Genomic DNA, 56,140 nt, shown 5'->3' on the forward strand with positions numbered 1-56,140 from the left:
CCCAACGTGGTCTTCACCGACCCCGAGCTGGCCAACGTCGGCCGCAGCCTGGAACAGGCCAGGAAGGACGGCTACAGGGCCAGCTCCGTGCAGCTCCCCATCCAGGTGGCAGGTTCCTCGCTTCATTCCGAGCACTACAAGGGCTGGGCCCAGCTCGTGGTCGACGAGGACCGCAACGTGCTGCTGGGTGCCACCTTCGCCGGCCCGGACGTCGCCGAGCTCCTGCACGCGGCCACAATCGCCGTCGTCGGTGAAGTCCCGCTGGACCGGCTCTGGCACGCTGTTCCCTCGTATCCCACCATCAGCGAGGTGTGGCTGCGGCTGCTGGAGGAATACGGGATGTAAGCGCGAACGGCCGTTTGGAGGCCCCGGAACCGGCGGTTCCGGGGCCTTCGATGTCTATTCGCTCACTTCTATTTGAACTGACCGGTCAGTTTAGTTAGCCTTGGAGGAGACCAATTCTTCGAAAGGCTTCCCTTGCTCTCCGTTCAACAGCTTCATGTGAAGGGCCGGCGGGACTACCTGCTCCCGCCCACCTCGCTGCAGGCCAGCCGGGGTGAACTGCTGCTCGTCGCCGGCCAACGCCAGGACCAGCGCACCGCCCTGGCCCTGACCCTGAGCGGCCGGAGGAAGCCCTCGGCCGGCACCCTCGAGTGGGACGGCACCACCCGGATCAAGCAGCTCCGGCAGGCGAGCGCCGTGGTGGACGCCCCCGGGGTGAACGAGCCGGAGCAACACCTGAGCGTCCGGGATCTGGTTACCGAGGACCTGGCCCTGATCCCCCGCCGCTACCGGGGCGCGCTGCTCAGCACGCCGTGGCTGAAGGTGAACCGTTTCGAGGACATCGCCGGGCGCTGGGCCGAGGAGCTTCCTGCCGACCGCCGGCTCGAGCTGCTGACGGCACTGGCCCTGGCCAACCCCCGGACCGACCTGCTGGTGGTCGATTCCCCTGACCGCCACAGCGGCGATCCGACTCACTGGCTGCCGCGGCTGCAGGAACTGGCGTACGACGCCGGCCGCCCGCTCGCCGTCGTCGCCACCGTCGGCAACCTCCCGCCGGGCTGGACCGGTCCAGCCGCGGAGATCGGCAATGCCGTCGCGCCGGAACCGTCCGCTGCCCACCCTGACCACGAAACCGAGGATGCCCGATGACCGTGCTGCGGCTTGCCCGTTCCGAACTCAAGCGCATGACCGGCGGCCTGCTGCCGAAGCTGACCATCGTGGCCCTGACCCTGGTACCGCTGCTCTACGGCGCGGTGTACCTGTACGCCAACTGGGATCCCTACGGGAAGCTGAACCAGATCGACGCGGCCCTGGTGGTCGAGGACACCGGCGCCAGCTCCGCCGACGGCACCCGGCTGGAGGCGGGCCGGAAGGTGGCCGACAGCCTCGTGGACGGCCACGTCTTCAACTGGCAGACCGTCTCCAGTGCCGAGGCGGCGGACCAGGGCGTGAGCAGCGGCCAGTACGCCTTCGCGCTGAAGATCCCGCGGGACTTCTCCGCCAACCTCGTCTCGCCCGGTAGCTTCGACGCCGCCAACCAGGCCATGCTGAACGTCACCACCAACGACGCGAACAACTACCTGCTTGGCACGATCGTGGACAAGCTCACCACCGCTGTCCATTCGACCGTGGCGAAGGAGGTGGGCGAAGAAACCGCCAACCAGCTCCTCACCGGCTTCGGCACCATCCATACCCAGATACTCAAGGCGTCCGACGGCGCCAAAGACCTCGCTGGCGGGGTGTCGTCGCTCCACAACGGCGCGGCGAGCCTGCACCAAGGCACGTCCTCGCTCAGGAACGGCACCGGCGAATTGGTAGCCGGGCAGCGCAAACTCCTCGACGGGGCGAATGCCTTGAACTCCGGGGCCGGGCAGCTCGCCGGCGGCCTCCACCAGCTCAAGGACAAGACCGCCACACTGCCCGCGGATACGCAGCGGCTGGCCGACGGCGCTGCCCGGGTCGCTGCCGGCAATGCCGCGCTGAACACCAAGCTGCAGGGCATGGCGGGCCAGCTAGCGTCCGCCCAACAGGCCGCAGCGCAGGCCCAGCGCGGCCGCGTCGTCGCCTCCAACGGCCGCCTGGTCGCCGCCGGCGTGATTACCCAGGCCCAGGCCGATGCCATTCTGGCCGACTATGACGCGAACTCCGCCCCCGCACCTTCCGGAGCAGCGGCCGCCTTCCAGGATGCCGCCGGCCAGGTGCAGCAACTGGCGGACGGATCCGCCGCGGTCAGCGCTGGCGCCGCGAAACTTGCCGCCGCTGCCCCCGCCCTGAGCGGCGCCGTCGGGCAGGCCTCAGCCGGGGCGGACCAGCTCGCCGCCGGCAGCGCACAGCTCGCCACCGGCCAGCAGAATGCCCTGGCCGGCGCGGAAAAACTCGCCCAAGGCGCCCAGCAACTCGACGACGGCGCAGCGCAGCTGGACAGCGGTTCGAAGAAGGCATCCGACGGCGCCGGAACCCTCGCGGCCGAACTGGGCAAGGGCGCCGGCAAGGTGCCGAACCCGGACGGCGCGCAAAAGGACAGCCTCGCCAAGGTGATGGCGGACCCCGTTGCCGTCAGCAACGTCTCGCAGGCCAAGGCGGGCTCCTATGGGGCCGGACTGGCGCCGTTCTTCCTGACCCTGGCCCTGTGGATCGGCGTCTTCATGCTGATCCAGGCGATGCGGCCGGTCACGCAGCGTGCCCTGGCATCCAACGCGCCGACGTGGAAAATCGCCGTCGGCGGCTGGCTGCCGTTCCTCACGGTCGCCGCCGTCCAGGCCAGCCTGCTGACCCTGGTGGTGGATTTGGGGCTGGGCCTGAATCCGGCCCACCCTGTCCTCATGTGGGTCCTGATGCTGGCAGCCGCCATGGCCTTCAGTGCGATCATCCAGGGTGTGGTGGCGCTGCTCGGCTCGCCCGGCAAGCTGGTGGTGTTGATCCTGCTGGTCCTGCAACTGGTCTCCTCCGGCGGCACTTTCCCCTGGCAGACCACGCCGGAGCCGCTGCATGTGGTGCACCAGCTGTTGCCGATGGGCTACGTGGTCAACGGCATGCGGCACCTGATCTATGGAGCCGATCTTGCCAGCATCCTGCCCACCATGCTGGGCCTGGTTGGCTACACTTTGCTGGGACTGGCGATGTCCGCCGTCGCCGTCCGGAAGCACAAGTTCTGGACCCTCAAGACGCTGAAGCCGGAGATCGCCGTATGAGCACCACGCCCCGCGTAGCCGCGGCGACCGACGCGGCGCCCGACGCCGACGCCGGCAAGAAACTCCGGCCCGGGCGCACCAACGCGACCAAGCAGAAGCTGTTCGAGGCCTCGATGGAGCTGATCGGCGAGCGCGGGGCCGCGGGCGTGACGGTCGACGAGATCGCCGCAGCCGCGGGCGTCTCCAAGGGCACCGTGTACTACAACTTCGGCAGCAAGTCGGATCTGATCGCGCAGCTGCTCCGTCACGGCGTGGACATCCTCATGGCGCGCCTGCTGAGCGTCAAGGACGGGTCGGCGGACCCGCTCGAGGCAATGGACGAGATGATCGGCCAGGCGATGGACTTCATGGCCGAGTACCCTTCCTTCGCCCGGCTGTGGGTCAGCGAGAACTGGCGGACGCCCAGCGAGTGGCAGGACACCTTCACCGAGCTCCGCGGCCGGCTGCTCGGCGTGATTGGCGCGGCCATCGAGGCCGTGGCCGCCAAGTATCCGGTGGATCCGGCCCTGTCCCGCGGCAGCCTGGAGACGGCGATCTTTGGGGCGTGTTTTGTCGTGGGGCTGGACCGCCAGACCTACAACCCGGAGCGGACGCGGGCTCAAAGTGTCGCCGCAATCATGGCGATCATGCGTGGCTACGTCGTGAAATAGCCCCGCTCGGGGATGATTAGTCACATGCGCCACATGGGTAAAAGCGGGAAGACCGCCATCGCGGCAGCCCTGGCGGCCTTGGCGCTGCTGGTGCTCACGGGCGTCACCCTGCACGAAACGGTAGGACTCTGGTTCCTGGCCGCCTCCGCGCTCGCCTATGTGGCGTCCGTGGCCGAGGTGCTGGTCCGACGGCGGTACAAGACACTGCTGGCCAGCGGGGTCGGCAGCATCCTCTTCATCGCGTTCGGCATCGCGTTCCTGCGCCAGTGGGGGCTGGCCTTCAACCCGGACCCGAACGCCTTGTCCACCAACGTCGATACCGAGCACCCGGACCTGTACTTCTACCTCTCCGCGGCGGCGGGAGCGCTCACGCTGATCCTGTTGCTCGCCGGCACCGTCCTGCCCGGGCACCGGCCCGCATCCGATTCCGCCTACGCGTCGCGGCGCCCGGCTTCCGCGTCCAGGGGTTCGGCACCCCGCAAGCCAGCCCGCCCTGCCAGCCGCCCTGCCGCCCGGGCGTCGACGCCGCGCTCGGCTGCGCCGCGCGTCTCCGCTCCATCCCGCACCTCGGCATCCCGGTCCGTAGCTCCACGAACCGCGGCACCACGGTCCGCTGCACCGTCGGCCAAGCGGCCGGCGTCGTCGTCTGCGTCTTCAGGGTCCAAGCCGGCTCCCAGGACGCCTGCCAAGCCCGCTGCCAAGGCTCCGCCCCGGCCCTCCGGCAAAGCTCCCACCCGGCGCTGACCACCCCGGGCTTGGCCGTTTTCGCCGCCGCGTCGCATGCCGGGCCTTCGCGTGCCGCCGCGCCGCATGCCGGCGCCCGGCAGCACGGCAGTTGCCACCCCGGCCAGGAGCAGCAGGCCGCCTCCAACTTCCGCCGCTGAGGGCACCTCGGACAGCACCAGCCACGCCGTCGTCATACCGACCACCGGGACCAGCAGGGTGAAGGGAACGACGGCGGAGGACGGATACAGTCCCAGCAGCCGGTTCCAGATGCCGTACCCGATGAGGGAACCAAACACGGCGGTGTAGAGCGCGCTGAGCATCGTGACCGGCTGCAGCTGCAGCAGGGCGTCCGACACCGCGGCCGGGCCGTCCACCAGCAGCGAAAGTCCGGCGAGCGGCAACGGCACCACGGCGCCGGACCACACCACCAGCCCCAATCCGGAGGCGGCCTTGGCCTTGCGTGCCACGACATTGCCGCCGGCCCAGGACAGCGCCGCGGCCAGCACGATCATCAGTGGCAGCAGGGGGGCCACTAGGCTGCGGCCGACGGCCACGACGGCGAGCCCGGCAATCCCCAGCACGACGCCGGCGAGTTGCCTCCGGGTTGGCCGTTCGGCCAGGATCCCCGCGGCCAGCAGCACCGTCAGCAGGACCTGGGCCTGAAGCACCAGCGAGGCCAGGCCCGCGGGCATGCCGAGCGCCATGGCCAGGTAAAGCAGGCCGAACTGGCCCGCGCTCATCAACAGGCCGACGCCGATTATGGCTTTCCAGCTCACGTCCGGCTTGCGGATGAAGAAGATGCAGGGAAACACCACGAGGGTGAAGCGCATCGCCACGAACAAAAGTGGCGGCATATGTGCGCCGTCGGGGTGCAGGCCGAGGTCGATGGCTACGAAGTTGACGCCCCACAGGATGGCGACGAGCAGGGCAAGCCCGGAATGTCGAGGTGTCATCGCTCCTGCGGCCGTCGCCGCTGCCGCGCCTCAGAGATTGCGCGGCCGTTCATCGCGCGGGTCCTCGGCATCGCGGCGCTCCGCAGCCGGCTCCCCGGGGTGGTCTACGACGCCGCCGGTGCCTGCCGGACGATCACGGTCGCTCCGGTCCCGGCGCAGTTCCTCCTGTGGTCGCAGCTCCTCGTCCCGGCGTAGCTCCTCGTGCGGCTGTGACTCGCGGGTGCCGGCCTCGTGGGTGCCGGCATCGTGGGTGCCGGCCTGGTGGGTGCCGGCATCGTGGGTGTGGGCCTCGTCGCGTTCGGTCGTTACGACATCCGGATCGACGTCGTCGGCCCGTCGGAGCTGTTCTTCTGCGCCGGCACGGACGGCCGCTGCCTCCTGCTGCGTGCCGCGTGCCTGCATGCGGAGGCGTTCGGCCTCGACTTCGGCGGCCTTTGCATCGGCTTCCGCCCGCGCCGCTTTGGCCTCGTGGTCCCTCGCGGCGAGTTGGTCGGCCTCTGCCTTCTCACGCATTTCCGCAGCCCGGTTCCGGTCAGCGTCCGTCTTGCGTTTACGGCTGAAATAGAGTGCCACTGCAATGATCGCGAGCACCACGACGATGCCGACGATGATCCCTACGAGCTGTCCTGAATCCACGTTGATCCACCTTTTCCCTCGGTCGCTTAGAAAACACCGGCAGTAAAAGCAATAACAGCATCAGTAAACAACACAATGAGGGTGCTGACCATCAACGGTCCGGCGCGCTGACCTGCTACTTTGCGCGCGGAACCTTGAAGTGGGTCAGTCGCGCGTCCTGGCCGTCGAGCTCGGCCCAGGGCTTCTCGATCTCGAAAACGGTCAGGCCGCTGGTGGGATAGCGCGTGGCCGCATCCATGTAGGCATCATGGTTGGAGTCGCGGGAGGCCAGGTGCATGGCCAGGTCCTGCACGCCGGGCATGTGGGAGATCACCATGAGCGTTGTGACGGTGTCAGGGACGTGGTTAATCACGGCCAGCATGCGCAGGGCCGAGGCGCCGTAAAGACCGTCCTCCAGTTTCGGAGTCGGGGCCTTATCCCCCAGTTCGCTGCACACCCAGGTGCAGGTCTGCCGTGTCCGCAGGGCACTGGAGCAGAGGATGAAGTCGGGGACCACCCCGTGTTTGAGGAGCCATTTGCCGGCCAGCGGCGCCTCGCGGTGTCCGCGCTCTTCAAGCGGCCGCTCGTGGTCGGCGACGCCGCCCGGCCAGTCCGCCTTCGCGTGCCGCATGAGCACCAGACGTCTAATGTGATGCGCGCTCATGGCTCAATCCTAGTGCGGCCGGCTTCACCACGAGCGCGCTCCACATCGGGTGCCCTGTCAGTCGTCCAGGACGAAGGTCACTTCCAGCACCACATGCCAGGCCACGACGGCGCCGCCGCTTATTTCAACCTTCTGCTCCTTGACCCATGCCCCGGTGACGTTCCGCAGGGTCTTGTTGGCCCGGTCGACGCCTTCTTTGATGGCATCCTCAAACGAGGTCTTGGAGTTCGAGCTCAGGGTAGTAATACGTGCAACAGACATGTTTCCTCCCAATAGTCGGATCGACGGGAGCGAGCCTACGCCGAAGCCCCCAAACGCAACAGAGTCCAAACCCCGTAGCCCCACCGGCGGCGGCTTCGCCGGATTTGGGGCCGTGCCCGCTTCGCGGTGCCCGCCACGCCGCGGCCCCAAAATCCGGCCTTGCCGCGCCCCGAATCCGCCGTTCGTGTTGCGAGGGCGCTGCAGCGCAGCGGCACATCCCGAGAGCGCCGTTGTTGCGCGAGGAACGAGCGCAGGCGCCGAGGGATCGTGCCGCGAAAGCGAAAGCGCCCGCCCCCGGAACAGGGACGGACGCTTTGCGTAAAGCTAAGGCTAGATGGAGTATTCCGGAGCGGCCCAGACAACAACCTCGGGGTGCTCGTAGAACCGGTAGCCCTGGCCGCGCACGGTGCGCACCGTGTTCGCCAGGCGGCCAAGCTTGGAGCGCAGCCGGCGGATGTGCACGTCGATGGTGCGCTCGTTGGGCACCTCTTCGGCGTTGCGCCACAGGCCTTCGAGGAGTTCGTCGCGGCCCACGGTGCGGGTGCCGTTCTCCACGAGGTAGTTGAGCAGTTCGAATTCCTTGAACGTAAGGTTCAGCGATTCGCCGTCGAGCGCCACTTCGCGGCGGGCGAGGTCGATCAGCACGCCGGACGGGCGCGGATCCTGTGCCTGCTGCAGCCGTGCGTTCTCGGCGCGCTGGCGGGCACCGGCAGTCGGGTCGCCAAAGGTGGACCGGACGACGTCGAGCGCGGAACCCGGCGCGGACGCCGGGGCGACGGCGACAGCGGCGTAGCTTTCAGCACCAGCGACGAGGGACTGGGCATAGGCGCGGATTTCCTGGGCCAGCTTGGCGATCGAGGTGCCGGCAGCGGCCGCGGTTTCCTCGTCGATCCCCATGTAGAGCACGAAGCCACGGGCCACATTGTCGTTGGGCACGGGGCGGACCGGGCTGCCGTTGCCGGGAGCGATCACCGGGGTCGGCGCGGTAGTCGGCGCCGACTCAGCGGCGGGGACGGCACGAAGCTGGCCGTACGAGTTGGGGTTGTAGCCCTGCGCGGCGTAACCGGGGGCCGGGAAGCTGCTGCCGGATCCTGCGGGACCGAAGCTCGGGCGGCCGCCGAAGCCCTGGCGGAGGCCGGTCTGCCCGGCCTTGTTGGCGTTACGGACGGAGATGTGGACGTATCCGGATGCAACTGACATGAAATGCTTACCTCAATGTGAATGGCCGTCATCGCGGCTCGAATGCTGAGTTCCCCGCAATGAAAACTGGGGAGGGGCGCCCGACGCTGGGCTGGGGGCGAATGCCTAGAAACGTTCTGGGGTGTAGAAGTTAGGCGTGCATTCGACAACAGGGCATCTCAGTACCAGCTGGTGCGCTGATCCAGGAAGCTGCGGCTGCAGGTGCTGTTGAGTTCTTGTTCACAATTGAAGTGTGCAACGTAACAATAAGAACTAGCAAGTAACAATGGACTCCAAAGTCCGCATTGTGAGACGAAATCACCGATTGTAGCGCAAATCACAATTTTGATAAGCCTACGAATAATTGTGCGTTTCACTGCATGCGAGTACGCGCACCCCAGTTCGTCGAAGATTCTTCAGCAACTGCCACCTCTAGGCCGAAAATATTCACGGTAAGCAATACTGGCGGAATCGTCTCGAAAGAGTCACGCCACCACAACCAGTCCACGGACTGGGCAGGCCCCGGGCCGAGGCTGACTCGTGGCGTTTGCACCTCCGGGGCAGCGTACAGCTCGGTAGTCTGGGATTCACAGGTGCCGCACAGGGTCCCCAAAGCCTCGGCCCAACGGCAGATCGGAGAGTCGTCCCATGGCCACTTCGCACTCCATGACCAACAACCTTCCCCAGCTCACGCATCCGGACGGCTCTCCCATCCGCGCGCTGGTGGTGGACGATGAGCCCAGCCTGTCCGAGCTCATGAGCATGGGGCTGCGAATGGCCGGCTGGTCCGTGGCGGTGGCGGCCGATGGTCCCGAAGCTGTCAAGCTCGCCAAGGAGTTCCGCCCCGACGTCCTGGTGCTGGATGTGATGCTGCCCGGGTTCGACGGCGTTGAGCTGCTCAGCCGGATCCGTGCGTTTGCGCCCGAGGTTCCCGCGCTGTTCCTCACGGCCAAAGACGCCGTCCAGGACCGCATTACCGGTCTGGCGGCCGGGGGCGATGATTACGTGACGAAGCCGTTCAGCATGGAAGAGGTCCTGCTGCGGTTGCACCGGCTGGTCCAGCGCTCCGGGGTGGCCGCCATGGACACCGCCGAACTCGTAGTGGGTGACCTGGTGCTCAATGTCGATACCCGCGACGTCACCCGCGCCGGCGAGGAGCTGCACCTGACCGCCACCCAGTTCGAACTGCTGCGCTACCTGATGGAAAATCCCAAGCGGGTCATCAGCAAGGCCCAGATCCTGGACCGGGTCTGGGACTACGACTTTGGCGGCCAGGCGAACATTGTGGAGCTCTACATTTCCTACCTGCGCAAGAAAATCGACGCCAACCGCGCACCGATGATCCACACCGTGCGCGGCGCCGGTTACGTACTGAAACCGGCGGACTGATCCATGCCCACCCTTTCCGGCGTGGCGCCAGTCCCCGGTCCCGACTGGCGCAACCCGTCCACCTGGCACCTGCGGACGCGGCTGGTCCTGCTCGCCATGGCGCTGCTCGTCGCCATCTGCGGTGCGGTGGGAGTCTTTAGCTACGTCTCCATGGACGTGGTCCTCACCCGGCAGCTCGACACCCAGCTGGCCCAGGCCTCGCACCGCGCGAGCGAGTTCGGCAGGCCCTCCACCGACGACTCCGGCCGGCGCCCCGACCTGCTAGAAGCCCGGGGACAGGGCATCGGAACGCTCACTGCCCGCATCTCCAACGGCGCCGTCAGCGACCCCGGCTTCCTGGCCGACGACGCCACCCGCCAGAGCCTTTCCGCCGCCGACGACGCCGCCCTGCTGGCGCTGCGCCCGGACGGCGTGCCGGTGGAACGGACGCTCTCGGCCGGCGCCTACCGACTCACCGCCGTGCGCGCCCCGTACGGCGACATCATTGTCACCGGCCTCCCGCTGGAAGAAAAACAAAACACCCTGGCGTCCCTCGTCTGGACCCTGGGCATCGTCTCGACGGGCGGCCTCGTGCTGATCGGGCTCGCCGGCACCGCCCTGATCCGACGGACCATGAAACCGCTGGAGCAGCTCTCCGAGGTTGCCACCAAGGTCTCCCGGCTCCCCTTGGACGCCGGTGAGGTAGCGCTGGGGGTGCGCGTCCCGGCGTCGGCGGCCCATCCGGGAACGGAGGTGGGCAGCGTGGGCCACGCGCTGAACCAGATGCTGGACAACGTCTCCAACGCCCTCGAGGCGCGGCAGGAGAGCGAAATGAAGGTGCGCCAGTTCGTCGCAGACGCCTCGCATGAGCTCCGCACCCCGCTCACCGCCATCCGCGGCTACACGGAGCTGATGCGGATGACCGAACACTTCACGCCCGACGGCGAGAAGTCCCTGGCCCGCGTCCAGAGCCAGTCCGAACGGATGACCACCCTGGTGGAGGACCTGCTGCTGCTGGCGCGCCTGGACGAGGGGCAACCGCTCAAACTCACCGACGTCGACCTCACACAGCTGGCCGTCGAGACCGTCAGCGACGAGAAAGTCATGGCACCGGACCGCACCTGGCAGCTGGAGCTCCCGGACGAGCCCGTGGTGGTGCGCGGGGACGCAACCCAGCTTCACCAGGTCCTCGCCAACCTGCTGTCCAATGCCCGCAAGCACACGGACCCCGGAACCACCGTGATCACGGGCGTGAGGCGCTCGGCGGACGGCAGCGCCGTGGTCACAGTGACGGACAACGGCGGCGGCATCGCCCCCGAATTCTTGGGCCGGGTCTTCGCCCGCTTCTCCCGGGCGGACGCAGCCCGCACCAACCGGTCTGCAGGTGGCGCTGCCGGCCGAGCGGCCCGTCCCGCCCCAGGGTCGGCGGCCACTTCAGCCGTCGCGACCGCGGCCGCGGCGTCGGAAGGCACCAGCGGCCTGGGCCTGTCCATTGTGCAATCGATTGTCGAGGCCCACGGCGGAACGGTCGAAGTCACGTCCCGGCCGGGGCGTACGGAGTTCACCGTGCGGCTGCCCGCGGCGCCCCCGGTGGCGTAGCCCCTGACGTAGCAGCCTGCCTGCCCGTTTCGACGGTTCCCTGACCCCTCGATGCTTACCGGCGTCGTGCAGGCAGGGAACCGTCGAAACGGGCCACCAACACCCGGCCCAATAGGCAAGACGCCACACCGCAGCGGCGGGCCGCCGTTACCTAAATGTGACTTCCGAGTGAAAGTCCGGTACCGTTTTAGGGTGCGGCCATCGATCTGGCCGCGTATCCGGGCTGACGCCAAACTCTGCCGCTCCCGGATTCCCATGGACCAGGCAGAGACGGGGAACCCAGTGTTCCCGGGCATTCTGCATCCATGCACCCTAGGGGTGAAGCCGACACGTCGAGATTCCGTGCGGCCGGATTTCGCATCCGAACCCGACAGCTAACTCCGTAGGCGTTGAGAGGCGAACATGACTGAAATCAAGGAACCCACGCGCCCAGAGGGCGCTAAACGCACGTCCGACACCGCACGCCACCGTGCCGAGCCGGCCAAGCGCCCTTCGGCCGTGTCCTCGTCGAGGGCTCGGACCAATGGCAAGCGCGCCGCCGTCGTGGCCACCGCGTTCGCCGTCCTGCTGGGTGCAGGCGCCGCGGGCCAGGCGTCCGGCTCTGCCGCCCACACCACCGAAGCTGCCAAGGACACTGCCGCGTCCCTGCAGACCCTGGACTTCGAGCGCGTCGGCAGCAATGCGCCCGCGTCGCCCGCCCCGATGAGCGTCGAGGCCCAGGCCTCCAAGATCAAGCCCGCCAAGGCCCCGGCTGCCCCGGCCCCTAAGCCGACCCGCGCCGCCCCGGCGGCACCGGCAAAGCCGGTCGCGATCGACGATCCCGCCGGCGCGCAGGCCTATGCCGCCTCCCAGCTGCCCGCCCACGGCTGGGCTCCCAGCGAGATGCAGTGCCTGATGAAGCTGTGGACCAGGGAGTCCGACTGGAAGACCACCGCCACCAACGCCAGCAGCGGCGCCTACGGTGTGGTCCAGTCACTGCCGGCCGAGAAAATGGCCAGCGCCGGCGCCGACTACCGGACCAACTACCGGACCCAGATCAACTGGGGCCTGCAGTACGTGAAGGACCGCTACGGTTCTCCGTGTGGCGCCCTGGACTTCCACTACGCGAACAACTGGTACTAAACAGCCGCCACCACGGGGCCTTGAGGCCCGCATGAGAAGGGCCCCGGATCCACTGGATCCGGGGCCCTTTTCATGTGCTGCACCGCCGGGGGCGACGGCGGCGCGGAGCGGCTACCCGGTCGGGCGGCCGGGGATGTACTGCACTCCCCATTTGTTGCCGTCCGGGTCGGCGAAGTAGACAAACTGGCCCCAGTCCTGGACGTCGATGTCGCTGACGTCCACGCCGTTGTCCTTGAGCTGCTTGTGGGCGGCTTCGATGTCGCCGACCACCAACTGCAGGCCCGGCGCGGTGCCGGGCGGGGCTTCATTGAGCCCCTCGCCGATCGCTATCGAGCACCCGGAGCCCGGCGGCGTCAGCTGGACAAAGCGGATGCCCTCCGAGGGCCGCTCGTCGTAGTCGGCGTTGAAGCCCACCTTGTTCACGTAGAAGTCTTTGGCCCGGTCCACATCCGAAACGGGCACGAAGATGAGTTCAAGTTTCCAGTCCATGGCCACAGGCTAGTCCCGGAAAGGACCCGCCGGAACCCCTGGATGGAGGCGCCGACGCAGCTGCCTGGCTAGACGGTCGCCTAGCCCGCGATGCCGTACAGGCGGTCGCCCGCGTCGCCCAGGCCGGGCACGATGTAGGACTTCTCGTTGAGCTTCTCGTCGATCGAGGCCAGCACGATGGTCACGTTCGCGTCCGAGAGCTCTTCTTCCAGCTTGGCCAGGCCCTCCGGGGCGGCCAGCAGGCAGATGCAGGTAACATCCGAGGCGCCGCGCTTGAAGAGGAACTTGATCGCCTCGCGCAGGGTGCCGCCGGTGGCGAGCATCGGGTCCAGGACAAAGATCTGCCGGTCCGTGAGGTCCTCGGGCAGGCGCTCGGCGTAGGTGATGATGTCCAGGGTTTCTTCGTCCCGCGCCATGCCCAGGAAGCCGACCTCGGCGGTGGGGACCAGCTTGGTCATGCCTTCGAGCATGCCGAGTCCGGCGCGGAGGATCGGGACCACCAGCGGGGTGGGCTTGGTGAACGCCGTGCCGATGGTGGTGCTGACCGGCGTCTCGATGGTGACCGGCTCGGTGCGGACGTCGCGGGTTGCCTCATAGGCCAGGAGCGTGACGAGCTCCTCGGTGAGCTGGCGGAAGACCGGGGACGGGGTGTTCTTGTCCCGCAGAACGGTGAGCTTATGGGCGACCAGCGGGTGGTCCACAACGAGAGTGCGCATGGGTCAAAACTATCACCCGGACGTCGAGGACCGCCCCGCGGAGCCACTCTGATCGGAGTCGGCGGCGGCGGCGGCGGCGTCGGCCGCGGCCACGTCCGCGATGCTGTCGGGGGCGCGGTCGCGCAGGTGCGCCTTATTGTCGAACGTCGGGGCCGGGCCCGTGTGTTCGCGGTGCCGCAGCACATGGAACAGCCGGTGGGCCAGAATCACGATCCCCACCCAGCCCAGTCCCAGTGCCCAGCCGAAGATCACGTCGGTCATCCAGTGGTGGCCCAGGAACACCCGGCTCATGCCCATCGCAAAGACGAAGATCACACCCGCCGTGATGAAACCCACGCGGGCAAGGGTGCGTTTCACATGCAGGCAGGCCAGGTAGACCACCAGGCCGATCACAACAGTGGAGTTCAGGGTGTGGCCGCTGGGGAACGACGGCGACGTCTCGTAGGGCGGCACCGCGTCCGCAAAGTCGGGGCGGGCCCGGCCGATCAGTTTCTTGCCCAGCGAGGTGGCGGTAATGGAAACCGCGGCGGCGCCGCCGATCAGGATCAGCGGCCGCCAGGTCCGGGAGACCCAGATCAGCGTAGCCGTGAGGATGCTGGCCAGGATCGGCATGCCGATGCCGCCGCCGATGTTGGTGAACCCGGTAACGAAGGCATCCAGGCCCGGGTTGCGCAGCTGTTGCATGAACGAAAGCGTGGGCTTGTCCAGGTTCGCGAGGCCGGCGTCGTCGACGACATTGTCATAGACCTCCGCACTGGTGAGCGCCAAGGCGACCACGACGATGCCGCCGATCAGCATGGTGACCCACAGTGCGGCGTACGGGACCACCCACCTGCCCCAGCGCCGCATCAGCCAGCTCTCAGTCTTCGTGCTCAATGCCGTCTCCCGACTTCCCGGTGCACCGCACGGGTGCACAGCTTGCTTAGTGTCGAAACTATCATTGAGCCATGACTACCCCCGAGCCCCGCCATGCGGAATGGATGGGCCTGGCCCTCGCCGAGGCCCGCCGCGCGCTGGCCACGGCGGACGTGCCGATCGGCGCCGTCGTGATCGGCCCGGACGGCGCCGTGCTCGGCACCGGGCGAAACGAGCGGGAGGCACTCGGGGACCCGACGGCGCACGCCGAAATGGTGGCGATCCGGGAGGCCGCGGCCAAACTGCGCGCACGCAGCGCGGACGACGGCGTGGCCGGCGACGGCTGGCGGCTGGAGGACTGCACGCTGGTGGTGACGCTGGAACCGTGCGCCATGTGCGCCGGCGCGGTGGTGCTGGCCCGGATTCCGCGGGTGGTCTTCGGCGCCTGGGATGAGAAGGCCGGGGCCGCCGGCTCTGTGTTCGACATCCTCCGCGAGCGCCGGCTCAACCATTGGGTGGAAGTCTACGCAGGCGTCCGGGAGCAGGAATGCGGCGCATTGCTGCGCGATTTCTTCGCCGGTCACCGAGGCACCTGACCCAGCCGGATCCGATGACTGCCTACCGTTCGGCGGTGGCGGTCGTTGACGCCAGCAGCGCGTCGATCCGCTTCCGCCGCGACGCCGGCGAGTCCAGGCTGAAGGCCCGGAAGTCGCCCAGGTCCTCCTTGATCCAGGCCTCCACCTCGGCAATCCGGCGGGTGACCGCTGGCGTGGGGGCGGTGAACACCCAGGCGGCGATCCGCTCCCGGCCCGGGTCGTACTGCCAGAGCCCGATGATCCGGCCGCGGTCAAGAATCGGATGGTCCGCCAGGTCCGCCTGCAGCGCGAGCGAGCCCAGCGCCCTTTTGTCCTGGTCCTCCGCGTCCAGCAGCTCCCCCGCGTTCCGGCGCAGCAGCACCAGCGAGTCCGTTCCGGCGAGCAGCTGGATTTGTTCTTCGGCCGGTTCCTCGAAGGCGGCGAGGCGTTCGACGTCGTCGGGCAGCATCCAGAGCGGGTCTCCCCCGGCGGCGGTGGGAACCTCGACGGCGCCGACGGCGGCGAACGCTGCCTTGCTCTGCGCCACCGTGAAGCTGCTGAACCACTGGGATTGTTTGAAGCTGGCCCCTCCGGTCCAGCCGAGGTAGCGGCGGATCAGCTCCGCGCGGATGTCCTCGTCGCTGAGCGTGCTCGGCCGCAGTCCCCATGGCTCGTAGGCGTAACGCTGCTGGTCGAGGCGGCCGTTGGCGGGGACGCGGCGGATCCGGCCGTCCGCCTGCAGGATGCCGAGCGCGGTGGGGAGCGTGGTGGCGGCGCCCTTCTTCTTGCCCTCCTCGCCGAGGTTGCGCACCGAATCGCCAAGTTCGTCCTTGAGCTGCCGCGGGTCGAGCGGGACGCCGGCTTCGGTGAGGGTGTGCAGCACCTGTTCCTCGAGCAGCGCGATTTCTCCGCGGTCCACCCCCAGCCGGCCCACCACCTTGAAGCCGGCCTCGGCGGGGTCGCGCCCCAGCCGCAGCGCCCAGTCGAAGTCGTCGGCGCCCAACACGTAGGTGCAGCCGCGGGCCGTGGGCAGCTCCAGGATGCGGTGCGCCAGAACGTCGGCGTCCACCTGTGCGCGCCGGATCCCCGCCCGGGCGAAGAGCGTGAGGTACGGGTTGGCCCCGCCCACGGACCGTGCCCAGCCGCCCCGGGCGAAGACCTGTTCCGCGGTGCAGCCGGCCAGCGAGCCGTCCAGGCCCTGCCGGTGCCAGGACCAGGCGCGGAGCCGTTCGGCGGTGAGGCTCTCCGCGGGCGGCAGTTGCACAGTGCTGGGCTCGGTCGTCATGGGGCCATTCTGCACCTCCGGCCCCCAACTAGCTCGCAATAGTTGTCATTATGGGCCCTCAAAACGACAACTACTGCGAGTTAGTTGGGTGGTCGGGCCCGCCGAGGATCGCGAGGACGGACCGCGCCGTGGCGTCCCAGCCGGGCAGGTGCCCCCGGGCGGATCGTGCGGCGGCCCGCCAGTCGGTGCGGAGCGTGACGTCGGTGAGCCAGCGGCGGAGCAGCGCTGCGAGCGGTGCGGGGTCTGAACCGAGTTCGACGGCGGCGCCCGGCAGCGCGGTTGCTTCCGGCCCTGCCGCAGGCTCTGTCTCTGCCGCTGGCGCGGCCGCGGGGATGTCCGCAGCGGAGGCGGTTCCTTTGCCTGCGGGGCTGCCGGCGGCGAGCGCTTCTACGGCGCCTGTGCCTTGCCGAACGATCACCGGCACACCGCGGGCCAGCGATTCCGTCACCACCAGGCCGTAGGTTTCGGCCCGGGAGATCAGCAGGCTGAGGTCCGCGGCGGCCCACTCCGCATCCAGTGCCGCTCCGCGCAGTTCACCCGGGAGGCGGACCCGGCCGCTGAGGCCAAGACGATCCGTTTCGCTCCGCAGCAGCGCGGCGTAGGCGGGGTCCGCGGTGTCCGATCCGGCGAGCGTGGCCGTCCAGGCCGGGTCCCTAACGCCGGCCAGGGCACGCAACAAGAGCAGCTGGTCCTTGTTGGGCAACAGTGCGGCCAACGCCAGCAGGTGGAGCGGTTCGGAGCCGGCGGCTGCCGGCGCGGGGTCGGTGCCGGGCAGCGCGACGCGGATCTTCCCGGCTGCATCCATCCCGTGCCGTTCCCGCAGGGTCGCCGCCGCAGAGTTGCTGGTGCAGATAACACCCGCCGCGGCCTGCAGTGCGCGGCGTTCCAGATCCGGGTGCGCGTCCAACGGCATGTGCAGCAGGATCCAGGCCGGCGCCCCGGCAGCGGCCGCCGTTTCCAGCGCGTCCGGCGCCCCGCAGGCCACCAGGCCGTCCACCATCGTGGGCTGGCCGGCGTCGGACTCGGTCAGCAGGCGGCGCAGCTGCTGCCGGTCGGCCGCGCTGCCGACCGGCCAGTCGCCGTCGACCTCGCAGGACACGGCCGCCACCCCGAGGGCGCGCAGGGCGCGGATCAGGGCGGCGTTGTAGGCGTTGCCGCCGGAGTTGTGGCGCACGTTGCCGGGCACCAGGAGGCGGAGGCGGGGCGCTGCCACGGGCTGCTAGCGGGCGTCGAACTCGAGCGAGTAGCTGGCCCAGGCGTCCGGGGTTTCACGCAGCGTGACGTCGATGCCGGCGAGGGCCTTCCCGTCCTCCCCATCGCGGATCCGGCCGGCGACGGCGTCGGCAATGTACTGCGCGAGGGCTTCGGTGGTGCTGAGTTTGCCGGCGAAGTCCGGGTGCTCATCGAGGTTCTTGTAGTTCAGGTCCGCCAGGATGGCATCCAGCACGTCCCCGGCTTCTCCGATGTCCAGCACGATCGCATCCTCGTTCAAGGCCGGGCGGCGGAAGGTCACCTCCGTGACGAAGGTGGCGCCGTGCAGGCCCTGCGCGGGGCCGAAGGCGGGTCGCGGCAGGCTGTGGGCGATCATGAAATTGCGGCGGACGGTCAGGCTGAACACGGATTACCTCGTGCTTTCGGTTGCGGGAACTTCGGGGTATTCGATGACGTGGCAGAGCGCGTCCAGGCTTCCGTCGGAGAGGCGCTGCACGACGTCGGGCAGCTCGCTGAACGCGGACGTGCCGGTGAGGAAGATGTCGAAGACCGGGTCGGCAAGCAGCGAGACGGCCAGGTCGAGCCGGTCGGCGTTGCTGCGGCGGTGGCGGCGGGCGCGGGCGACGACGCCCACCTGGCTGGCGCGGATGGAAAGCCGGCGGGCGTGGAAGTCCTCGCCCAGCGGCAGGGTGACCAGGCGGTCCGCGTACCAGGACATCTCGATGATCTCGCCCTCGTCGCCCACCAACTGCAGGGCGCGCTGCAGGCCGGCCTGGGAGGCGGAGCAGTGGATCACGATGTCGCAATCGTCCAGCGCGTCGTCGGGGTGGCAGAAGTCGACGCCCAGGGTGTCGGCGAAGGCGCGCTTGGCGGGGTCGACGTCGATCAGTTGCAGCCGGCCCAGCGGGAACGTTGCCAGGAGCTTGGCGACCATGCCGCCAACCAGCCCTGCACCGATGACTGCGACGCGGTCGCCGAGGCGCGGTCCGGCCTCCCAGAGGGCGTTGACGGCGGTTTCCACGGTGCCGGTGAGGACGGCGCGGCGGGCCGGAACGCCGTCGGGGACTTCCGTGAGGGACTCGACCGGGACGATGTAGCGGTCCTGGTGCGGGTGCAGGCAGAAGACCGTCTTGCCCTGCCACTCGGCCGGGCCCTGCTCGACGACGCCGACGGAGAGGTAGCCGAACTTCACCGGCGACGGGAAGCTGCCTTCCTGGTGCGGCGCGGCCATCTCCTCGGCGATGCACTCCGGCACGCGGGCGTTGTGCACCACCATCTCGGTGCCCTTGCTGATGCCGGAGTAGAGCGAGCGGACCAGGGCTTCGCCCGGGCCGGGTGCGGGCAGTTCCTCGCGCCGGAGTTCACCCTGCTCCGGGCCGACGGTCCAATATGCGGTTGCTGTGGTTGCTGCCTGGCTGGTGTTGGTCGTTTTGCTCATCTTGCTTACGAATCTAGTGCCGGAGCCGGGCAGGGGGAAAGCTTCGGCGCCGCGGGCGGGGCGCGGAGGGATGGTTTTCGGAGGCCGTTTGGGTGCCGTTTTGGGGTTGGGCGCCTTGCTCCGGTACCCTAGTCAGGTTGGTGACGTGTCCGAGCGGCCGAAGGTGCAACACTCGAAATGTTGTTTGGTGTAAAAGCCAACGTGGGTTCAAATCCCACCGTCACCGCCAGATAGCGAGGCCCCTGCTTCCCTTTGTTTAGAAGGGAAGCAGGGGCCTTTGCTTTACCCCAATCAAGAGCGCGGGAAGGGTACGGTGCGTCGCTTGTGATTTTTAGGCGTACCAACCTCAATGACCGAGCCAACCTGTACGGCGTTTTCCTCGACAAGGAAACCCCTTCTGAGCATGTCTAAGTTTTTGACCAGTTATTGTGGCGGGTCTTTTCGAACGACAACGCCTTCGTCCCCGGGGAATTTTTTGCCCTGATCCCGCTCGGCCTGATCCGCAACGTTGAGCTCCCAAGCATCGCCCGGCGAGCAGGGGGCGGTGGCACCCACTCGGTAGGATTTATCAGCTGCATTCGTGTCGAAGCTTGCCCGAAGGACGGGACCGCCCTCCGCGAAGACAGTCGGGTGTGTCGACGGATTTACGGTGCGCACGGTCATGCCGAGGGATTTCCAATATTCGGCTACGCGTTTGGCGTCCTCAACATGGTGAGTTCCTTGCGTTGCCCAGTGGTCATAACCGTAGCTGGCCCCCTTTTCGCCTGTTCCGAGGGTGCACTCCTGTGCTCCGGCGACGCCGTTGCGGGGCCACCAGCCGGTGACGTCGAGCTGTTTGGTGGTGTTGATGACGAGTTCGACCACGCGATCTCGCCCTTCTCTGGCACTGATTGTCTTTTCCGGTGTTGACTTGTCTGACATCGTCGTGTTTGGCTCCTTGTCAGCGCATGCGGTTAAGGCCGTTCCCATCATCAGCACGGCCGCTGCGGCCGTGAGAATCCTTCTATGCGTCTTAGCCGCTGGCATTTGACAGTCCTTCCAGTAGGGCTTTTTGCAGGTCAGTCGGCCCCAACGGAACGTACGGGGTAATGTCGTCCGTTGCGCCGGTTATAGCCCGTACGACGTTTTGTAGTGATTCTGTGTCACGGTCGAAATACCCTACCGGTCCACCTTCCTCAGACATGAACGCGTTGTGGTCGGCGACGGGTGGTCCGGCGTCACCGCCGGTATCAGTGCCGAAGGCGCGGGACCCAAACTCAGGTTCCATCGGATTCACGTGGTGGTCGCGGCTGCCTTCCCGGCCGGTCCAGGCCCACTGGTCTCCGCTTTCCGTTTCACCAGGGATCTTGTCGCGCGCATGTCCGGAGTATATGTGTTCTGCGTTGAGGTCAGATGCGGTATGGACGTTGTCGGGCAGCCCTGCTGAACCGAGCGTGATGAAGTTATCCACCCGGATGCCCGGCTGCGTCAGTGCCACTGCTGCCGTGGTCGTCCCGTAGGAGTGAGCCACAATATTGAGTTGCGGCGCGCTCTCACCGCGGACTGCGGCCAGTCCGCCGAGCGCCCCGGCGAGTTTCTGCCCGCCCGCTACTGCTCGGTTCACATCAAGAACGCCGACGTCGATGTTGTTCTCCAGAGCGGGCACGGGAGGTGTCTCGTACCCGATCCAAGACACCACAGCACTTCCCTCGGGAAGCAGGTCCTGGAGGTTTTGGGCTACTTTCGTCCACCCCGTCATGTCGCCTGCGGTGGTGCCCATGCCAGGAACCGCATAGGTGATACTGCTCGCGGTATCGAGGTCACCGATCGACACGGCGGCCAAAGGGGGCTTGTCCTGGGTGAAGGAGATCAAGTGCCGCTTCTCCCAGCCCTCAGGGGTAAATTGCGCCTTTCGTATATTGTTCAGCACGTCGAGCTGCTTCTGTAGGTCGATGAGTGATTGCCTCATCACGGCCACTACCGGGGGCACCCCACCGTAGCCCACGGTCGTTTCGCCGACGAGCGCCTGTATTTGGGCGATTTGGGTCTTCACATCGGCTACCGCAGCCGTAAGTGCGGTCTGGTTGGCATAGTCCCGGGCTTTGTAGGGCATTCCTTCTAGGTTTCCTAAGACCGTAGGGAACTGTCTCAATAGGAGGTCCTGCCGGACAGAAAACTGGGTTTCGACACCCGGGGGCGGGTTCAGTCCCGTCCACCACGAGTGGATCTCTGTTGGGTTCATCAACAGAATCTGTGACTTCAGCGCTGGAGAGGCCGCCGACATGGCGGCCAGCTCCTTTGCGGTCAGGGATGAAAGTGCATGTAACAGTTCCTGGTCGCTCAACGGTGCGAAACCAGTACCGGCTAGATCGAGCGCAGCGTGTGAAAGTGATCCTCCGCCGGCTGCGGTGAATGCATCGGCGATGTGTTCAATCCAATAAGCATCTGCCGCGTTTTCGGCCAGGAGCCGCTCAAAACCGCCAAGGAAGGAATTCGACCCGAGCGGAACCCAGGAGCAAGAGGAAGTGAACGACACCCACGCGTTGCCCAGCCGCATGAGATCTTGCTGCATGCCTGTGATACCCGCCCTTGACTGGGCCACGAACGTGCGGAGGTGGTCCGGAACGGCAGAACTTTTCCCGTTCGAAGATCCACCGCCTGAGGTGCGGTTGCGTTGCCTGGGAGAAAAGACAGCCGAAATGGTTGGCGGGGCGACCGGCGTCTCCGAGGGTTTTGGATCAAAGATGCCCTCTACCGCGGTGCCGACGTCGCCGACGAAGTTCACGCGCCTGCTTTCACGATCGGCCTCCCGCTCCCGCCAAGCATCCAGTCGGGATTGGCGGTCGCGTTCCTCCCGTGCTTTTCGATGCGCTCTTTCGACCTGTCCGGCAAGACCGTCAAGCACGGAAGCCAGCTTCCCACGATCCTCAGCCTCAATAGAGGCAGCCTCCTTGAACAAGTCCGCATACCCACCAGCGAAGTCCTCCAGCGCAATCTCTACCGCACCATGACGCAACACGCCTTCATCACGGAGGCGCCCATCCACATCGCGGGCAACCCTGACCAAAGACGCGGCAGCATTATCGTCAAACGAAACGCCCAATGCTTACTCCCCCAATGACATCCCTACAAACTGCTGAGAAGGGCCGCCTGGCCCATCCGCCTAGGTCAATTACGCCCCGCCACCAGCAGAGAAAATATCCTGCGAAATCTTCTGCAACTGACCCCGCAACTGCTCCAACTCCTCCTTGGCCTTATCCAACGCCGCCTTCGTCTCCGGCCACGTCGAACCACGGAACTCAGCAGCCAACGGACCATCCCACACATTCGGATCCGACAGCACACGACCCTGCGCATCCAACGCCGAAATCTGATCCGTAAACCCACTAGAAATAATCGACTGCACCTGACCAATAGCAGCCTTGGCCTGCTCAGTAGACAACACACGCGACATAGAAACCCCCAAAGTGAAAATATAAACCGCCGACGGCATCACCGCCGGGGCCGGGAATGCCCGTCACTATCAACACTAAACCAATAAATCCAACAAATGGCGTAATATCTTGTCGCTGGTGCCGCATGCCTCGCCGGGGCTCGAACCCGCGCGGGCGCCCGAACCTAGAAGGGCTGAGTCCCAAACCTTGTCAGCGCCTCCGCCTACAGTCTCACCCATGGCGACGTTTGCCCGCGACGGTTTCCAGAAGATGATGAGGAGATGCTGACTGTATCCAGAGAGCATCGAGGCCGTATCGAACATCACGACACGGCGAAGGGACTGAATTGAAAGCGAATGATCGTGGTGGCTTCTCAAGCCACATCCTGAGTGCAAGAGATAAGTTCTCCTCGGGACTCGATCAATGCCGTAAGAGTTGCTGTTACTAAGGAGCTCGAGTCTCTAGACGCCACCGTTAGCATCCATGACGCGAGCTACTTCAGTCACACGTTCGCTCCCGACCTATTGCTGAGGTGGCCCGAAAAAGCCGAACGTCCGGTGTGCGGTGGGATTTCGACCAGAGGATCTTGACGTCTCGAAACCCTAGGGTTTCGAGGCACTGAGGTTATGAGACACATAGATCCACCGATGGCGACCGGTTCCGGTGTCCGTAAGGGGATCGGCTTACGGGCAATTGGTGGTCTTCGTCATTCGTCGGGCACGATAGGAGCCATAACCGTCGAACTTCGCCCTTGGACGCTTGAAGATGCACCAGCGCTGTGTGAGGCAAACCGGCAGAGCCCGGACCTAAAGACGCAATTTGGCAATGCGGATCTAGCCAGGATCGATCAGGCGCGTGACTACATCGGTGACCAGCTTCCGTTCACAGAGTCCCGGCGAAACTGGGCTATCACGATCGATGGTGCTGCTGTGGGCAATGTAGGACTATCAGCCATTGACCGGCGCCACGGAACTGCTTGGGCGTACTACTGGCTCGCCTCGGCGGCCCGTGGCCGCGGCTATACGGTGCGTGCCCTTGCAACGATTTCCGCAGCGGCGTTCGACGACGGCCTCTTCCGCCTCGAGCTAGGGCACCGGGTCAACAATCTCGCTTCGTGCAAGGTCGCCACCAGTGCCGGCTTCATCCCGGAAGGTATCGAGCGCCAGAAGCTGCTGTACGGTGCTGAACGCTTCGACGTCGAGACCCACGCGAGACTGCGTACGGATTCAAGCCCGAATCTCACACTGCTCCCGTTATCCCAGTAGGGGATCCCTTCCGCGCGGAACGATGCGACAAACAGCGCCGTAAAAACACCGCCATTTATCGCCGCGAGTCACAGCGAAGTCGCTTGGTTTCATGACTTACGGCGGGTGCCGGCTCCCGGGACAGCTCTGGCGGCGATGGCTGCCAGGTCACGGGCCGGTCCGGGCGGTGGTGTGGGGCCGGTCTGCCAAAGGGCGGTCAGGGTGCGGCGCAGGGGTAGCCCGCGGACGGGAACGGCGATGAGCCGTTGCAGGGCGAGGTCGTCGCGGACGGCCAGTGCGCTGAGTACTCCGGGGGCTGTGCCGGCTGCGATGGCGGAGCGGACGGCAGCTGTCGTGGAGAGTTCCACCAGCGGATCTGCCAGGGACGGGGCCCCTGCGGTGGCGAGCAGGTGTTCGAGGGCGTCCCGGGTTCCGCTGCCGTGTTCCCGGGTGACCAGCGCGGTTGTAGCCAGTTCGGCTGCTGTGACGGGGGTCCGGCGCCGGGCCCAGGGGTGGTCCGGGGCGACGACCACGACCATGTCATCGTTCTGTACCGCCGCTGCGCTCAGGTCCGGGGGAAGGTGCGGGCTTTCGATGAAGCCGATGGCTGCCTGACCGGATCGGACCAGGGCTACGGTGGCTTCACTGTTGTTCACCGTCAGCTCCACGACGGTGGGGACGAGTCCGAGGCTCTCCTGCTGGCGGCGCAGCGCGACCAGCCAGAGCGGCAGCAGGTGTTCGGCAATGGTCTGGCTGGCCGCGACCTTTAGTTGCCGGGCGGTGTCGGATCGGAGCGAGGCGATTCCGGCGTCCAGGCGTTCCGCGGCTGCGAGGACCTCCGCCGCCCACCCTGCGACCAGTGCACCTGATTCTGTCAGGGTGGATCCCCGCGGTGTCCGGGTCAGCAGGGCGGATCCGATCTGGGACTCCAGGGAACGCATCCGGGAGGAGACAGCCTGCTGGGACAGTCCAAGATGTTTCCCGGCGGCGGAGAGGGATCCCAGATCATGGACCGCGGCGAGCATTTCCAGGGCGGAGAGATCCGGTATCCGGGGGCTGAGCATCGGGGAATCTCCTTCAGAAACGTCACATGTGGTACAAGTCCGGCTTGTACCCTGACAAGTGTATGCCCCCTACTGCGGCAGGTCCCGGTCCGGGAGCATGGAAGGTATGGAATCTCTGCTGCTGACCGCCGACGAACACCACGCCACACCACCGGCACAGACCCGGGGCGGCCGCACCGGGGGCCGGCGCGTCCTGCGCCGTCTGGATAGGCCCTCGGAGCTGTTCGCGAACCTGACCCCGAATTGGTTCGCCTCCATCATGGGTACCGGGATCGTCGCGACTGCCGCCGCGACGCTGCCCCTGCAGTTTCCCGGCCTGCGCACTGGCGCCACCGTCGTCTGGGCTCTGGCGTCCCTGCTGCTGATCCTGCTGAGTGCCGCGACCGGGGTGCACTGGATCCGGCACCGGGAAACCGCCCGAAGCCACCACAGCCATCCGGTGATGGCGCACTTCTACGGCGCACCGCCCATGGCGCTGCTCACCGTCGGCGCCGGTACCCTGCTGCTGGGCAAAGACGTCCTGGGCGAACAGCTGGCACTCGGCATCGATACGGTGCTCTGGATCGCCGGGACCCTGCTGGGGCTGGCCAGCGCCGTCGCTGTCCCGTACCTGCAGTTCAGCCGGCACCAGGTCACACAGGACAGTGCGTTCGGCGGCTGGCTTATGCCCGTCGTCCCGCCCATGGTTTCGGCCTCCACCGGGGCCCTGCTGCTGCCCTACATCCCGGCCGGGCAAGCACGCCTGACCCTGCTGATGGGCTGCTACGCGATGTTCGGACTGAGCCTGCTGGCCTCCATCATCATCACCACACTGATCTGGAACCGCCTCGCCGGGCATAAGATCGGGGCCGCCGCGGCAGTGCCCACCTTGTGGATCGTGCTGGGCCCGCTGGGCCAGTCCATCACCGCCGCGAACCTCCTGGGCGGGAACGCCCACCTCGCCGTGTCCGGGACCCTGGCCCGGGCGATGGAAGCCTTCGGCGTCTTGTACGGGGTGCCGGTTCTGGGCTTCGCGCTCATGTGGGCCGCCCTCGCAACCGCCATCACGATCCGCACCGCCCGTCAGGGCCTGCCGTTCTCCCTGACCTGGTGGTCCTTCACCTTCCCCATCGGAACCTGCGTCACCGGCCTGACCGGCCTCGCCGCCCACACCCACCTCGCCGTGTTCGACGCAATGGCCGTCGCAGGCTACACCCTGCTGGTCGCCGCGTGGATCATCGTCGTCGCGCGGACCTTCCACGGCAGCATCCTCGAAGGCACCCTCTTCCAGAAGCCCGCAACGACCGCACCGTAGGCGGGCCGCAGCGGACCAGCAACCCGTCACGCAAACAAGCAACCGTTAACAGCGCCCGAGGGTGGCCTCATGAAACCCCGGACAACACCCGGTTCACAGCAACGCTCACCCACCAACACAAAAGGGTCCAGGTCGCCCGCCCGATTGCAGCGGCCATTGATCGCCGTCGGCGTGCCACTCCTCCTCGCAGCCGGCGCGCTCACCTACGGGCTCACCGCAAACGGCAGCGGTCAACCGACCCCGTCAGCAGAGAAGGGCCCGACCATGATCGAAGGAGTCATCAGCTATGCCGGCCTGAGCAGGAACCACGTCCAGACCGCGGTGACCTATCCGCAACGTCCCGGCGTCGGCGGAGACCACTCACCGGTGTGGACGAACTGCGGAGCCTACGACCGGCCCGTGCAGGAAACCCGGGCAGTGCACTCCCTTGAACACGGTGCCGTCTGGATCAGCTACCAACCCGGGCTTCCCGCCGATGACATCGCCAAACTCGCCCGGCTTGCAACCAACCAGAGCCACGTGTTGGTCAGTCCCTTTCCCGGACAGGGATCCCTCATCGAAGCAACCGCCTGGGGAAAACAACTAAGCGTCACAGACCCGGCAGATCCGCGGCTGTTCGCATTCATCAAAGCATTTCAGCAGGGTCCGCAGACACCCGAACCCGGCGAGACCTGCAGCGGCGGAGTCAACGGATAAATCAGGAGACATACCGCCGCTCGACCGGTCAGCCCCCAACACGCGCTGTCCCATGCACTGCCGCTCACCCGTTGATGGCTCCCGGGCGGGACGACAAACCGCCAATCTAAACTGCGATTTAACCGCCAACTCCGACTAAAAGTCACATGGGTCGAAAGTTCGTTGGTTTTCGAGCAACTCGCGGATACATGCGGTTCTTGTAACTATGTCTCGAAACCATCTGGCTGAACCGGTGTATTCACCATTAGTTATGAGACACCCCGGCAGCATGGCGAAACTGATCGGCTACGCACGCGTTTCGACGCGGCAGCAGTCCACCGACCGGCAGGCATGACGGCGGCTCCTGAACTGCAGTCGCAGCAGAGGAGACGATGGTGCGACCCAAGACAACTCAAGGTGCACGGCCGTCGTTCCCGGCATACGCACCCTGGCCAGCGCTCTTGTGCGCTTATCCCGGAAGGTTGCCTAGGATGATTTTCTCCATATTCGCCTGCAGATAGTGCTGTCCCTGCACACTTGGGTGGTCGCCGTCGGGTCCGATCAGCTTGTCAGCCTGTCCCATGATCCATTTGTTCTCAATGGGGTCTACAAAGACGGCCCCCGCCTCGGCCGCTGCAGCCCGGTCCTCATCGCGCACCTGGAGTCGCGACGGTTCGGGTGCGTTTGTGTACGACGGGGGTCCCACCACCACAACTCTGGCATTCGGTGACTTGGCATCAATCTCGGCCAGTGTCTTGGCGACGGCCCGTTTCAGCTCCGTTTTGTCCGCGCCCATGTCGTTTTCGGATCCGAAAACCAACACCAATTGGGTCGTCTTTTGAACGCTTCCTTCGACTTGAGTCAGGAACGTAGAACCGCCGTCGCCGTTACTGACGTAACCGCTGCCATTAACTGAGGCATTGCGAATGGCCAGAGGATGCTGCCCTCCCCTGGTGTCGTGCTGAACTAGATTGGGCCATGCCATGGCCGGACTCGTTCCGTGCCCTGTGCTCAGCGAGTCTCCGATGACGACAACCTGCGCGGCAGAGGGGGATCCCCCGGTGGACCCCGCCTGCGCCGGCGGCCCTGAATCGTGCCCCTGGTCCAACAGATGGAACGCTGCCGGGTCGGTGACATGGGCCGCAGCAGACAGTAGTCCTGTCGCTGCGACCCCCAGCAGGATTTGCAGGGAGTGCCGTGAACGTGGTTTCAAGAAGCTTCGTCCTGGGGTGATTAGGGGGCCGCTGTCGAGGTGACCACCCTAACAAAAAGTCTTTCAACCACCCTGTGCCGGCCGTGTTGGACGGGCAGCATAAGCAGCAAGATGCACGAGACTCGGCCACAGCCCCACGTCTGCGGCCGGGAAACGTCGACCCGTATCTACGTGCGCGACCGGCCGCGGATGAAGTGGAAGATCAGGACCACGACGGCGATGACCAAGAGCAGGTGAATAAACCCGCCACCAATGTTCCCGATCAACCCGAGAAGCCAGAGAACAGCAATGATGATGGCTATCCAAAGCAACATGAGAATCTCCCTTGACTCGTCCGCGGATGCAAATGCTGAGTCCGGCGGAAGCCCCCACCAGATGTCGTGTGGTGGCTTCACCCTATGCCCGGATCGCTTCCTTGAAAATGGGTAAAAACCTACAGGCGCCTGCTCCCGATGCCGGCTCCGAAAGGTTGAAAACCCTATGTCCCACCACTACCGTTTCTTGACGTGGACTCGACCTTCAGCGCGGAATTGTTCGAATGGCGTGGGCCGGCGCCCTTCTACTGGCTAGCGCTGCCCGCAGAGGTGTGTGACTACGTCCGGGCCGAAGCAGCTGCGGCCACCTACGGATGGGGCGCCATCCCGGTGAGTGTCCGAATCGGCGCCACCGAATGGGAGACCTCGCTGCTGCCCCGCAACGGCGAATACGTGCTGCCGGTGAAAAAGGACGTCCGCGCCAAGGAACGGTTCGGCGACGGCGACACCGTGACGGTCGCCATGAGCGTGGCTCCCCGCCGCGGCCGGGCCGCCAACGGCACCGGCCCGACTGTGTGAGGCGCGGAAAAGCTTGCTGACAAGCTCTGCCGCGGGTCGCCACTAAGCCTTCCACGTAGGCTAGGACGTCACGACTCCTCCCGCATACCACTGCGCCCCCGCTGCTGAATGAAGGAAGCCCATGAAGAAACTCCTCCCGGTCTCTGCCGTGCTGGGCGCTGCCTGCTTGAGCGTCGCCGGATGTTCAACCGCCGCCCCTGCTCCGAGCCCGACCGTGCCGCCTGCGAGCGCCACCTCCTCCGCGGCCGCGGCCCCGGCCTCCGGCTGGGAGCTGAACACCGCGGGCGGAGCCGAACGGATCAAAGCGGCAGGCCTGACTGTCCTCACCGAGGAGGGCGCAGCCGAGCACTTCCACGCCCATCTGGACGTCTTCGTGGACGGCAAGCCTGTTGCGGTGCCGGCGGACATTGGTTTCAGCTTCACCGCGGCCGGCCAGCCGAACGGCATCTCGGCGTTGCACACACATGACGAGACAGGCATCATCCACATCGAGGCACCGGTCGCCGGCGCAACCTATACCCTCGGCCAGCTTTTGACCGAGTGGGGTGTCCTGGACGGCACCGGAATGCCCGGCACCGCGCATTCAGCGCTAACGGGTTGGTCGGTTGCGGTGAACGGCGTCAAGCAGGCGGGGCCGGTCCAGGCTGTCGTCCTGAAAGCCCACGATGAGGTGGTCCTGTTCCACGGAACGGCTCCGGAGCCGCTGCCCGCAAAGTTTACGTTCCCGGCCGGCCTCTAAGCCCTTCCCTCGGACGACGGATCACACATCAACGCCCGAGGGCCGGGTGCAGATGCTCACTCCCAATGGCGACGCGGGCCTGGACGGCAGCCGCTTTGAGGGAGTCCGCAATGGACTCACCGTGCAAGGTCGCCGCCAGAAAGCCGGCCATGAACGCATCGCCCGCACCGTTTGTGTCCACTACCTCCGCGGGAACGGCCGCGACCTCATGCCGGGTCCCGTCCGCTTCCATCGCTATGGCGCCTTCCGCCCCGCGTGTGCACACAGCCAGTCGGGGCCCCCGGGCGAGGCAAGAGCGCATCAGCTCCCAGGGATCGCCGGTCCGGTCATCATTCATAAAGACGGTATCCGCTGCGCGCAGGAACGGCTCATGGAACGCGGACGAGCCGTCAAAGTCATGAAGGTCCACCCACAACGCTGTTTGCCGGACCTCCCCACGCCCCAGTAACAACGCCCCAAATTCGCTCAGGTCAATCACGGCAACGTCGGCCGCGGCCACTGCCGCGGCGGCAACGTCCAGTTCTTCGTCCGCCGGCGGGGAAGGAACAGAAACGTAAAGAGATACCCGGCCTCCGGCGTCAGTCATGAGGTTGACGTGACGCTCGGTGCGATCAGACGTGACAGCTTCGACGGCGACGCCGGCCGTGGCGAGGGCATCGCGCACCCGGCCGCCGGCGTCGTCCGCGCCCAAAGGCGAAAACAAGCGCACGTCAACGCCGAGATCCGCCAGATGTAAGGCCTTCCCCGCTGACGTTCCTCCGACCGTATGCCAGGCGCGCCGGGCAAACTGCATGTGCGGAACAGGTTCGGGGAGGTGGTCAAGGAGGATCAGGTGGTTCCAGGAGGCGGGGCCACAAACGGCGACCACCGGAGAAGTGCGCATGTCCTCAGCCTAGCCAGCGGCACGCACAACCTCCTTAAGGCATCCACCTCAGGGGCGCGCCCGGCATTGGAGGCATGCGTCATGGAAGACCGCGGGGCCCTCCCTGGTGCACAATGCGTTCATGACCAATGACGCTCCACGCCCGGTCTACTTCCTTTCGGACAGCACGGGCATCACCGCGGAAACGCTGGGCAACACCCTGCTCACGCAGTTCCCCGAGAACGACTTCGACCGCATCACGGTCCCCTTCATCACCACCGTCGCCCAGGCACGCGCCGTCGTCAAAGTCATCGACAACCTCGCCGCCACGGGCCTGCAACCCATCGTCTTCTCCACCGCCGTCGGCAGCGATATCCGGCAGGCGCTGGCCACCTGCAAGGGGATTCTCGTGGACCTAATCGGCACCCACGTGGGGCAGCTGGAGCAGGCCCTGGGAGCCCAGGCCAGCGGGGAACCGGGGCGGGCCCACGGCCTCGGCAACGCCGCCCGCTACCAGTCCCGAATGGCCGCCGTCGAATACGCGATGGAGCACGACGACGGCCAGAGCCTGCGCGCCCTCGAAAAGGCGCAAGTGATCCTGGTGGCCCCGTCCCGCTGCGGCAAGACGCCCACCACCATGTACCTCGCGCTGCAACACGGCATCTTCGCCGCGAACTTCCCGCTGGTGGACGAGGACTTCGAACGCGAAGGACTCCCCAAGCCGCTGCGGCCCTTCGTGTCGAAGTGTTTCGGCCTCACCACCAACCCGCTGCGCCTGAGCCAGGTCCGCACCGAACGCCGCCGCGGCTCGCCCTACGCGTCGCTACGGCAGTGCGGCTTCGAGCTCCGCAGCGCCGAACAGCTGTACGTGTCGCACGGAATTCCTTATCTGAATTCGGCCAGCGTTTCGGTGGAGGAGATGGCAGCTACCATCCTCCAGAAGATGAACCTCAAGCACTGAGGCGGCCTTCACAAGTGTTGCGTGGACCACATCGTGTGGAAACACCGGCGCCGACCTGTCACTGTAAACAGGACTTGCGCCCATCAACCAGCGCCGCCCCACGCGGGGCGCATTACGGCATGTCACCATCTGCAAAGGAGCAGCAACCATGACGACGGACATCCTGTGGTTCTCAGAACTCGGACTCAAGGACCTGGACCGGGTGGGCGGCAAGAACGCCTCCCTCGGTGAGATGGTGCAGAACCTGACTTCTGCCGGTGTCCAGGTGCCTGACGGCTTCGCCACGACAGCGGACGCCTACCGCCGTTTCCTGGCCGATTCGGGACTGGACCAGAAGATTGCCGACCGGCTGGTGGGACTGGACACCGACGACGTGACGGCCCTGGCGGCAGCCGGCCAGGAGATCCGCGCCCTGATGCGCGAGACGCCCTTCCTGCCGGACTTCGAAGCGCAGATCCGCGACTCCTACCAGCAGCTGGTGGACAAGCACGGCGGCTCCGACGATCTTTCCTGGGCCGTCCGCTCCAGCGCGACCGCGGAGGACCTCCCCGACGCCTCCTTCGCCGGCCAGCAGGAAACCTTCCTCAACGTCCGCGGCATCGAGAACATCCTGGCCGCCATCAAGGACGTCTTCGCGTCCCTCTACAACGACCGGGCCATCGCCTACCGCGTGCACCACAAATTCGAGCATGCCGAGGTGGCGCTCTCCGCGGGCATCCAGCGCATGGTCCGCTCCGACGTCGGCGCTTCGGGTGTCATGTTCACGATGGACACCGAGTCCGGGTTCAAGGACGCCGTCTTCGTGACCTCCTCCTACGGCCTGGGCGAGGCCGTAGTCCAGGGGGCCGTCAACCCGGACGAGTTCTACGTCTACAAGCCAGCGCTCGCGGCCGGCCGCCCCGCCATCCTCAAGCGCGGACTGGGCGAGAAGGCACTCCAGATGACGTACACGAGCAACCGGGAAATCGGCCACACCATCGACTTCGTTCCGGTGGAGGCCTCCCTGCGGAACCGCTTCAGCCTCACCGACGACGACGTCGAGCAGCTCGCCCGCCACGCCGTCGCCATCGAAAACCACTACGGACGCCCGATGGACATCGAATGGGGCAAGGACGGCGTCGACGGCGGCCTGTACATCCTGCAGGCGCGTCCGGAGACCGTGCAGTCCCGGCGGACCTCCGGCAGCCTGAGCCGTTTCCGGCTGAACGAATCCGGGCGGGTCCTGGTCGAGGGCCGCGCCATCGGCCAGCGCATCGGCGCCGGCAGCGTCCGGATCCTCACCGCGATCGACCAGATGGCCGCGTTCAAGACCGGCGACGTCCTGGTGGCAGACATGACGGACCCGGACTGGGAACCGATCATGAAGCGCGCCTCCGCCATCGTCACCAACCGCGGCGGACGCACCTGCCACGCGGCGATCATCGCCCGCGAACTGGGGATTCCCGCCGTCGTCGGCACCGGTGACGCCACCGACGCCCTCACCGACGGGCTCGAGGTGACCGTCTCCTGCGCCGACGGCGAGACCGGGCTGATCTACGACGGACTCCTGGACTTCAGCGTCGAGGAAACCGAAATCACCCAACTGCCCGAGGCGCCGGTCAAGGTCATGATGAACGTCGGCACCCCCGAGCAGGCCTTCACGTTCGCCCAGCTGCCCAACCACGGCGTGGGCCTGGCCCGGCTGGAATTCATCATCAACCGCCAGATCGGCATCCACCCCAAGGCGTTGCTGAACCTGGACGAACAGCCCGCGGAGGTCCTGGCGGAAATCCAGGAGCACATCGCCGCCTACGACAGCCCCCGCGACTACTACATCAAGCGCCTCGCCGAGGGTGTGGCAACGATCGCCGCGGCCTTCGCGCCGGAGCCGGTGATTGTGCGGATGTCCGACTTCAAGTCCAACGAGTACGCCAACCTGCTGGGCGGCCCCGCCTACGAACCGCACGAAGAGAACCCGATGATCGGTTTCCGCGGCGCCTCCCGCTACCTGGAACCGTCCTTCCGGGACTGCTTCGACCTCGAGTGCGAGGCGCTGTCCTTTGTGCGCAACGAGATGGGCCTGACCAACGTCAAGCTGATGATCCCGTTCGTGCGCACCATTGACGAGGCGGCCGGCGTGATCGAGCTGCTCGCGGAAAACGGCCTTCGCCGCGGCGAAAACGGCCTCGAGGTCATCATGATGTGCGAGCTGCCGTCCAACGCGCTGCTGGCGGAGGAGTTCCTGGACTACTTCGACGGCTTCTCCATCGGCTCCAACGACATGACCCAGCTGACCCTGGGCCTGGACCGGGATTCCGCCATCGTCGCCGGCAGCTTCGACGAGCGCAACCCTGCCGTCAAGAAGCTCCTCAGCATGGCCATCAAGGCGTGCAAGGAGCGCGGCAAGTACGTGGGTATCTGCGGCCAGGGCCCGAGCGACCACCCGGACCTAGCGGAATGGCTGGTCGCCGAAGGCATCGATTCCGTCTCGCTGAACCCCGACACCGTGGTGGACACCTGGATCCGGCTCGCCGGCGTTGCGGACGCGTCCGCAGGTCCCGACGCCGTCGCTGCCGCCGGCGTCGCAGCCGGAAACTAAGCACCGGTGGCACCCCGGTCTGAAACCCGGGGCGCCGCTGCCGGTCCCCGGCCGGTCCCCGGACCGGGGTGCCGCCCAGGTCCCCGGACCTGGGTGCCGCCGCCGTAGCAGTAAGCGCGATTTCGTAGCGCTGTAGAAATCGCCGGTAGAATCAGGGAACGACCCCCTGCCGGCAGAACGCCCGCGGGAGCAACAATGGCCGCCGCCGGCGAAGGGAGTGTTCCATGCGCACCGCCGCCAGGGCACCCTTCCACGCCTTGCGCTCGGCCATCGTCGCGACCACGATTGTGGCCCTCGCCGCGGCAGCGCACGTCGTCGCCGGCGGCCAGCTTCCCGCCCCCGCCATCCTGTTTGCCTTCCTGGCCCTCACCGGCTTGGTTACCACCACGGCCACCCGCCTGAAACTGAACCTTTTCGCCATGACCGGCCTGCTCGGCGCCGGGCAGGTGGTACTCCATGAGGCCTTCGCCGCGTTCAGCGCCCCGGACAGGGGGCCCGCCGCGGGCGCAGTGAACAGCGCAATCGCCACTCACGCGCACCACGCCGTCGTGGGCACAATTCCGATTCCGGCGGACCACCTCCAGCTCCACCAACTGGACTCCGCGTTGGCCCTGTCCATGCTCATCGGACACGCCCTGGCAACCCTCGCCTGCAGCCTGCTCCTGGCCAGGGGCGAGGATGCGCTCTGGGCCCTCGCCGCCTGGCTCCGCCCGCTCGTCCAGCTCCCGGCCCCGGTATCGCCGCGTCCGGCGGCCGCACGCGTCCTTCCGCCCCGAACCGACGGCGCCATTCCGTTGCCCTGGCGCAACCTCCGGCGCGATTGCCGCCGCGGGCCGCCCGCCGTCGTCGCCTTTCCCTAACTTTCCTTCCGGCTGCGGCCGCTCCTGCCCGACCTAGTCTCCGTGCATCCGCCACGGCGGGCAGCCGTGCCGTGCCTACTGCTTCCGAGCCTCCCCGTTTCCGTGCGCCGCCCTACCCTGCCGCGCACCCGCCTGAAAGGCACCTGTTTTGAATACCTCAAAGCCCAAGTCCACCTTCCGCCGCGCCCTCTCCGCCACCGCCGCTGCCGGAGGGACGGCAGCCCTGATGCTCGCCGGCATCAGCGGAGCATCGGCCCACGTCGAAGCGACCCCGGACAAGACCGCGGCCAACTCCTACGCGCTGCTCAGCTTCGCCATCCCGCATGGCTGCGACCATTCGGGCACCACGAAAATGACCATCACCCTGCCCGCGGAACTCAACGATGCGCAGCCCACGGTGAACCCGAACTGGACCGCGGCCAAGGTCACGGAGAAACTCCCCGAACCGAAGAAACTCGCCGACGGTTCCTCCATCACCAAGCGCACCAGCCAGATCGTCTACACCGCCAAGTCCCCGCTGAACCCGGAATTCCGCGATGTCCTGGTGCTCTCCGTGAAACTGCCGGACACCCCGGGGAAGACGCTTTACTTCCCCACCCTGCAGGACTGCGAGCACGGACAGACCAAGTGGACCGATATCCCCAAGGATGGCCAGGACGAGGAGTCGGTCAAGAGCCCGGCGCCGTCCGTCACGGTCACCGGGGCGGTCGCGGGGACCGACGGGCACGGCGCCCACGCGGCTGCGGCAGCCGGCAGCCCGGCGGCGGGCACCCCTTCCGCCTCAGGTGACGACGGCGGCGGCCAGGCCAGAAGCTGGGCTGGCCTTGTCGCCGGCGTCGGCGGCCTGATGCTGGGCGGCCTCGCGCTGCTCCGCAGCCGCAAACCCGCCGCTGCCCGGGTTCCGGCCTCCGGCGCCGCAACCAAGGAGTAATCCGCCGCGGCGTAAGCCTCGGCGGATTGAGAGGCCAGGTTGGTGCCCGGAAATCACAATCCGGGCATCAATCTGGGCCCTTCGTCGTGGCGTCGTTGACTCAGGCAACCGTGCAACATCAAAGTTGTGCCATGAGGCCTCAGCAGATGAAGAACAAACTGGTAATTACTTCCGTGACCGCGGCCGCCGCGGTCGCGCTGCTGCTCAGCGGCTGCGGCCCGAGCCAGCCGCAGGGCGCCGCGACCGCCACCTCGCCGTCGTCCTCTGCCAGCGCGCCGAGCGAGTCCACTACCGCCAGCCCCACCACGACGGAGTCCGGCGGAGCTGCCATGGCGTCATCCGCTGCCGCCCCCTCGTCCTCCCCCGCAACCGGTCCGGCCCGGTGCAAGGCCGCCAACCTCAAGCCCTCCCTTGACGCCAGGGGCGGCGGAGCGGCCGGCAGTGTCTACATGCAGCTGATCCTGAAGAACTCGGGCACTGAGCCGTGCCTGCTCAAGGGCTTCGCGGGAGTGTCCCTCACCGCCGGCGCCAACGGAGCTCCCATCGGTGCCGCGGCGACGCGCGACGACTCCACCGCCGTCGCCGACGTACTGGTCGCCCCGGGCCAGTCCGGAAAAGCCACCCTGCGTTACACGCAGGCGGGCAACTACTCCGACTGCACCCGTACGCCGGCCGCCGGTTTCCGGGTCTACCCGCCGGAAGACACGGCATCGCTGTTCGTCCCCGTACCCAAGGACGCTTGCCGCGAGTCGGCGATCAAACTCCTGACAATCGCGGCGTTCACCGCGGCGTAGCCTCCGCCTCAGGGCGGCGCCACCGCATGGGGGCGCCACCCCTCCGCCGCGCCAAATGGCCCCGGCTAAGACTGTCTGCCCCATAAGGCATGATGGAGGAATGAAGGGTCAGGAGCTCGCCGGCGGCACACTCGCGGCCGAGGCCATGGACCGGTTCAGCCGGCCGACCCGGGAGTGGTTCCTGGGCGCATTCTCCGCGCCCACACCCGCCCAGAACGGCGCCTGGAATGCCATTTCTTCCGGCGCGCATGCCCTGGTGGTGGCACCGACTGGCTCCGGCAAGACCCTCGCGGCCTTCCTCTGGGCGCTGGACCGGCTGCTGGTCTCGGCACCCGCCGAACCCGACGAACTGCCCGGGCTGGACGCCGCCGCCAAGCCGGCCCGTCGGAAGGCACCAAAGCGGAAAACCCGGGTGCTGTACATTTCCCCGCTCAAGGCCCTCGGCGTCGACGTCGAACGCAACCTGCGTGCCCCGCTGATCGGCATCACCCAGACCGCCAAGCGCCTCGGCCTGCCCGCCCCCCTGATCACCGTGGGCGTCCGCTCCGGGGACACGACGGCGGCGGACCGCCGCTCGCTGCTCAGCCACCCGCCGGACATCCTGATCACCACGCCCGAGTCCCTCTTCCTGATGCTTACCTCGAAAGCGCGCGAGACCCTCGACGAGGTGGACACGATCATCGTGGACGAGGTGCACGCCGTCGCCGGCACCAAGCGCGGGGCGCACCTGGCCGTCTCGCTGGAACGCCTCGACGCCCTGCTGCCCAAGCCCGCCCAGCGCATCGGGCTCTCCGCGACGGTGGAGCCGAAGGAACTCGTGGCGCAGTTCCTCGCGGGCTCCGCACCGGTCGAGATCGTGGCGCCGCCGTCGAAGAAGACCTGGGACCTGACGGTCTCCGTTCCGGTCGAGGACATGTCCGATCTCCAGGCCGCGGCCGGGGCCTTCGACTCCGGTCCGGCGTCCGGACTGCAGCCGCACGCGTCCATCTGGCCGCATGTCGAAGAGAAGATCGTGGACCTGGTACTGGCCAACCAGTCCACCATCGTGTTCGCGAACTCCCGCCGGCTCGCCGAACGCCTCACCGCGCGGCTCAACGAAATCTACGTCGAACGCCAGCTGATGGCCGCCGGCGGCGGCTGGGACGAATCCGGCGCGGCTCCGGTGCCGGACGCTTCGCTGCCCTCCTCCACCGCCACGCCCGCGCACATGATGGCCCAGGCCGGCAGCACCGCCGGCGCCGACCCGGTCCTGGCCCGGGCCCACCACGGCTCGGTCTCCAAAGACCAGCGCGCCCTGATCGAGGACGACCTGAAATCCGGCCGGCTCCGCTGCGTGGTGGCCACATCCTCGCTGGAACTCGGCATCGATATGGGCGCCGTGGACCTCGTGGTGCAGGTCGAATCACCGCCCTCCGTGGCCAGCGGGCTGCAGCGGGTGGGCCGCGCCGGACACCAGGTCGGCGAGATCTCCCAGGGCGTCCTTTTCCCAAAGCACCGGGCGGACCTGGTCCACACGGCCATCACCGTCGAACGCATGCTGGACGGCAAGATCGAACGGCTCTACGTCCCGGCCAACCCCCTGGACATCCTGGCCCAGCAGACCGTCGCCGCCACCGCGCTCGGGGCCATCGACGTGGAGGAATGGTTCGCCACAGTCCGCCGCTCGGCCCCCTTCGCCTCCCTCCCGCGCTCCGCCTTCGAGGCGACCCTGGACCTGCTGGCCGGGCGCTACCCCTCCGACGAATTCGCCGAACTGCGGCCCCGGATTGTCTGGGACCGCAACGCCGGCACCATCGAAGGCCGCCCCGGATCGCAACGGCTGGCCGTCACCTCCGGCGGCACCATCCCGGACCGCGGACTCTTCGGCGTCTACATCATCGGCACCGAGGCCGAAGGCACCGGTTCGTCCGGCGGCTCGGGTGACGGCAAGCCCGCCGCCAAGGCCTCCCCCGCGAAGGGCGGCCGCCGGGTCGGCGAACTCGACGAGGAGATGGTCTACGAGTCCCGCGTGGGCGACGTCTTTGCCCTCGGCGCGACCAGCTGGAAGATCGAGGACATCACCCACGACCGGGTCCTCGTCTCCCCTGCGTTCGGCCAGCCCGGCAAGCTTCCGTTCTGGAAGGGCGACTCCCTCGGCCGGCCGGTGGACCTGGGCCGCGCCCTCGGCGCGTTCGTGCGCGAACTTTCGGCGTCCGACGTCGGCCCGGCAACCGAGCGCTGCAAGGCCAGCGGCCTGGACGATTTCGCGGCCAACAACCTGATCCAGTACCTCGCCGAGCAGAAGCTCGCCACCGAGGTGGTTCCGAGCGACACGACCCTGGTGGTGGAGCGCTTCCACGACGAACTCGGCGACTGGCGCGTGGTGCTGCACAGCCCCTTCGGGATGCCGGTGCACGCACCGTGGGCCCTCGCCGTGGGCCAGCGGCTGCACCAGCGCTACGGGATGGACGGCTCGGCGATGGCCGCCGACGACGGCATCGTGCTGCGCGTGCCGATGATGGAGGACGAGCCGCCCGGGGCCGAACTGTTCCTGTTTGAGCCCGAGGAACTGGAACAGATCGTGACCGCCGAGGTCGGCGGCAGTGCGCTCTTCGCCTCCCGGTTCCGTGAGTGCGCCGCCCGGGCCCTGCTGCTGCCCCGGCAGACCCCCGGCAAACGGCAGCCGCTCTGGCAGCAGCGGCAGCGCTCGGCCCAGCTGCTGGATGTCGCCCGGAAGTACCCGACCTTCCCGATCGTGCTCGAAACCGTGCGCGAATGCCTGCAGGACGTCTACGACCTTCCGGCCTTGAAAGACATTGCAGCCTCGATTGAGCGGCGCGAACTGAGGATCCTGCAGACCACCACGCAGCAGCCCTCGCCGTTCGCGAAGTCGCTGCTGTTCGGCTACGTTGCGCAGTTCCTCTACGAGGGCGATTCCCCGCTCGCCGAGCGCCGGGCCGCCGCCCTCGCGCTGGACTCGACCCTGCTCAACGAACTGCTCGGCCGGGTGGAGCTGCGCGAACTGCTCGACGCCAAGGTCATCGAGGCCACCGAGCGTGAGCTGCAGCGCCTTGCCCCGGACCGGCGGATGCGCGGGCTGGAAGGCGTGGCCGACCTGCTCCGCCTGCTGGGCCCGCTCACCGCTGACGAAGTCGCGGCCCGGCTCGAGGCCGCGGTCCAGCCCGACCAAGCCGCGGCGGCGGCGGCCGTGGCGGGGACAGTGGAGACTGCGGTGGGGGCGGAGGCTGCGGCGCAGCCTGCGGATGCCGCGGCCGCTGACGGCTTGGCTGGCGTGGAGTCCGCGCCCGGCGCGGAGCCGGAGCCCGTGACGGCGGCCGAGCCCATCAAAGCCGCGGCAGACAGCGCCGAGGCCGCGGCGCACCTGGCTGCGCTGCAACGGGCCAACCGGGCGATCAAGGTCAACATCGGCGGCACCGAGCGGTTCGCCGCCGTCGAGGATGCCGCCAGGCTGCGCGATGCCCTCGGCGTCCCGTTGCCGATGGGCGTGCCGCTGGCCTTCATCGAACCCGTCGCGGACCCGCTGGGCGACTTGGTCTCGCGCTACGCCCGGACCCACGGGCCCTTCACCGCCGATGAGGCCGCCGCACGGCTGGGCCTCGGCGTCGCCGTCGTCGGCACCGCGCTCAAGCGGCTGGCCGCGGACGGGCGCGCCGTCGAGGGCGAATTCCGGCCCCATGCCCCGGCATCGGAAGACGGGGCGGCCGGAGAAACTTCGGACACCGCGGCCCCGGCGGCCACCACCGTTCTACCTCCGGCGGGGGCCAGCGAGTGGTGCGATGCCGAGGTGCTCCGCAAGCTCCGCCGCCGCTCGCTGGCCGCGCTGCGCGCCGAGGTCGAGCCGGTGGACGCATCCGCGTACGGGAGGTTCCTCCCCGCCTGGCAGAACGTGCGCACCCCCGGCAGCAGGGGACAGTCGGCGCTGCGCGGGCTGGACGGCATCATCACCGCCATCGACCAGCTCTCCGGCGTTCCGATTCCGGCGTCGGCCTGGGAACCCCTGGTCCTGGCCAGCCGCGTCTCCAACTACCAGCCCGCCATGCTCGACGAGCTCATGGCCGCCGGCGAGGTCCTCTGGTCCGGGGCCGGATCACTGCCCGGAAACGACGGCTGGATCAGCCTGCACCTTGCCGATTCGGCCGAACTGACGCTGAACCCGCCCCTCGATTTCGAGCCTGGCGACGCGCAGCAGCGGCTCCTGGACCACCTGCAGAACAACGGCGGCGGCTACTTCTTCCGGCAACTGACCGACATCGCCGGCGGGATGGACACGGTCCTCAGCGACCAGGACGTCGTCTCGGCGCTCTGGGACCTGGCCTGGGCCGGCCGCATCACCGGCGATACCTTCGCCCCGGTTCGGGCCCTGATCGCCGGCGGCCACACCGCGCACCGGCAAGTGGGGCGTGCCCCGCGGGCCCGCGCTCCCAGGCTCAGCCGGCTGGGACGCGCCCACGGCACCGGCCTGCTCGGCTCGCCCGGCCTCACCGGCGGTCGGTACGGCTCCACCACGGGCGCCGCGCCCACGCCGCCGCTCGCCGCTGGGCGCTGGTCGGCGCTGCCAGCCCCGGAACTGGACCCCACCATCCACGCCCGCGCCACTGCGGAACTCCTGCTCGACCGCTACGGCGTGGTCACTCGGGGATCGGTCATGGCGGAAAACATCCTGGGCGGTTTCGGACTGATGTACAAGGTGCTGGCCCGGCTCGAGGAAGCCGGACGCTGCCGCCGCGGCTACTTCATCGAGCACCTTGGCGCGGCCCAGTTCGCGGTGCCGGCCACGGTGGACCGGCTGCGGTCCTATGTCGAGGACGCCCAGTTGAACAAGGCCGAGCCGGTCACCCTTGCCCTCGCCTCCACGGACCCCGCCAACCCCTATGGCGCCGCGCTGCCATGGCCGGCGCTGAACGAGGAGGCTGGCACCGGCCACCGGCCGGGCCGAAAGGCGGGTGCGTTGGTGGTGCTGGTTGACGGCGCCCTGGTCCTCTACGTCGAGCGCGGCGGGAAGACCTTGCTGGCGTTCAGCGCCGACGCCGACGTCCTTGCTGCCGCCGGCACGGCCCTCGTGGGCGTGGTCACCAGGGGCGCCGTCGACAAGCTGATCATGGAAAAAGTCAACGGCCACGGCATCCTGGACACTCCCATTGCCGCCGCCCTGGCCCAGGCCGGCGCCTACTCCACCCCGAAGGGACTGAGGATCCGTGCCTGAGGGAGATTCCGTTTTCCGCGCCGCGGCGCAGCTGCACGCCGCGCTGGCCGGCAAGGAGCTACTGGCGTCCGACTTCCGGGTGCCCCGCTTCGCCACCCTCAAACTGGGCGGCTGGACCGTCCAGGAGGTGGTCCCCCGCGGCAAGCACCTGCTGATGCGCGTGACCGGCCCGGCCCCGAAGGACCGGCTCACCATCCACTCGCATTTGAAGATGGAGGGGACCTGGCAGGTCTATCCGCCCGGCGGCCGCTGGCGCAAGCCCGGGTTCACGGCCCGCTGTGTGCTCCGCACGGCGTCGGCGGACGCCGTCGGGTTCTCCCTGGGGCTGCTGGAGGTCATCCCCACCGCCGAAGAGGCCGCCGTCGTAGGCCACCTCGGACCGGATCTGCTCGGCCCGGACTGGGACATGGCCGAGGCCGAACGCCGCCTGCTCGCCGCGCCTGAGGTGCCGATCGGCGTCGCGCTGCTGGACCAGCGCAACCTGGCCGGCATCGGCAACATCTACCGCTGCGAGGCGTGCTTTTTGTCCCGCGTCCACCCCGCCACCCCAGTCTCGGAGGTACCCGACCTGCCGGCCATGATCACCGATGCGAAGGTCCTCCTAACGGCGAACCTCGGCCCCGGCCGCCGGGTCACAGTGCTGAACTCCCGCGGTGTCCCCGTGGGCCGGACGGCCGGGCGGCCTGGCTACTGGGTGTACCGGCGCGAGCACCAGCCCTGCCTCAAATGCCGCACCCCCATCCGGCGCGGCGTCCTGGCCAAAGCTACCGGCACCGAGGAACGGGATATCTACTATTGCCCCACGTGCCAGCCGTTGCTCGGCGCTTCGCAGGCGACGCCGTGAGGTGTGCCGGGAAAGGTCGGCGGTAGGATTCCCGCCGTAGTATCCCAGCTGCGGCGGGTTTGCGACGGCGGGGCTACGTCGCGGGAGTCGAGGCGCCGGCGACGGCGGCCTCCGATTCAGGCGGCGCCTCCCCTTCGAGCTCTGCGTCAGTCGCAGACTGGCGCTCCGGGACGGTGAACCACGGCAGCATCAGCTGCACCAGCGGGCCAATAGCCAGCGCGTAGAGCACGGTCCCGGCACCCACCGAGCCGCCCAAAAGCCAGCCGGCGCCCAGCACCACTACCTCGATGCCGGTCCGCGCGCCCCGGACCGGCCACCCGGTGCGCCGGGCAAGTCCGGTCATCAGTCCATCCCGCGCACCCGGTCCGAGGCGGGCGCCTATGTAAAGGGCAGAGGCCACGCCGTTGAGCAGTACGGCCCCGACCAGGAGCGCGATCTGGCCGCCCAGGTGCGAGAACTTCGGGATCAGCGCCAACCCGAGGTCGGCGAAGACGCCCACCAGCACGGCGTTGGCCACCGTACCGACGCCAGGCCACTGCCGGAGCGGAATCCAAAGCAGCAGCACCAGGAAGCTGACAATGATGACCACCGTTCCCAGGCTCAGGCCGGTCCGTCCCGCCAACCCCTGGTGGAAGACGTCCCACGGCGCCGTCCCAAGGCTGGCGCGGATGACCATGGCGAGCGAGACGCCGTACAGGGCAAGGCCGATCAGGAGCTGGAGGAGTCTGCGGGTCATCATGGCCTCCATCCTTCCCGAAAACTGGCCTTGTAATCCATAGCCAGTTTGAAATACTGGCTTTATGTCCGGCTCCCTGAATCCGATCTCCCTGGCGCGGTTGCTGGGTGCGTGGAGCGTCGGCGCCTCGCCCGCCTACCGTGAGCTGGCCGACGTCGTCCGTCTGCTCATCCTCGACGGGCGGGTCGCGCTCGACGTCGCGCTGCCGAGCGAGCGGTCCCTGGCAGCTACCCTCGGCATCAGCCGGACCACCGTTACGGCGGCCTACGCCCTGCTCCGCGAACAGGGGTTCCTCAGCAGCGGCCAGGGCAGCCGGAGCCGGAGTTGCATCCCGAGCCACGGCCCGGCCCAATCCGGAGCGAACGACGCCGGCCAGCGGCTCAGCGGCGCACCCGGGTTGGCGGTTCCCGACGGAATCCTGGATCTGGCCTACGCCTCCCTGCCCGCGAGCGGCGAAGTGGTGCACCGGGCCTTTGCCGCCGCGCTGACGGAGTTGCCGGCGCTGCTGCCCGGCTTCGGCTACGACGCGCTCGGGGTGGGGCCGCTGCGGGAGGCGATCGCTGCCCGCTATACCGCGGCCGGGGTGCCGACGACTGCCGGGCAAATCCTGGTCACCTCCGGCGCGCAGCACGCCCTGAACATCGTGCTCCGGACCCTTGCCGGGCGTGCCGGGAAGGTGCTCGTGGAACATCCGAGCTACCCGAATGCCCTCGACGCGATCCGGGCCGCGGGCTGCAGCACCGTGACGGTGGCCATGCCCGCGGCTCACCCCGGCGGCACACAGCCCGGCAGCGCGCAACCGCACCGCCCGAGCTGGGACCTTGAAGCAATGGAATGGACGCTCCGGCAGCAGCGGCCCGCGATGGCTTATGTGGTGCCGGACTTCCACAACCCCACCGGCCGGCTGATGCCCGATGCCCAGCGGCGACGGCTCGTGGCGGCTGCCGCGGCGTCGGGCACGGTGTTGGTGGTGGACGAGACGTTGCGGGAGCTGAACCTCGACGGCGCCAGCTCCACTCCGATGGCCGCTTTCAGCCCGGCCGTGGTGTCCCTCGGTTCGCTCAGCAAGTCGCACTGGGCGGGACTACGCACCGGCTGGATCCGCGCCAGCGAACCCCTCATCCAGCGCTTTGCCGCCACCCGAACCACCCTGGACCTGGGCGGCCCGGTGGTGGAGCAGCTCGCCGCGGCGCACCTGGTCAACAACCTGGCCGAGCCGCTGCCGGCCCGGCTCGCCGCGCTTCGCGGCAACCGGGAGATGCTTCTGGAACTGCTCGGCAGGCATCTTCCGGACTGGGAACCTGAACGGCCCGACGGCGGGCTGTCCGTCTGGTGCCGACTTCCCGCGCCGGTCAGCACCGCCCTCGCGGTAGTCGCCCCGGACTTCGGGATCCGCCTCGCGGCCGGCCCCAGGTTCGGCGTCGGCGGTGCTTTCGAGTACTACCTGCGGCTGCCGTTCACCTTGCCCCCGGAGCAACTGGAGTCCGCGGTGCTGGCGCTGCGCGCGGCCCAGGACCGCCTCGACCGCTCCCCGCACCTGCGCCGGAACCTCCCCGCCCAACCGGCCGCCGCCATCGCCTGAGCCTGGGCTCCTCGGGTCGGTCCGTTTCGACGGTTCCCTGCCGACTCGATGCTTAGAGGCGTCGAGTGTGCACGGAACCGTCGAAATGGCGGGGCTGGGGCGGGGTGCGGGCGGGGCGGGCGGGCGGGCGCGGAGTGGGCCTAGGCGTAAACCTTCGCCAGGAAACCGGACCAGGCGTCCGCCGTCGCTCCGGTGTCCCCGCCGCCGCTGAAGTCGTGCACGGTCATGCCCACCGACGCCCCGAAGTTGTTGCGCCCGAAGAACCTGTACATCGTGTCGGCGGTCCGTAGGCCAAGGAAGTTCTCGTTGGAAAAGTCCACTTCCCCGGACAGGTGCCCGACGCCGTCGACGTCCAACTCGACCGTGTCGCCAGGGGCCGAACCGGCCACTCCGAGGGCCGCCTTGAGCCGGTCGAAGCCATCCGGGGTCTGGGACGCGGCCGGCGCCTGGATGTCCGTGAAGACGACGGGGCGGCCGTTGAAGTGCTTCAGGTACTGGCCCAGGGTGTGGAGGTAGAAGGCGGTGTGCTTGCTGGCGCCGTCGTACTGCTCGTCCCAGTTTTCGGCGAAGATTCCGCTGTGAACGTAGTGCAGCCGCGCCCGGCCGCCGTCGAGCGGTTCCAGGACGTGCTCCAGCTGGTTGAACCAGCCGTCAGGGCCGTCCATCCTGGACACCAGGTGCGAGGGGTACTCGTCCACGGTCCGCACCGCGGGCCACTGGTCCGTGGGAAACATCCAGGCCGGGGTGTCCTTGGTGACGGCCTCCCACACCTGTTCGGGTGTGCCTGGCAGCTCGGTGTCGTAGACAATCTCGAATTCGCGCTTGTCAGTCACGATCCTGCTCCTTAGCTAGGGGTTGGGTCTTGCGGAATTGTGCGGGTTGCTGCGCGGGCCGGCGTCTTCAACGCTGGGTGGAGTCCGACGACGAGTCGGTGCCTGCGTCCGGCAGTCCGGTTTGTCGGGGCCCCGGGCGTGCCGGCCGCCGGGATCTCGCTTCCGCCGTCGTGGTACTTGTCCACGAGTCTGGTCACCGCGACGCCGAGCTCCTCAGCGAACGCCGCCCGGTCGGCGGCAGACCGGAAAGTGACCTCGCCGTCGATCGCGAAGGTGGCGAGCTTCTGCCTGGCCGCGGCGGCGCCGGCGATCAACTGGCCCATTTCCTGGACCATTCGGGCCGCGAGCGCCAGCAGCCAGAACGCGGAGAAGCGGTCGGAGAAGCGGTGCGGATCTGGGGCCACGGAGGCCAGTGCCGTCGGGGAAATCAGGTACGAGGCCGCCGTCGCCTGCAGGATGCGTTCGGTGACGTTGCCGCGCTTGCGCTCCTCGACGAGCTCCACCAGGCCGTGCCGTTCGAGGGCCTTCAGGTGGTAGTTCACCTTCTGCCTCGGCAGGCCAACCTTCGCGGCAAGCTGCGTTGCAGATCCGGGCTCGGCCAGCTCACGCAGGATCCGGGTTCGGATCGGGTCCAGTGACGCCTCCGCCGCGGCCGGGTCTTCGATCACCTCGATGTCCAACATGCTTCGATTCTTGGCTCCGACAATTTTATTTGTCAAGAACTTTTTTCTCGTCGGCGCCGCTTCGACGGTTCCCTGCCGACACGATGCTTGGAAGCGTCGAGTGCGCAGGGAACCGTCGAAACGGCGGGCAGGGGCGGGCAAAGTAGAATGGACCGGTGATGCAATCCCCCCTTCCCGTGCGCGACGGCGTGAATGCCACCCGCCTGCGCCTGCCGGACGAGGGGCCGTGGGACACCGCCATGGACTACATGATGCACCGCTGGGGGCACATCGATCCGCAGGGCATCGAGGCCCGCTTCGACGCCGGCGAAATCGTGGGCGAGGCCGGCGTCCCGCTGGATCGAACCACCCCGCTGCAGCGCCACACCTTCATCTGGTACTACCGCTCCCTGCCGCCGGAGACCCGTATCCCGGTGGAACTGAACATCCTCCACCAGGACGAGCACCTCTTGGTCGTGGACAAGCCGCACTTCCTGCCCACCACACCGGGCGGCACCTACATCCAGGAATCGGCCCTGGTGCGCCTGCGGAACCAACTGCAGTTGCCGGACCTAATCCCGATGCACCGGCTGGACCGCATGACGGCCGGCATCCTGCTGCTCTCCACCAACCCCGAGACCCGCGGGAAGTACCAGGTGCTGTTCGAGAAGCGCCAGATCCAAAAGGAATACGAGTGCGTTTCCGCCGCGGAGCCCGCCCCGGGGCACCCCGCCGTCGACTTCCCTGTGGTGGTGCGGAACCGGATGACCAAGTCCCGCAGCTATCTGCTCGCCGAGGTCATCGACGGGGAGCCCAACGCCGAGACCCGGATCGAGCGGTTGCGCACCTTTGACGGCCCTGCCCGCCTCAGCCCGGACGACGCCGAAACACCGCGCCGGGCGCTCTACCGGCTCGAGCCGCACTCCGGTAAGACCCACCAGCTCCGCGTGCACATGGCCTCGCTGGGGCTCGGGATCGTCAACGACGCGTTTTATCCCGAACTGCTGGACAAGGCGCCGGACAACTACGCCAAACCACTCCAGCTCCTGGCCCGCGGCATCCGCTTCGTGGATCCTATCTCGGGCAGCCCGGTGGAATACCGCAGCCGGCTCGAACTTTCCGAGGCCCGCTAGCCCAGCCCCTTTTCCCGGCCGGATATGCGGTACCTTGTGCCCATGGACTTGGCCAATGCGGACACCTGGGGAGCCGCGATCTATTTCTGGATCGTCCCCGTGGTCCTCGGCGACGCCATCTTCCCGCCGGTTCCCTCCGAGATGCTGGTCATCACCGGCGGAGCCCTCTCAGCCGACGGCCGCGCCAACGTCTTCCTCGTCGCTGCCATCGCCGCGCTGGCCTCCTGGGTGGGCGACCTTGTGGTTTTCCAGCTGTTTAAACGCCGGCTCAGCCACGTGCTTGACCGTTGGAGCTGGGGACGACGGTTCCACAGCGGGGTTCATGTGGCCATCGCCCGGGCGGGCCGCTCCTCGACGTACGGCGGCATCATCGGAATCCGCTTCATCCCCGGCGGCCGGCTTGCCACCACCGCGGCGGCCGGTATCGCCAACGTGTCCACCCGCGGCTTCAGTTTCTGCGCCGCATTGGGCGGCACGCTGTGGGCCGCCTGGTCCGTAGGGCTGGGATACGTCACGGGATCGGCCACGAGACTGCCGTTCTGGGCGAGCTCGCTGATCGGGGTGGGCTTGGGTCTGGTGATCGGCGCCGTCGTCGGCGTAGTCGTCACCCGACGGCGGGGAAACCGCTCCCCCGTGGTGGAACCCGGGTCTGCCGCGGCTGACCCGGGCACGGAGCTGGACTTCTAAGCCGGGCCCGCCGTTACGGCTAGACCGGCGCCCAGCGGCCCCGGTTCCGCCGCAGCACGGTCAGCGTCCCGGTCACCGCGACGCGTTCGACGGCGTCGCGCATCATGGCGGCCGACTCCAGCGCCTGGCTGTTTTCCGCGGCATAGGCCGTGGCGTCCACCAGGAAGCGCAGGTTCAACTGCGGGACGCCGCCAGCGAGCTCCAGCTGATTGGACTCCACATGGTGCCGCGTCCCGAGCGCCTCCACGGCCGCCTCCATCACGGCCTCCGGCGGGTTGCCCGGCTTGAGCCCGGTGATCTTGAGTCTGGTCTGGAACGACGGCATGCAACAACCCTATCCGCCCCTAATGACGCTCCCTCAGATCCGGCGGCCCTCACACCGATGCTTCCTCAGATCCGGCCGCCCTCACGCCGACGCTCCCTCAGATCCGGCCGCTCCAGCACCGACGCTCCCTCAGATCCGGTTGTACGCAGGAGAACTTTCCGCCACACCTGAGGGAGCGTTCCGGAAAAACCCGCCACATCTGAGGGAGCGTCCCGCAAAAACCCACCACACCTGAGGGAGCGTCCCCGAAAAACCCGCCACATCTGAGGGATCGTCCCCGAAAAAACACGCCACAGCTGAGGGAGGATCGGAATGGGCTACCCGGTGTTGCGCAGGCCTGCCGCGACGCCGTTGACGGTGATGAGCATGGCGCGTTGGAGGCGTTCGTCGATCTCGGCGTTGGGCATGCCCTCCCCGGCGGCGGCCTCGGCCCGGACCCGGCGCAGCAGCTCCACCTGCAGGTAGCTGATCGGGTCGAGGTACTGGTCGCGGATCTCGAGCGAGCGTTTGAGTGTGGGCTGGGCGTCGAGCAGCAGGTCCTCGCCGGTCAGGTTCTGGATCTCGGCCACGGTCAGCTCATACTCGGCGCGGATGGCGTGGAACAGGTGGTGCAGCTCGGCCGGAACCAGGGTCGAGACGTAGTACCCGGCAATGTCCATGTCCGTCTTCGCGAGCGTCATTTCAACGTTGGAGAGCACCGAGCGGAAGAAGTGCCAGCCGTCCATCATCTCCACGAGCTGGGCCGAGTTGCCTGCCTCGCGCGCGGCCTTGAGACCGGAGCCGACGCCGAACCAGCCCGGCACGATCTGCCGCGACTGGGTCCAGCCGAACACCCACGGAATCGCCCGCAGGCCCTCAAGCCCCGCGCCGGAATCGGGGCGCTTGGACGGCCGGGAGCCGATGTTCAACGAGCCCAGCTGCTCCACCGGGGTGGACGCCATGAAGTACGCCGGCAGGTCCGGATCGTCGATGAGGGTCCGGTAGCGGGCGAACGCGGCGTCGGAGATGGTCTCCATGACGTGGCCGTAGCGCTCGCGCTGGTCCTCGGAGGTGCGGGGGGTGCGGTGCAGGGCCGATCCCTGAAGCACCGCGGCAAGGGAGAGTTCCAGGTTCTCGCGGGCGAGCTCGGGCAGCGAGTACTTGTCCGAGATGACTTCGCCCTGTTCGGTGAACTTAATTTCACCCTCGAGCACGCCGTTGGGCTGGGCCATGATCGCGTCGTAGGTGGGCCCGCCGCCGCGGCCCACGGACCCGCCGCGGCCGTGGAAGAGCCGCACCCGGACACCGTGCTTGGCCGCGACGTCGCGCAGTTTGCGCTGTGTCTTGTGGATCTCCCACTGGCTGGTCATCACGCCGGATTCCTTGTTGGAGTCCGAGTAGCCGAGCATGATTTCCTGCACGTCCCCCCGCAGCCGGACCAGCTCGCGGTAGGACGCATCCGAGAGCAACGCGTCCACGATCTCGGCCGAGGCCCGCAGCTCCTCCACGGTTTCCAGCAGCGGCGCGAAGCCGATTTTGGCGTAGGGCGCCTCGCCGAACAGGTTCACCAGGCCGGCCTCGCGGGCCAGCACGGCCGCGGCAAGGACGTCGTCCGCGCCGCGCGTCATCGAAATGATGTACGTCTCGATCACGTCCGGGCCGTAGGTGCGCAAGGCGCGCCGGATCTCGCGGAACACGTCGTACGTGCCGTCGGCAGCGCCGTCGAGCTTGATCGGGTGGCCGGAGAGCGGTCGGCGGGATGCGAGCTCGGAGCCCAGCACCTCAAGCCGCTCGGCGCGGCTCAGTTCGGCGTACCGCACACCCGGCCCGCCAAGGCGGTCCATCAGCTGCCCGACGGCGTCGTGGTGGTAGTCGGCGTGTTCGCGGATGTCCAAGGTGGCGAGGTGCAGCCCGAAGGAGGCGATGGCGCGCCGGACCCGGGCGAGTGCGCCGTCGGCGGCGAGGCCGGCGTGGTGGTTGCGCAGCGATGCCTCGAGCAGGCCAAGTTCGGCCAGCAGCTCCGCGGTGGCGGCGTAATCGCGGCCCGGTTCGTGGGCCGAACCGGCGGCGACCCGGCGGCCGGTGTTGAGCAGCTTGGCCTTGATGCAGGTGAGCTTGAGCCGGTAGGGCTCCTGGGCATTGAGCTCCAGGACGCGGCGGTCCAGGCCCGGGAGGTTGGCAAGGTCGACGTCGATCGAGTCCAGCAGCGGCTGGTCGGCCCCCGCCAGCGCCGTCGAGTTGGACAGGATGGAAATTAGCCCGTCGATCAGGCCGATGCTGATCCGGACGGCGTGCTGGTTCTGGATCTGGAGGATTTCGCGCGTGACCCCGGCGGTGACGTTGGGGTTTCCGTCCCGGTCCCCGCCGATCCAGGAGCCGAACCGGATCGGCGCCTTCGTGACCGGGAGCGCGACGCCGTGCTCGCCGAGGAGGTCGGAAAGGTCCGAGAGCATCTCCGGCATGGCGTCGGTGAGGATCCCGGTGAGGTAGTAGATCGCGTTCCGGGCCTCGTCCACCGGGGTGGGCCGGACCTGGCGGAGCTCGTCCGTCTGCCACATCTGGTCGATCACCTCGGCCAGCTGCCGGTCCTGGCGCCGCCGGGCCGTGGTGCCTTCCCGGGTGGATTCGGCCAGCACGTCGGAGAGCCGGCGGATTTTGTCCAGGACCGAGCGGCGGGAGGCCTCGGTGGGGTGCGCGGTGAAGATGGGACGGACGTCGAGTTCATCCACGACGTCCTGCAGCACGCCGGATCCGGCTTGTTCCGCGATCTCCTCGACGGCCTTGGCCAGCCAGCCGTCCTTTTCCTGCCGGTTGCGCAGCCCGCGCACCCGGTGGACCTGCTCGGCGGCATTGGCCAGGTGGAAGTAGAAGGCGAAGGCGCGGACCAGGTCGGTCGCCTGCTCAAGCGGCAGCGAGCCGAGCAGTTCGCGGACTTGGGCGACGACGTCGTACGAGCTCCACGGCCCGGTGGCGTCGGCGCCGCCGCGGGCCGCCTCCTTCGATTCCTTGGTCAGCAGCCGCACCTGCTCCACGAGGTCGAGGAGTTCGGGGCCGTGCTGGCGGACGAGGGATTCGCCGAGGAGGGTGGAAACCCGGCGGACGTCGGCGCGCAGTTCGGCGGCGAGGTCCGTGCCGGAGGTCAGTGCAGTGTCAGCCATGGAAACATCTTTCGAGGGTTCGACTTGGCTCGTACACTGCGCTGGATACTGTGAGCCGGGTTACTTGTACCCATGGGATGTTACCCGGCTCACGCCCGCGCGGGGAATTCGTCTCAGATAGTGTCCGGCCCCTTGGTGGCCAAGGGGCCGGGGGCGCCGCGGCGCAGTTAACGGGCGATCTTGAAATTGAAGTCCGCGTTGCCGAAGGCGCCCCAGAGCCGCAGCCAGATGGGCAGGAGCATCTCGGTGCCGCGGGCCGTGGTGATGTCGCCGAGGTCGATGATGTCGCGGTGGCCGAGGTCAGCCAGCAGCCCTGCCACCACCGTCTTGGCGTCGGCGTCGTTACCGGAGACGAACACCGAGTGGTCGCCGCCAGCCACGCTGGCCGGGTCAACCATGACGCCGGCGTTCATCGTGTTGAGCGTCTTGACCACCCGCGCGGCCGGGAAGGCGCGCTGGATCTGCTCGCCGAGGCTGTCCGTGTTCACCGGGTTTAACGACGGCGGGAAGCCCTGGGAGAAGTCGAGCGGGTTGGCGATGTCAACGATGACTTTGCCGGCCAGGTTGTCGGCGCCGGCGGCGTTCAGCGCATCCAGGGATCCGGTGCCGCTGGTGGCGTTGACAACGATCTCGCTGCCGGCCGCGGCCTCGGCGAAGGTGGTCAGCGTAACGTCGCCGTGCTCCGCGTGCCACTGGGAGAACGGGACGTCGCCCATCGGTCCCGCCTCGGTCCGGGCCAGCGTGGCCTGCGGGTCGCGGGTGCCGATGACGACGTCATGGCCGAGCTTTGCCAGGGCGCCCGCGACGGCGGGGCCGACCGTGCCTGTACCAAACACTGCAATTTTCATGGGGACCTCATTCGGGAAAGAGTTTCGTCGGATGTTGGGGGGTAGACAAGTTCGTCTACCGCTGGGCGAGACGCTACCAGACAGAACTGTCTACGGCAAGCACTCGCTCGCCGGGAATGACGCTCCCCCACACAAAGGGGCAGGAACCGGACAGACTGGTCTGTGTACCATGAAGCTATGACGCCGCAAGCAGCCACCGCACCAGCCCCCGCACCCGCCGCCGCCGGGACGCGGACTGTCCGGACACCGGCAGGGCAGGCCAAGGACAAGATCCTGGCCACGGCCTTCCGGCTCTTCTACGCTCAGGGCCTCAGGGCGGCCGGCATCGATACGATCATCGCCGAATCCGGCGTCGCGAAGGCCACTTTCTACAAGTACTTCCCGGCCAAGGACGACCTGATCCTGGCCTACCTGGAGCAGGTCGACGGGGTCTGGACCGGGCAACTTCACGCCGCTGCCGAAGCGGCCGGAACCGATCCCGCCGAACAGTTGGTGGGCCTCTTCGACGCGCTTTCCACAGCCTGCCGCCGCGACGGCTACCGCGGCTGCGCCTTCATCAACGCCGCGGCCGAGTCGGCCTCCGGCACTCGGGTCCATGAGCGGACGGTCGCCCACAAGCAGCACATCCTTGCCTGGATCCGCGAGCTGGCGGACAAGGCCGGCGCACCGGACCCGGACGGCCTGGCCCGAAGCCTGACCCTGGTCCTCGACGGCGGACTGGCCAGCGGAGTGCTCGACGCCGACCCCGCCGCTGCCGCCGCCGCCCGCAGCACGGCGGCCCAGCTGGTGGCGGCCGCCCTGACAAACCCGCCAACCCCCAACTGACAGACAGTTGTTGTCGTTTTGAGCGCTCAGAACGACAACAACTGCGAGCTAGTTGGGCTGACACTCCCGGAGGTTGCCTTGACCACCAACATTTCCGCCGCCGATCCGCAGCTCGCCCGCTGGCAGCGCTTCCGGAACAGCCGCAACACGGCCCTGGCCAGCGAGTACGGCTGGCTCACCCTGACGTCGTTCCAGTGGCTCCCGGACAGCCCGGCTGCCGTGGACCTCGTGCCGGGCCTGTGGTCCACGGACGGCACGACGGCGTTCCTCACCGCCGCCGCGGCGGACGGGCTGACGCTGGTGGAGACCGGCGAGCCCGTCGACGGGACCATCAGCGCGGCGCTGACCAATGAGGAGTCGCTGCTGTGGGCCCAGTTCGGCGGGGACGACGGCCGGCAGGTCAGGGTGGAGCTCGCCATGCGGGCCAACAAGTACGCGCTGCGCACCCGGGACTCAAAGTCGCCGGTGTTCACCGGATTCGACGGCGTACCCACCTTTGATTACCGGCCCGACCTTGTGATCGAGGCCCGGTTCATGCCGTACCCCGAGCCCGTGGACGTACCCATCGGCACCGCCAACCCGCTGGTGGATGGTGTGCACCGCTCCGTCGGCGAGCTCGTGTTCCGGCTTCCCGGCCAGGCGCATGAGTGCCGCCTGCAAGCCGAGGAGGAAAAGCTCGGGGCCTTGACGGTGACGTTCCACGACGAGACCAACGGAGAAACGACCGACGAGTGGCGCAAGGTCTCCACGGCCCGGCCCAGGCCGGACGGCACGGTGGTCCTGGACTTCAACCGGGCGATCAACTACCCCAGCGCGTTCACCCCGTACGGCACCTGCCCCATGCCGGTGAAGAACAACAGCCTGGACTACCGGATCGAAGCCGGCGAGAAGCAGCCCTTCGCCTGACCCCGCAAGGGAGCAAGGGTGAGGCTACACGATCGCGGACACCCCGGTCACGGCGCGGCCCGCGATCAGGGTATTGATCTCGTACGAGCCCTCGTAGGTGTAGATAGCCTCGGCGTCGGCGAAAATCTTGGCCATCCGGTAATCGGTGACGATCCCGTTGCCGCCGAGCAGGGACCGGCCCATCGCCACGGTTTCCCGCATCCTGGCGCTCACGTAGGACTTCGCCAGGGCCACTTGGGGCATGTCCGCCGCGTCCGCATCCTGCAGCTGGGCAATCCGGACCATCATGCCCATGCTCGCCACGGCGTTCCCGAGCATCGTCACGACCTGCTGCTGGACCAGCTGGAACTTCGCCAGCGGCCGCCCGAACTGCCGGCGTTCGACGGCGTACTGCCGGGCGACGTCGAACGCGGCCAGCTGTTGCCCCACGCCCTGCCAGGCGACCATGATCCGCGAACCGCGGAGCAGTTCGTTGGTGTCCTCGAAGCTGTTGATCCCGGCGAAGCGGTCCGCTTCGGCCACCCGAACGTCGGTGAAGACGATGTCGGCGTTCTGCACGGTCCGCAGCGCGATCTTGTTCTCGATCCTGCTGCGGCGCACGCCCGGCAAAGTGGCGTCGACGATGAAACCGCGGATGCCGCCGTCGGCCTCGTCGCGGGCCCAGACCAACATGTAGTCGCAGAACGTGCCGTTGCCGATCCAGCGCTTGGCGCCGTTGAGCACCCAGTGGTCGCCGGCATCCCCGCCGGACACGCGCCGCGCGGTCGTTTCCATCCCGCCGGCGACGTCCGAGCCGTGCTCCGGCTCGGTCAGTGCGAAGGCGCCGGTGGTGCGCAGGGCCGCGGCATCCGCCAGCAGCCTGGTCTTTTGTTCCTCGGAGCCAAAACCGTAGAGCGATTCCACGAACAGGTCGTGGTGGACCAGGAAGAACGTAGCCAGAGAGGTGTCCACCCGGGTCATCTCGGCGATGACCAGGCCGGCGAACAGGTTGCTGTAACCGCGTTGGGCCGGGGCGCTGAGCTCCAGGGCCGCGAGCTTGGGCAGGATGTGCGCCGGGAACTCGGCGTCGTTCCACCACTGGGTGGCGAACGGCGCCACCTCACGGGCCAGGAAATCGCGGAGCTCGGCCAGCTTGGCCTGCTCGGCGGCGTTAAGCAGCGACTCAAAGTCGAAGAAGTCACCGGACGGCAGCCCGGCGAGCAAAGGCTCAGAGGCCTCCGGGGCGAGGGTCACTTCGGTCCCATCCGGATGGCACCGTCGAGCCGGATGGTCTCGCCGTTGAGCATGGCGTTTTCGACGATGTGTGCGGCGAGGTTCGCGTATTCGGCGGGGCGGCCCAGCCGGGACGGGTGCGGCACCTGCGCACCCAGCGACTCCTGCGCTTCCTGCGGCAGGCCCGCCATCATGGGGGTCTCGAAGATGCCGGGCGCGATCGTGACGACGCGGATCAGCGAGCGCGCCAGTTCGCGGGCGATCGGCAGGGTCATGGCGGCGACGGCGCCCTTGGAAGCCGAGTAGGCCGGCTGGCCGATCTGCCCGTCGAAAGCGGCCACGGACGCGGTGTTGATGATGACGCCGCGCTCCGGTCCTCCCAGTTCGGTGGCGACCGGCTCGGTGGCGGCCATTGCCGCGGCGGCCAGCCGGATGACGTTGAAGGTGCCGATGAGGTTGATCTGGATTACGCGGCTGAAGGTCTCAAGCGGAAGCACGCCGTCACGGCCCAGCACCTTGCCCGGGGTGGCGATGCCGGCGCAGTTGACCACGATCCGCAGCGGCCCGAGGGCGACGGCGGCGTCAACGGCGGCCTGCACCTGCTCCTCGCTGGTGACGTCCGCGGGGACAAAGACGGCGCGGTTGGCCGGTTCCGGGGCGCCGCCGCCGGATGATGCGCCGCCCCCGGCAGACGCATTCAGCTCCGCTGCCAGGGCATCTCCCGCCGATGCGGGCAGATCCACCAGCACCACGGAGGCTCCCTCAGCGAACAGCCGTCGGGCCGTCGCGGCCCCCAGCCCGGACGCGCCGCCCGTAATCAGCGCGACAGTACCCATGACGTCCAT

The 56,140-nt window shown here is 67.8% G+C and carries 51 protein-coding genes, 1 tRNA gene, 1 pseudogene and 1 riboswitch (1 of these 54 only partly in view); of the genes and pseudogenes, 26 read left to right on the forward strand and 27 right to left on the reverse strand.

All coding sequences use genetic code 11. The annotated features are described in order from the left end of the window. The 4 genes from AC1DNC_RS02615 to AC1DNC_RS02630 form a co-directional block, all read left to right on the forward strand. A protein-coding gene (locus tag AC1DNC_RS02615) for a dihydrolipoyl dehydrogenase family protein (RefSeq protein ID WP_476861014.1) crosses the window boundary here: on the forward strand, positions 1–345 show its final stretch. It extends 1,113 nt beyond the left edge of the window; the window shows 345 of its 1,458 coding nt (coding positions 1,114–1,458); its start codon lies beyond the left edge, outside the window; it ends in the stop codon at positions 343–345. Between the two features lie 132 nt (positions 346–477). Then, positions 478–1,152 (forward strand): ABC transporter ATP-binding protein, encoded by a 675-nt coding sequence (locus tag AC1DNC_RS02620; protein WP_476861015.1) that lies wholly within the window; start codon positions 478–480, stop codon positions 1,150–1,152. Beyond that, a complete protein-coding gene (locus AC1DNC_RS02625) occupies positions 1,149–3,194 on the forward strand; it encodes a YhgE/Pip family protein (protein ID WP_476861016.1) in 2,046 nt (681 codons plus the stop codon). The genes AC1DNC_RS02620 and AC1DNC_RS02625 overlap by 4 nt, the downstream gene beginning before the upstream one ends. Further along, a complete protein-coding gene (locus AC1DNC_RS02630) occupies positions 3,191–3,844 on the forward strand; it encodes a TetR/AcrR family transcriptional regulator (protein WP_476861017.1) in 654 nt (217 codons plus the stop codon). Before AC1DNC_RS02625 ends, AC1DNC_RS02630 begins: the two co-directional genes overlap by 4 nt. Before the next feature lie 803 nt (positions 3,845–4,647). On the opposite strand, the pseudogene AC1DNC_RS02635 reads toward AC1DNC_RS02630, so the two are convergent. The 5 genes and pseudogenes from AC1DNC_RS02635 to AC1DNC_RS02655 form a co-directional block, all read right to left on the reverse strand. Next, positions 4,648–5,523, reverse strand: a pseudogene (locus AC1DNC_RS02635) (EamA family transporter); the annotation flags it as partial. Between the two features lie 30 nt (positions 5,524–5,553). Next, positions 5,554–6,159, reverse strand: a complete 606-nt coding sequence (locus AC1DNC_RS02640; RefSeq protein ID WP_476861018.1) for a hypothetical protein — start codon at positions 6,157–6,159, stop codon at positions 5,554–5,556. A 115-nt stretch (positions 6,160–6,274) separates the two neighbouring features. Further along, entirely contained in the window at positions 6,275–6,802 is a 528-nt protein-coding gene (locus tag AC1DNC_RS02645; protein ID WP_476861019.1) for a SixA phosphatase family protein, read from the reverse strand. A gap of 57 nt (positions 6,803–6,859) precedes the next feature. Continuing rightward, complete coding sequence (locus AC1DNC_RS02650) at positions 6,860–7,063, reverse strand: dodecin family protein (RefSeq protein ID WP_056735995.1); 204 nt, start codon at positions 7,061–7,063, stop codon at positions 6,860–6,862. Positions 7,064–7,393: 330 nt separating this feature from the next. After that, positions 7,394–8,263 (reverse strand): winged helix-turn-helix domain-containing protein, encoded by an 870-nt coding sequence (locus tag AC1DNC_RS02655; protein WP_476861020.1) that lies wholly within the window; start codon positions 8,261–8,263, stop codon positions 7,394–7,396. Positions 8,264–8,890: 627 nt separating this feature from the next. Here AC1DNC_RS02655 and AC1DNC_RS02660 point away from each other — a divergent pair. The 3 genes from AC1DNC_RS02660 (at position 8,891) to AC1DNC_RS02670 (ending at position 12,331) form a co-directional block, all read left to right on the forward strand. Further along, the gene (locus AC1DNC_RS02660; protein WP_476861021.1) at positions 8,891–9,631 is read left to right on the forward strand and encodes a response regulator transcription factor; all 741 of its coding nucleotides are present in this window, start codon (positions 8,891–8,893) and stop codon (positions 9,629–9,631) included. A 3-nt stretch (positions 9,632–9,634) separates the two neighbouring features. After that, a complete protein-coding gene (locus tag AC1DNC_RS02665) occupies positions 9,635–11,209 on the forward strand; it encodes a HAMP domain-containing sensor histidine kinase (RefSeq protein ID WP_476861022.1) in 1,575 nt (524 codons plus the stop codon). 218 nt (positions 11,210–11,427) lie between these two features. After that, a riboswitch (cyclic di-AMP (ydaO/yuaA leader) is annotated at positions 11,428–11,613 on the forward strand. Beyond that, complete coding sequence (locus tag AC1DNC_RS02670; RefSeq protein WP_476861023.1) at positions 11,612–12,331, forward strand: aggregation-promoting factor C-terminal-like domain-containing protein; 720 nt, start codon at positions 11,612–11,614, stop codon at positions 12,329–12,331. It overlaps the preceding riboswitch by 2 nt. 111 nt (positions 12,332–12,442) lie before the next feature. Here the strand turns inward: AC1DNC_RS02670 and AC1DNC_RS02675 are convergent, their stop codons facing one another. The 3 genes from AC1DNC_RS02675 to AC1DNC_RS02685 all read right to left on the reverse strand — a co-directional run bounded on the left by AC1DNC_RS02675 (position 12,443) and on the right by AC1DNC_RS02685 (position 14,412). Further along, the gene (locus tag AC1DNC_RS02675; protein WP_476861024.1) at positions 12,443–12,820 is read right to left on the reverse strand and encodes a VOC family protein; all 378 of its coding nucleotides are present in this window, start codon (positions 12,818–12,820) and stop codon (positions 12,443–12,445) included. Between the two features lie 80 nt (positions 12,821–12,900). After that, a complete protein-coding gene (gene upp / locus AC1DNC_RS02680; protein ID WP_043478170.1) occupies positions 12,901–13,536 on the reverse strand; it encodes a uracil phosphoribosyltransferase in 636 nt (211 codons plus the stop codon). Between the two features lie 12 nt (positions 13,537–13,548). Further along, the gene (locus AC1DNC_RS02685; RefSeq protein WP_476861025.1) at positions 13,549–14,412 is read right to left on the reverse strand and encodes a phosphatase PAP2 family protein; all 864 of its coding nucleotides are present in this window, start codon (positions 14,410–14,412) and stop codon (positions 13,549–13,551) included. Positions 14,413–14,483: 71 nt separating this feature from the next. Here AC1DNC_RS02685 and AC1DNC_RS02690 point away from each other — a divergent pair, with 71 nt between their 5' ends. Beyond that, complete coding sequence (locus AC1DNC_RS02690) at positions 14,484–14,987, forward strand: nucleoside deaminase (RefSeq protein WP_476861026.1); 504 nt, start codon at positions 14,484–14,486, stop codon at positions 14,985–14,987. Between the two features lie 22 nt (positions 14,988–15,009). Here AC1DNC_RS02690 and AC1DNC_RS02695 read toward each other — a convergent pair whose 3' ends face one another. The 4 genes from AC1DNC_RS02695 to AC1DNC_RS02710 form a co-directional block, all read right to left on the reverse strand. Next, the gene (locus AC1DNC_RS02695; protein WP_476861027.1) at positions 15,010–16,251 is read right to left on the reverse strand and encodes a DNA glycosylase AlkZ-like family protein; all 1,242 of its coding nucleotides are present in this window, start codon (positions 16,249–16,251) and stop codon (positions 15,010–15,012) included. Between the two features lie 70 nt (positions 16,252–16,321). Then, a complete protein-coding gene (locus AC1DNC_RS02700; RefSeq protein WP_476861028.1) occupies positions 16,322–17,464 on the reverse strand; it encodes a glycosyltransferase in 1,143 nt (380 codons plus the stop codon). Positions 17,465–17,470: 6 nt separating this feature from the next. Then, a complete protein-coding gene (locus AC1DNC_RS02705) occupies positions 17,471–17,869 on the reverse strand; it encodes a 6-pyruvoyl trahydropterin synthase family protein (protein WP_476861029.1) in 399 nt (132 codons plus the stop codon). 3 nt (positions 17,870–17,872) lie between these two features. Continuing rightward, positions 17,873–18,901, reverse strand: coding sequence for a zinc-dependent alcohol dehydrogenase (locus AC1DNC_RS02710; protein WP_476861030.1), 1,029 nt, complete (start codon positions 18,899–18,901; stop codon positions 17,873–17,875). A gap of 139 nt (positions 18,902–19,040) precedes the next feature. Here AC1DNC_RS02710 and AC1DNC_RS02715 point away from each other — a divergent pair. Beyond that, positions 19,041–19,130, forward strand: a tRNA-Ser gene (locus AC1DNC_RS02715). A 194-nt stretch (positions 19,131–19,324) separates the two neighbouring features. On the opposite strand, the gene AC1DNC_RS02720 is transcribed toward AC1DNC_RS02715, so the two are convergent. The 3 genes from AC1DNC_RS02720 to AC1DNC_RS02730 all read right to left on the reverse strand — a co-directional run bounded on the left by AC1DNC_RS02720 (position 19,325) and on the right by AC1DNC_RS02730 (position 22,334). Further along, a complete protein-coding gene (locus tag AC1DNC_RS02720) occupies positions 19,325–19,822 on the reverse strand; it encodes a hypothetical protein (RefSeq protein ID WP_476861031.1) in 498 nt (165 codons plus the stop codon). A gap of 91 nt (positions 19,823–19,913) precedes the next feature. Further along, positions 19,914–21,983 (reverse strand): alpha/beta hydrolase, encoded by a 2,070-nt coding sequence (locus AC1DNC_RS02725; RefSeq protein WP_476861032.1) that lies wholly within the window; start codon positions 21,981–21,983, stop codon positions 19,914–19,916. Between the two features lie 69 nt (positions 21,984–22,052). Continuing rightward, a complete protein-coding gene (locus tag AC1DNC_RS02730; RefSeq protein ID WP_476861576.1) occupies positions 22,053–22,334 on the reverse strand; it encodes a pyrophosphorylase in 282 nt (93 codons plus the stop codon). A 627-nt stretch (positions 22,335–22,961) separates the two neighbouring features. Between AC1DNC_RS02730 and AC1DNC_RS02735 the strand changes: the two genes are divergently transcribed. Further along, positions 22,962–23,579, forward strand: coding sequence for a GNAT family N-acetyltransferase (locus AC1DNC_RS02735; RefSeq protein ID WP_476861033.1), 618 nt, complete (start codon positions 22,962–22,964; stop codon positions 23,577–23,579). 89 nt (positions 23,580–23,668) lie between these two features. Here AC1DNC_RS02735 and AC1DNC_RS02740 read toward each other — a convergent pair whose 3' ends face one another. Next, entirely contained in the window at positions 23,669–24,622 is a 954-nt protein-coding gene (locus tag AC1DNC_RS02740) for a LysR family transcriptional regulator (RefSeq protein WP_476861034.1), read from the reverse strand. Positions 24,623–24,728: 106 nt separating this feature from the next. Here AC1DNC_RS02740 and AC1DNC_RS02745 point away from each other — a divergent pair, with 106 nt between their 5' ends. Further along, positions 24,729–25,916, forward strand: coding sequence for a TDT family transporter (locus AC1DNC_RS02745; RefSeq protein ID WP_476861035.1), 1,188 nt, complete (start codon positions 24,729–24,731; stop codon positions 25,914–25,916). A gap of 156 nt (positions 25,917–26,072) precedes the next feature. After that, positions 26,073–26,612 carry a DUF3105 domain-containing protein gene (locus tag AC1DNC_RS02750; RefSeq protein WP_346958968.1) on the forward strand — a complete coding sequence of 180 codons (540 nt, stop codon included), beginning with the start codon at positions 26,073–26,075 and terminating at the stop codon, positions 26,610–26,612. Between the two features lie 448 nt (positions 26,613–27,060). Here the strand turns inward: AC1DNC_RS02750 and AC1DNC_RS02755 are convergent, their stop codons facing one another. Together AC1DNC_RS02755 and AC1DNC_RS02760 are read right to left on the reverse strand one after the other, a co-directional pair. Next, positions 27,061–27,804, reverse strand: coding sequence for an SGNH/GDSL hydrolase family protein (locus AC1DNC_RS02755; protein WP_476861036.1), 744 nt, complete (start codon positions 27,802–27,804; stop codon positions 27,061–27,063). 167 nt (positions 27,805–27,971) lie between these two features. Beyond that, on the reverse strand, positions 27,972–28,118 hold the full coding sequence (locus tag AC1DNC_RS02760) for a lmo0937 family membrane protein (RefSeq protein ID WP_441418987.1): 147 nt from the start codon (positions 28,116–28,118) through the stop codon (positions 27,972–27,974). Between the two features lie 192 nt (positions 28,119–28,310). On the opposite strand from AC1DNC_RS02760, the gene AC1DNC_RS02765 reads away from it, so the two are divergent. Then, positions 28,311–28,637, forward strand: coding sequence for a DUF1905 domain-containing protein (locus AC1DNC_RS02765; protein WP_476861037.1), 327 nt, complete (start codon positions 28,311–28,313; stop codon positions 28,635–28,637). A 121-nt stretch (positions 28,638–28,758) separates the two neighbouring features. Further along, entirely contained in the window at positions 28,759–29,376 is a 618-nt protein-coding gene (locus AC1DNC_RS02770; protein WP_476861038.1) for a hypothetical protein, read from the forward strand. Positions 29,377–29,404: 28 nt separating this feature from the next. Here AC1DNC_RS02770 and AC1DNC_RS02775 read toward each other — a convergent pair whose 3' ends face one another. Continuing rightward, the gene (locus tag AC1DNC_RS02775; protein WP_476861039.1) at positions 29,405–30,259 is read right to left on the reverse strand and encodes a carbohydrate kinase family protein; all 855 of its coding nucleotides are present in this window, start codon (positions 30,257–30,259) and stop codon (positions 29,405–29,407) included. A 121-nt stretch (positions 30,260–30,380) separates the two neighbouring features. On the opposite strand from AC1DNC_RS02775, the gene AC1DNC_RS02780 reads away from it, so the two are divergent. The 7 genes from AC1DNC_RS02780 to AC1DNC_RS02810 all read left to right on the forward strand — a co-directional run bounded on the left by AC1DNC_RS02780 (position 30,381) and on the right by AC1DNC_RS02810 (position 42,409). After that, complete coding sequence (locus AC1DNC_RS02780; RefSeq protein WP_476861040.1) at positions 30,381–31,199, forward strand: pyruvate, water dikinase regulatory protein; 819 nt, start codon at positions 30,381–30,383, stop codon at positions 31,197–31,199. Positions 31,200–31,347: 148 nt separating this feature from the next. Beyond that, positions 31,348–33,777, forward strand: a complete 2,430-nt coding sequence (ppsA, locus tag AC1DNC_RS02785; RefSeq protein WP_476861041.1) for a phosphoenolpyruvate synthase — start codon at positions 31,348–31,350, stop codon at positions 33,775–33,777. Positions 33,778–34,001: 224 nt separating this feature from the next. Continuing rightward, on the forward strand, positions 34,002–34,637 hold the full coding sequence (locus AC1DNC_RS02790) for a hypothetical protein (protein ID WP_476861042.1): 636 nt from the start codon (positions 34,002–34,004) through the stop codon (positions 34,635–34,637). Between the two features lie 148 nt (positions 34,638–34,785). Next, complete coding sequence (locus AC1DNC_RS02795; RefSeq protein ID WP_476861043.1) at positions 34,786–35,568, forward strand: YcnI family copper-binding membrane protein; 783 nt, start codon at positions 34,786–34,788, stop codon at positions 35,566–35,568. Positions 35,569–35,699: 131 nt separating this feature from the next. After that, entirely contained in the window at positions 35,700–36,362 is a 663-nt protein-coding gene (locus AC1DNC_RS02800; RefSeq protein WP_476861044.1) for a DUF4232 domain-containing protein, read from the forward strand. A gap of 100 nt (positions 36,363–36,462) precedes the next feature. Then, positions 36,463–41,565, forward strand: a complete 5,103-nt coding sequence (locus AC1DNC_RS02805; RefSeq protein WP_476861045.1) for an Lhr family helicase — start codon at positions 36,463–36,465, stop codon at positions 41,563–41,565. Next, the gene (locus AC1DNC_RS02810) at positions 41,558–42,409 is read left to right on the forward strand and encodes a DNA-formamidopyrimidine glycosylase family protein (RefSeq protein WP_476861046.1); all 852 of its coding nucleotides are present in this window, start codon (positions 41,558–41,560) and stop codon (positions 42,407–42,409) included. The genes AC1DNC_RS02805 and AC1DNC_RS02810 overlap by 8 nt, the downstream gene beginning before the upstream one ends. 73 nt (positions 42,410–42,482) lie before the next feature. Here AC1DNC_RS02810 and yczE read toward each other — a convergent pair whose 3' ends face one another. After that, positions 42,483–43,148, reverse strand: a complete 666-nt coding sequence (gene yczE / locus AC1DNC_RS02815) for a membrane protein YczE (RefSeq protein WP_476861047.1) — start codon at positions 43,146–43,148, stop codon at positions 42,483–42,485. A 61-nt stretch (positions 43,149–43,209) separates the two neighbouring features. On the opposite strand from yczE, the gene yczR reads away from it, so the two are divergent. After that, complete coding sequence (gene yczR / locus AC1DNC_RS02820; protein WP_476861048.1) at positions 43,210–44,727, forward strand: MocR-like transcription factor YczR; 1,518 nt, start codon at positions 43,210–43,212, stop codon at positions 44,725–44,727. 140 nt (positions 44,728–44,867) lie between these two features. On the opposite strand, the gene AC1DNC_RS02825 is transcribed toward yczR, so the two are convergent. Both AC1DNC_RS02825 and AC1DNC_RS02830 read right to left on the reverse strand, forming a co-directional pair. Then, complete coding sequence (locus AC1DNC_RS02825) at positions 44,868–45,560, reverse strand: SRPBCC family protein (RefSeq protein ID WP_476861049.1); 693 nt, start codon at positions 45,558–45,560, stop codon at positions 44,868–44,870. Positions 45,561–45,571: 11 nt separating this feature from the next. After that, a complete protein-coding gene (locus AC1DNC_RS02830) occupies positions 45,572–46,243 on the reverse strand; it encodes a helix-turn-helix domain-containing protein (RefSeq protein WP_476861050.1) in 672 nt (223 codons plus the stop codon). Between the two features lie 158 nt (positions 46,244–46,401). Here AC1DNC_RS02830 and AC1DNC_RS02835 point away from each other — a divergent pair, with 158 nt between their 5' ends. Next, positions 46,402–47,355 (forward strand): RluA family pseudouridine synthase, encoded by a 954-nt coding sequence (locus tag AC1DNC_RS02835; protein ID WP_476861577.1) that lies wholly within the window; start codon positions 46,402–46,404, stop codon positions 47,353–47,355. 42 nt (positions 47,356–47,397) lie between these two features. After that, complete coding sequence (locus AC1DNC_RS02840) at positions 47,398–48,042, forward strand: DedA family protein (RefSeq protein ID WP_476861051.1); 645 nt, start codon at positions 47,398–47,400, stop codon at positions 48,040–48,042. Between the two features lie 19 nt (positions 48,043–48,061). Here AC1DNC_RS02840 and AC1DNC_RS02845 read toward each other — a convergent pair whose 3' ends face one another. From AC1DNC_RS02845 to AC1DNC_RS02855, 3 genes are all read right to left on the reverse strand, one after another. After that, positions 48,062–48,367, reverse strand: a complete 306-nt coding sequence (locus AC1DNC_RS02845) for a hypothetical protein (RefSeq protein ID WP_476861052.1) — start codon at positions 48,365–48,367, stop codon at positions 48,062–48,064. A gap of 317 nt (positions 48,368–48,684) precedes the next feature. Next, a complete protein-coding gene (gene ppc / locus AC1DNC_RS02850) occupies positions 48,685–51,504 on the reverse strand; it encodes a phosphoenolpyruvate carboxylase (protein WP_476861053.1) in 2,820 nt (939 codons plus the stop codon). A gap of 167 nt (positions 51,505–51,671) precedes the next feature. Further along, complete coding sequence (locus AC1DNC_RS02855) at positions 51,672–52,352, reverse strand: NADPH-dependent F420 reductase (RefSeq protein ID WP_476861054.1); 681 nt, start codon at positions 52,350–52,352, stop codon at positions 51,672–51,674. Positions 52,353–52,529: 177 nt separating this feature from the next. Between AC1DNC_RS02855 and AC1DNC_RS02860 the strand changes: the two genes are divergently transcribed. Next, positions 52,530–53,177 carry a TetR/AcrR family transcriptional regulator gene (locus AC1DNC_RS02860; protein ID WP_476861055.1) on the forward strand — a complete coding sequence of 216 codons (648 nt, stop codon included), beginning with the start codon at positions 52,530–52,532 and terminating at the stop codon, positions 53,175–53,177. Between the two features lie 78 nt (positions 53,178–53,255). Further along, positions 53,256–54,083: a DUF1684 domain-containing protein gene (locus AC1DNC_RS02865; protein WP_476861056.1), complete on the forward strand. Its 828-nt coding sequence runs from the start codon at positions 53,256–53,258 to the stop codon at positions 54,081–54,083. Positions 54,084–54,107: 24 nt separating this feature from the next. Here AC1DNC_RS02865 and AC1DNC_RS02870 read toward each other — a convergent pair whose 3' ends face one another. Together AC1DNC_RS02870 and AC1DNC_RS02875 are read right to left on the reverse strand one after the other, a co-directional pair. Beyond that, positions 54,108–55,316 (reverse strand): acyl-CoA dehydrogenase family protein, encoded by a 1,209-nt coding sequence (locus AC1DNC_RS02870; protein WP_476861057.1) that lies wholly within the window; start codon positions 55,314–55,316, stop codon positions 54,108–54,110. Continuing rightward, positions 55,313–56,140: an SDR family NAD(P)-dependent oxidoreductase gene (locus tag AC1DNC_RS02875; RefSeq protein ID WP_476861058.1), complete on the reverse strand. Its 828-nt coding sequence runs from the start codon at positions 56,138–56,140 to the stop codon at positions 55,313–55,315. The genes AC1DNC_RS02870 and AC1DNC_RS02875 overlap by 4 nt, the downstream gene beginning before the upstream one ends.

It is taken from the genome of Arthrobacter sp. 01N442 (assembly GCF_056399345.1).

What these genes read in the sequence shown, in the direction of transcription:
- AC1DNC_RS02670 (WP_476861023.1), top strand. Translation starts at nt 11,612, where the DNA reads ATGACTGAAATCAAGGAACCCACGCGCCCAGAGGGCGCTAAACGCACG.
- AC1DNC_RS02720 (WP_476861031.1), bottom strand. Translation starts at nt 19,822, where the DNA reads ATGTCAGACAAGTCAACACCGGAAAAGACAATCAGTGCCAGAGAAGGG.
- AC1DNC_RS02625 (WP_476861016.1), top strand. Translation starts at nt 1,149, where the DNA reads ATGACCGTGCTGCGGCTTGCCCGTTCCGAACTCAAGCGCATGACCGGC.
- upp (WP_043478170.1), bottom strand. Translation starts at nt 13,536, where the DNA reads ATGCGCACTCTCGTTGTGGACCACCCGCTGGTCGCCCATAAGCTCACC.
- yczR (WP_476861048.1), top strand. Translation starts at nt 43,210, where the DNA reads ATGTCCGGCTCCCTGAATCCGATCTCCCTGGCGCGGTTGCTGGGTGCG.
- AC1DNC_RS02875 (WP_476861058.1), bottom strand. Translation starts at nt 56,140, where the DNA reads ATGGACGTCATGGGTACTGTCGCGCTGATTACGGGCGGCGCGTCCGGG.
- AC1DNC_RS02860 (WP_476861055.1), top strand. Translation starts at nt 52,530, where the DNA reads ATGACGCCGCAAGCAGCCACCGCACCAGCCCCCGCACCCGCCGCCGCC.
- AC1DNC_RS02660 (WP_476861021.1), top strand. Translation starts at nt 8,891, where the DNA reads ATGGCCACTTCGCACTCCATGACCAACAACCTTCCCCAGCTCACGCAT.
- AC1DNC_RS02770 (WP_476861038.1), top strand. Translation starts at nt 28,759, where the DNA reads ATGAAGAAACTCCTCCCGGTCTCTGCCGTGCTGGGCGCTGCCTGCTTG.
- AC1DNC_RS02800 (WP_476861044.1), top strand. Translation starts at nt 35,700, where the DNA reads ATGAGGCCTCAGCAGATGAAGAACAAACTGGTAATTACTTCCGTGACC.
- AC1DNC_RS02845 (WP_476861052.1), bottom strand. Translation starts at nt 48,367, where the DNA reads ATGCCGTCGTTCCAGACCAGACTCAAGATCACCGGGCTCAAGCCGGGC.
- AC1DNC_RS02730 (WP_476861576.1), bottom strand. Translation starts at nt 22,334, where the DNA reads ATGTCGCGTGTGTTGTCTACTGAGCAGGCCAAGGCTGCTATTGGTCAG.
- yczE (WP_476861047.1), bottom strand. Translation starts at nt 43,148, where the DNA reads ATGATGACCCGCAGACTCCTCCAGCTCCTGATCGGCCTTGCCCTGTAC.
- AC1DNC_RS02835 (WP_476861577.1), top strand. Translation starts at nt 46,402, where the DNA reads ATGCAATCCCCCCTTCCCGTGCGCGACGGCGTGAATGCCACCCGCCTG.
- AC1DNC_RS02780 (WP_476861040.1), top strand. Translation starts at nt 30,381, where the DNA reads ATGACCAATGACGCTCCACGCCCGGTCTACTTCCTTTCGGACAGCACG.
- AC1DNC_RS02745 (WP_476861035.1), top strand. Translation starts at nt 24,729, where the DNA reads ATGGAATCTCTGCTGCTGACCGCCGACGAACACCACGCCACACCACCG.
- AC1DNC_RS02690 (WP_476861026.1), top strand. Translation starts at nt 14,484, where the DNA reads ATGACTACCCCCGAGCCCCGCCATGCGGAATGGATGGGCCTGGCCCTC.
- AC1DNC_RS02775 (WP_476861039.1), bottom strand. Translation starts at nt 30,259, where the DNA reads ATGCGCACTTCTCCGGTGGTCGCCGTTTGTGGCCCCGCCTCCTGGAAC.
- AC1DNC_RS02645 (WP_476861019.1), bottom strand. Translation starts at nt 6,802, where the DNA reads ATGAGCGCGCATCACATTAGACGTCTGGTGCTCATGCGGCACGCGAAG.
- ppsA (WP_476861041.1), top strand. Translation starts at nt 31,348, where the DNA reads ATGACGACGGACATCCTGTGGTTCTCAGAACTCGGACTCAAGGACCTG.
- AC1DNC_RS02655 (WP_476861020.1), bottom strand. Translation starts at nt 8,263, where the DNA reads ATGTCAGTTGCATCCGGATACGTCCACATCTCCGTCCGTAACGCCAAC.
- AC1DNC_RS02740 (WP_476861034.1), bottom strand. Translation starts at nt 24,622, where the DNA reads ATGCTCAGCCCCCGGATACCGGATCTCTCCGCCCTGGAAATGCTCGCC.
- ppc (WP_476861053.1), bottom strand. Translation starts at nt 51,504, where the DNA reads ATGGCTGACACTGCACTGACCTCCGGCACGGACCTCGCCGCCGAACTG.
- AC1DNC_RS02665 (WP_476861022.1), top strand. Translation starts at nt 9,635, where the DNA reads ATGCCCACCCTTTCCGGCGTGGCGCCAGTCCCCGGTCCCGACTGGCGC.
- AC1DNC_RS02830 (WP_476861050.1), bottom strand. Translation starts at nt 46,243, where the DNA reads ATGTTGGACATCGAGGTGATCGAAGACCCGGCCGCGGCGGAGGCGTCA.
- AC1DNC_RS02735 (WP_476861033.1), top strand. Translation starts at nt 22,962, where the DNA reads ATGGCGACCGGTTCCGGTGTCCGTAAGGGGATCGGCTTACGGGCAATT.
- AC1DNC_RS02790 (WP_476861042.1), top strand. Translation starts at nt 34,002, where the DNA reads ATGCGCACCGCCGCCAGGGCACCCTTCCACGCCTTGCGCTCGGCCATC.
- AC1DNC_RS02675 (WP_476861024.1), bottom strand. Translation starts at nt 12,820, where the DNA reads ATGGACTGGAAACTTGAACTCATCTTCGTGCCCGTTTCGGATGTGGAC.
- AC1DNC_RS02855 (WP_476861054.1), bottom strand. Translation starts at nt 52,352, where the DNA reads ATGAAAATTGCAGTGTTTGGTACAGGCACGGTCGGCCCCGCCGTCGCG.
- AC1DNC_RS02650 (WP_056735995.1), bottom strand. Translation starts at nt 7,063, where the DNA reads ATGTCTGTTGCACGTATTACTACCCTGAGCTCGAACTCCAAGACCTCG.
- AC1DNC_RS02760 (WP_441418987.1), bottom strand. Translation starts at nt 28,118, where the DNA reads ATGTTGCTTTGGATAGCCATCATCATTGCTGTTCTCTGGCTTCTCGGG.
- AC1DNC_RS02710 (WP_476861030.1), bottom strand. Translation starts at nt 18,901, where the DNA reads ATGAGCAAAACGACCAACACCAGCCAGGCAGCAACCACAGCAACCGCA.
- AC1DNC_RS02630 (WP_476861017.1), top strand. Translation starts at nt 3,191, where the DNA reads ATGAGCACCACGCCCCGCGTAGCCGCGGCGACCGACGCGGCGCCCGAC.
- AC1DNC_RS02840 (WP_476861051.1), top strand. Translation starts at nt 47,398, where the DNA reads ATGGACTTGGCCAATGCGGACACCTGGGGAGCCGCGATCTATTTCTGG.
- AC1DNC_RS02695 (WP_476861027.1), bottom strand. Translation starts at nt 16,251, where the DNA reads ATGACGACCGAGCCCAGCACTGTGCAACTGCCGCCCGCGGAGAGCCTC.
- AC1DNC_RS02805 (WP_476861045.1), top strand. Translation starts at nt 36,463, where the DNA reads ATGAAGGGTCAGGAGCTCGCCGGCGGCACACTCGCGGCCGAGGCCATG.